The sequence below is a fragment of the Actinoplanes philippinensis genome (genome assembly GCF_900113015.1).
Taxonomy (GTDB): domain Bacteria; phylum Actinomycetota; class Actinomycetes; order Mycobacteriales; family Micromonosporaceae; genus Actinoplanes; species Actinoplanes philippinensis.
In genome coordinates, this window is sequence record NZ_FONV01000004.1 from 111,241 (window position 1) to 166,814 (window position 55,574).

Here is a 55,574-nt window from a genome sequence, read left to right on the forward strand (position 1 = left end):
TCCGCGTACGCCGAGGTGGTGCGCGAAGCCGCCGAACGTGAACTGGACCGGCTGGCTGACGGTACGCCCGCCGAACAGGAGCTGCTCGGGCTGCTGACCGCCGCCCGCGGTGGACTCTCCGGCCAGGACCTCGCCGAGCTGACCACGCTGTCGCCACGGCGGATCGCGAAACAGCTGGGCGCGGCGTCGGCGCGGACGTTCAGCCGCCGGGCACAGCAGTGGCGGCCCGACGCCGACGTCTACCTGCTGGGGCACGAGGAGCTGCAGAAACGGGCGGAGGCGCTGCTCGGGCCCGGTGGTCTGGCTCGTCATCGGGAGCGGCTGCACGTCTGGGCCGGGACGTACCGGGACCGCGGCTGGCCCGAGGGCACCCCGGAGTACCTGCTGCGGGGATACTTCGACCTGCTCACCGAGACCGGGGATCCGGCTCGGATGGTCTCGGCGGCGCTGGACGCCGTACGCCACGACCGGATGCTCGACCTCACCGGCGGTGACAGTTTCGCGGTGGCCGAGGTGACGGCCACCCAGGACGAGTTGATGCGGCAGCCGGGCGCGGACCTGCTCACCATGATCCGGCTGGCCCGGCGGCGCGACACCCTGCGGTTGCGCAACGCCAATATTCCTTCCGACCTTCCGAGCCTGTGGGCACGGCTCGGCCATCCGGCCCGCGCCGAGGCCCTCGCGAGGGCGATCGACGACCCGAACGACGGGTCCAGGGGTGCACGGGCCGTCCACTCGCTGATCCAGACCCTGCGAGATCTGGGCGAAGGGGATCGCGCCGAGAGTCTGACCCCCCTGCTGAAGCCGCCCTACACGGGCATCGAGCCGCCGGAACCGGAGGCGGAACTGCCCGACGACGCCGACCCGGAACGTCTGCTGGCGGAGGCCTACGATCCCGAGACCCGGTTCGCATTGCTCATGCGACTCGCCGATGCGCTGCCGGATCAGGCTGGGGCGCTGCTCGACCAGGCGCAGCAGGAACTCGACGGCTTCACCGACGCCGACAAGCACTGGAGTTCCTCGATCAGTCTTGCGTTCACCCTGGTCGATCGAGGTGAGCTGGACCGCGCCGAATCCATCGTTCGGGCCATTCGCCAGCCGGATCGTCGGGACAACGCTCTGGCCATCCTGGTCGGAGACATCAACAGCGACGCCGACGAAGCCTGGGCCGAATCAATCGTCCAGTCCCTGGCCGGCAGCCCGTATTGGCAATCGTGGGCGTTACGCAGGTTCGCCTCCTCGATCGCACGAAGTGGAGACATCGAGCGGGCCCTGGCCATTGCGGAGCGCATCGTGGTGCCGGGTGACGTGAACATTCGCCACCATTGCCTTCGTGAGTACGGTGATGCGCTGTCCGAGATAGGCCTGCACATCGTCGATGACGACCCCGGCCTGGCCCACCGGCTTGCCCTCCGGGCCGAACAGGCGGCTCGGTCGACCATCGAGCCCTATGCACGAGATCAAGCGCTCCTCGACATCGCCAGAGCATCGGCACGGACCGGCACACCGCGGGTGGCGGCGGAGATCGCCGCTTTCATCGTCGATCCGCAACGCCGGAGAACGCTGGCCGAGATCCTCATGTGGGACGCGATCGACCAGGATGATCACGAACGTGCCCGGAAACTCGCCGAGGCAATCAATGATCGCGACGGCCGCCTGGCGTCCCTCGCCGTGCTGGCCCGGATTACCGGGGACGTCGATCACGCCAAGGAGTTGACGACCGCCATCTCCGACCCCGAACAGAGAATCCTTTCCATGGCAGCCCTCGAAGGGCCGACGGGAGAGCAGGAAACATCGCTGGCCCGGACAATCGGCGACGCTCGGCAGCGCGCCCGGATCCTGATGGACATAGCCCTCCGCTCCGACGATCCCGGCGCCCCCGATCGAGTGGAGGCCGAGATACGGGCGATGGAGGATTCCTACGAACGCGAGAGTGCCCTTGCCTTCCTTCTCCTCCCGCGCGCGGAAGCCGCGAGGGCGGAACGAATCGCCCGATCGATCGAGGATCCGGGATTACGGGGGCAAGCCCTGGTGAACCTTGCCGGCCTGCACGTCGAGGACCCCGGCCGGGTGAGGGAGATACTCGTCGAGATTCCGGATCCGTTCTGGCGTGACAAGTGCAGGGTCGGCCTGGTCGGCATCGAAGCGCGGCTTGGGAAGCTCGACGAGGCCGAGGCGGTCATCGAGACGATCACCGCCGACTACGATCGTGACAACGCCCGGCATGTGGTGGCTCTGGCGGCGGCGGAGAGCGGCGACCACGCCCGAGCGACCGCGCTGGCCGAGATGATCGATGATCCGCAGACCCGGGCCGAGACCCTCACCGGGATGTCGGCGCACGCCACCGGAGCCGAGGCACACGAGCTGCTGATACGCGCGGCCCGCCTCGGCCGCTGGACGACGACCCTGGAGCACCTCCCCGCGGCCGTGATCGGCCCCTTGGCGGACGAGGTGCTGAGCGAGTTGCGCGCCGCCTCCTGATCAGGCGCTGCTGTCCTCGCCGGAGACGGCGTACCCACCGTCCTCGGCGTTCGCGTCGCCGGTGTCCTCGACCACGGCCCCCGAACCACCGCGGGAACCGCTGATCGCGATGCTGCCCGGCCCGGTCGCGGTGGCCGCGCCGGTACGGCTGACTCCGCCCGCGGAGGTGGACTGCCGGTGGGTGAGCCGGCCCAGCGTGAGCCCCGCCAGCCCCAGCCCGGCCGAGACGAACGCGCCGACCAGCGATGTCCACTTCTCCGCACGGTCCAGCCCCTGCCCGGCCAGCAGCACCACGAGACCGGTGAGCCCCGCGACGACGAGGAATCCCGACACCATCCATCTGAGCGCACGACCCGTCATGGAGGCATGATGACAGCGCAGTCGTCCGGACGGGCCGGCCGTGGAACCGGCATTCCGCGAAATGGACTCACCGGCTCGGCTGCCCGGCCGATCATGTCGGTGTGACGATCCTGACCCGGATGCGCCTCGGAGCACGACTGGCGGTGGCTTTCGCCGTCGTCGTCGGGCTCATGCTGATGATGATGGCCGCCGCGCTGGACGCGTCGGCGAGGCAGCAGGCCGCAGCCGGCCGGATGAAGCAGGCTCAGCAGTTCGTCGTGACCGTGAAGGATGCGAAGTTCTCCGCGGCCGACTTCAACGGCTGGCAGACGGCGTACGCCTTCGACGCGCTGCGTGGCGTGGCGGACGCCGCCGCCGACACCGGGTCGTCGCGGGCCGCGTTCCTGGCGTCGGTCGGCACGTTCCGGGACCGGATCGGGGCGGCCGCCGGTCAGGCGCCGACCGCCGCGGCCCGGGAGACGCTGGCACAGATCGGCGGGGTGCTCGACGACTTCATGACGGTCGACGCCGAGATCGCCCGGCTCTACGCGGCCGGCACCGACCGGGCCGCCAACGAGCTGGTGCTGGGCAAGGAGATCGAGCTGTTCGAGCAGATCGGGAACCTGCTCGACCGGGCGGCCACGACCGCCGACGACGAGTTCGCCGCCGCCGAGCGTGCGGCCGCGGCCGCCCACACCACCGGCACCCGCCTGACCTGGGCGGTCGGCCTCGGGGCGGTGGTTCTGGCGGTGGCGCTCGCCGCCGTGGTCACCGGTTCGGTGACCGGGCCGGTGGGGCGGATCCGCCGGCGGCTGGACCTGCTGGCCGACGGCGACCTGGCGACCCCCGTCGAGGTCACCGGCCGGGACGAGGTCGCCCAGATGGCGGGAGCGCTGCGTCGCAGCCTCACCTCGCTGGGCGAGGTCATGCGCACCATCGACGAATCGTCGTCGGCGCTGGCCAGCGCGGCCGAGGAGATGTCGGCGGCGTCCACCGAGATCGCCACGTCGGCCGAGGAGTCGGCGGCGCAGGCGCAGACGGTCGCCGAAGCCGCCGGTCAGGTGTCACAGAACGTGCAGGCGGTGTCGGCCGGCAGCGAGCAGATGGGCGCGTCGATCCGGGAGATCGCCCATTCCACCAGCGAGGCCGCCGCGGTCGCGGTGACCGCGGTGCAGGCCGCCGAGGCCGCCAACAGCACTGTCGCGTCGCTCGGCGAGTCGTCCCGGGAGATCACCGAGGTGGTCAAGGTGATCACGTCGATCGCCGAGCAGACCAACCTGCTGGCGTTGAACGCGACCATCGAGTCGGCGCGGGCCGGGGAGGCGGGCAAGGGCTTCGCCGTGGTGGCCGGGGAGGTCAAGGAGCTGGCCCAGGAGACGGCGCGGGCGACCGAGGACATCATCCGGCGGGTCGACGCCATCCAGAACGGCACCACCAGCGCGGTCGCGGCGATCGGCGAGATCGCGGCGGTGATCCGGCGGGTCAGCGATTACCAGACCACCATCGCGTCGGCGGTCGAGGAGCAGACCGCGACGACCGCCGAGATGAACCGCAGTGTCGCCGACACCGCGCAGGCCGCCGACACGATCGCGGTGAACGTGTCGACCGTCGCCGAGGCCGCCAAGCTCACCACGCAGGGTGTCACCGAGGCGCAGCAGGCCACCGCGGAGCTGGCCGGCATGTCGGCCGGCCTGCGGACGCTGGTGTCGCACTTCCGTTACTGACCCCACAGGTCGCGCAGCCGGCCGGCCTCGGCGGCGGCCTGCGCGTATCCGGCCTCGGCGGCGGGGCGGCGGCGGGCCGGGTCGAGCACGTTGGCGCCGATCGCCCGGACCGCCGCCGCGTCCGGGGAGACCACAGCGCCGGGCACCCCGAGCGCTTTCAGCTGCACGTCGGGGCGGCCGGACGGGCGCGCCGAGCGGGTCGTCGGCGCGAGCACCACCACACGATCGGCGCCCGCGGCGAGGTCCACGTTCGCCACCGAGCGCACTCCCCCGTCGACGTAGCGGACCCCGTCGATCGTGGTGGGCGGCCACACCAGCGGCACCGCGCAGCTCGCGGCGACGGCGTCGACCAGGGAGACCCCGCTGTCGGCGTCGAAAACCCGTACCTCCCCGGTCTGTGCCTCGACCGCGGTGATCCGCAACCGGACCGCCGGCCAGCCGCCGTCGCCGACGCGCCGGGCGATCACCGCCCGCCGGTCCGCCTCCGAGACAGCGGTGCGGGTGCGCAGCGCCCGCCGGCCCAGCCAGGCCCGGCCGCGCACCGGATCGCCCGGCCAGAGGCCGGCCACCAGGAAACCCAGCAGGACACCGGGGCCGATGCGGGCGGACAGCTCACCGGTGGCGTCGGCGAGCTGAGCGTCGAAAAGATCCTTCAGCGGTACGCCCGACAGCACCTGAGCGGCCACCGAGGAGCCGGCCGACGTCCCGACGAACAGCCCGGCGCCGGTCAGGTCGACGCCGTGTCCGGCCAGCCCGTGCAGCATCCCGATCTCCCAGGCCACGCCGGTGACGCCGCCCCCGCCGAGGACCAGAGCCTTCCTGTCAACTCCCATGCCCGCGATCCAAGCACGTGGATGCCGCTCGCGGCCAGCGCGGCAAATGGTCTGACCAGCAAAGACCAACGGCTGTCGAGGATTGCTGGGAGGATCTGCCAGTATGCGATGGCGGCCGAACCGGCGGTCCGGGAACCGGCTGGTGATCAACGTGGCGATCGTCGGCGTGCTGATCACCATGGTCGTGCTGGGTGTCTCCGTCTCGGCCCGGCAGGAGCGGATGGCCGATCAGGCCCGCCGGGCGCAGCATCTGGCCCAGGCCGCCGACCAGGTCAAATACCGGTCCGCCGACCTCAACGGCTGGCAGAACGCGTATGCGCTGGACATCGCCCGGAGCATGGACGGGGCCGCCGACGACTCGAGCGGCAGCCGGGCGCAGTTCATCGCCGCGGCGGCCCGGTTCAACAGCGACCTGACCACGTTGGAGAACCTGCCCGCCTCGCCGGACATCCGCCACATCGTGCAGGGTGTGCGGTCGGCGTTCGACGAGTTCATGGCCGTCGACCGGGCGGCCGTGCAGCTGTACCGGACGGGGCGCGCCGCCGACCGTGCCACCGCATCCGCGCTGGTGATGGGCCGCTCCAACGAGATGTACGGCCGGATCGCCCAGGGCTGCGACGAGTCGGTGGCGCTGGCCACCTCGGCGATGGACACGGACTTCGCCGGCCTGGAGGCGGTCGGCCGGTCGACGCGGCGCTACATCGTGATGCTGAGCGTGGTGGCGGTCGCGCTGGCCGTCATCGGGGCGGTGATCGCCGAGGCCAGGCGGCGGGCCGACGCCGAACGGGCCCGGCAGGCGCAGCGGATGGCCTGCCTGGGGCAACTGGCCGGCGGCATCGCCCACGACTTCAACAACATCCTCGGCATCATCCTCAACTACACCGAGTTCGTCGCCGAGCACGCCGAGGACGAGACCCGCGACGACCTGGGCCACGTCCGCACCGCGGCCGAACGGGCGGTCGGGCTCACCGGGCAACTGCTCGGCTTCATCCGGCACGATGCGGCACGCCCCGACGAGGTCCTCGACGGCAACGCGGTCCTCGCCGAGTCGTACGCACTGCTCTCCCGGACCCTCGGCGAGCACATCGCGCTGACCCTCGTGCCGTCACCGGAACCGGTCCTCATCCGCGCCGACGCCGGGCAGCTGCAGCAGGTCGTGATCAACCTGGCGGTCAACGCCCGGGACGCCATGCCGGACGGCGGCCGCCTGGTCCTCGCGGCCACCGCCGCCGACTTCGAGGACGGCCCGCCCGGGGTCCGTCCGGCCTTGCAGGCAGGCCGCTACCTGGAGATCCTCGTCAGCGACACCGGCGCGGGCATGTCACCGGAGATCGTGACGCGCATCTTCGACCCGTTCTTCACCACCAAACCCCGGGGACACGGCACCGGGCTGGGGCTGGCGACGGTACGGGAGATCATCACCGCGGCCGGCGGCGGCATCGCGGTCAGCTCCCGACCCGGCGCCGGCACCACCTTCCGGATCTACCTCCGGACCACCGGCGACTTCTCTGACGTGTCCCGGCGCAGCGCACGGCAGGCGCCCCGCGGCCGCGGGCAGAGCGTTCTGGTCGTCGAGGACGAGCCGGTCCTCGGCGCCGGCATCGCCCGGATCCTGGCCGGCGGCGGCTACCGGGCCCGGTCGGCGACCAGCGGCGACGCGGCCGTCACGGCGCACGCGCAGGACCGTTGTGATCTGGTGGTCACCGACGTGGTGATGCCCCGGATGTCCGGCCCTCGCCTGGCCGAGGTGTTGCGCCGGGCCGACCCGACGCTGCCGATGCTGTACTGCACCGGCTATCCCGGCGAGCCACCGCCGCCCCGGCCGGGTGAGGGGCACCTGGAGAAGCCGTTCTCCGCCGGGCAACTGCTGACCGCCGTCGACGCGCTGCTGCGACAGGTCGCCCCCGGCGGTGATCATCCGGGGGCTCCCGCGGGGCCACCGGGATCGGGGTACGCCGGTATCGTTCGGTGAATGTCGAGCAGATTCCGTGCCGGAGACCGCGACGCCGTGGCCGCGAGGCAGGCCAGGATCGATGCGGTGCTGGCCCGTCGCAGCGGCTTCACCCCACCGGCGACGACCGAGGCCGCGTTCCGGTTCGCCGCCGACTACGCCCGGGTCAACCTGCTGACCTATCTGTATGCGGCGTTCGACGCCCCGGCCGCCGACACGGCCGTCCACGAGCGCCGGGCCGGCGAGACCAACCGTGACCGGGTCCGGCGAGGTCTGGCGCTGTCCACCGCGGGCCGTCCGCCCGGCTCGCTCGGCGACCTGTTCGACGCGCCCACCGGCGACACCCGGCCGGCCGACTACTTCGGCGCCGACGTGGCCGCCGAGACGTGGGAGGGCATGTGGTCCGACCAGTGGCTGCTCGACGGCCTGGAGCACGCCCACACGCTCGCCGAGGCGGTGCTCGCCGGCGACATCGCCACCCTGGAGATCATCGCGGGGGTGCCGCTGGCCGACGCGATCACCGACGCGGGGCTGTTCTTCGGAGACGTCGACAACCAGGTGCTGTCGCTGGCCTCGGACGCGTTCCGGGAGCGGCTGGAGGATCACGAGCCGGCGTTCGATCCGGAGCGGGCCGTCGACATGACCGCGCCGCTGTCCGCCCTGCCCGGCCTGCTGCAGGAGGCCCGCCACGAGTGGACGGCCACCGAGCAGCTGGCCCTGGTGATCGCCGGCCTGGCCCCGATCGAGCGGACGGCGCCGCAGTTCTGAGCCAGCCGCAGTTCTGAGCCGGCCGCAGTCCCGATTCGGCCGCCGCCCTGATCCGGCGTCGGCGTCAGTTCTGATTCACCGGCCAGGCCGCCGCCGCGTCACAGCGCCGCGGGCAGGCGAGCAGGTAGACCATGTTGCCCAGGAACAGCCCGTACGCGTCGGAGTCGAAACAGTCGATCTGCTCCGGCGCCTCGGGCCGTTTCGGGAACCCGAAGTCCTCCGGCACCTGCGCCAGGAACTCCAGGGCGGCCCCGCAGGCGCACGTGTGCTCCTCCGGGCCCTGGATCCAGTCGGGCTCGCCACCGACCCGGAACTCCCACTCGTCGTCCGGCCCGGCCTCACGCAGCACCAGCCGCAACGGCTGCAGGGTCGGGTCCGGCTCGGCGGCCACCACGTCGCCGCGGTGCCGCAGGATCCGCCAGAACGCGGTGTCGTTGCCGCCCAGCGGCGTCTCCCAGTAGCGCTCCGGCAGCCGTGCCGGGCCGAACGCGGCGTCGTTGTGCACCGGGCACTGGAAGACCAGCAGGTGCTCGCCGCCGAAGACCGCGACGTCGGCGGGCACGTCGATCTGGAAGAACAGCGCCATCCGCCGCCCGCACGTGCACTCCGGCCACGACTGACCGGCGTCCAGGACAGGCCAGCCGCCGACGGTGTCACGGTCGCCCGCGACGGCCGGCTCGGAGGTCATCTCGATCACCCGCATCCGTCGACGATATCGGTCACACCACCACCGGGAGCAGGCGTATGGGCACCGAGGTCATCGTGATCAACGGAGGGTCGAGCTCGGGGAAGACCGGCATCGTCCGCTGTCTCCAGTCGATCCTGCCGCATCCGTGGATCAGTCTCGGGGTGGACGACCTGATCGAGCGGCTGCCGCCCGCTCTCGTCGGCACCACGGCCGGGATCTCGTTCGGACCGGCCGGTGAGGTCGTCGTCGGCGAGCAGTGGGGGCCTCTGGAGACCGCCTGGACCACGGGGGTCGCCGCGATGGCCAGGGCGGGCGCGCGGGTCGTCATCGACGACGTGTTCCTCGGCGGTCGGGCCTCCCAGGAACGGCTCCGCGGCCACCTGGCCGGCCTGGAGGTGCTGTGGGTGGGGGTGCGGTGCTCGCCGGAGGCCGCCGCGGCCCGCGAGATCGCCCGCGGCGACCGGACGCCCGGCATGGCCGCCCGGCAGGCGGAGGTGGCACATCAGGGCGTGGTGTACGACGTGGAGGTCGACACCACCCACGCCGAGTCGCTGGACTGCGCCCGGATCATCGCCCGGCACGTGCGCTGACCGCCGCCGGCTGAGCCGGGGCCGGGCCGCTACAGTCCCGGGCATGCCCACCGCCGACGAGCTCATCGGCCCGCGCACTGTCGCGAGCCTGCTCAGCGCCGTCCGGACCGCCGTCCCCGGCGCCGACCTGGCCGCCCTGCGTGCCGCGGAGTCCCGGATCGGCCCGCTGAGCCTGCGGGAACGCGCCGACCTGCTGCGCGACGCCCTGCTCACCGACCTGCCCGGGGACTACGCCGACCTGGACCGGGCGGTGCGCAGGGCCTGCGACCTCGCCCCCGAGTTCACCGGCTGGCTGATCTGGCCGGTCACCGGCGCCGTCGCCACCCGTGCGGTCGAGGACGGCGGGACCGAGGCGTTCGACGCGGCGATGGCGCTGCTCGCCGAACTCACCGGGCGGCTCACTGCGGAGTTCGCGATCCGGGCGCTGCTGCGGCACGACCTGGACCGGGCGCTCGGCATCGTCGCCGGGTGGACCCGGTCGGCGGACACCGACGTGCGCCGGCTCGCCTCCGAGGGCACCCGGCCCTATCTGCCCTGGTCGACACGGGTGCCGGAGATTCTGGCGCGGCCCGGGGCGACGGTGCCGATCCTGGACGCCCTCTACCGCGACGACAGCGAGTACGTCCGCCGGTCGGTCGCCAACCACCTCAACGATCTGAGCCGCGACCACCCCGGGCTGGTCGTCGGCACCGCCCGCCGCTGGCTGGCCGACCCGGGCCCGGACACCGGCCGGGTCGTCCGCCACGGACTGCGCACGCTGATCAAACGCGGACATCCGGAGGCGCTGGAGCTGCTCGGGTTCGGCGCCGCCACCGTCGAGGTCGACGGGCCGCATCTGGACCGTACGAGTGTCCCGTTCGGTGGCAGCGTCCGGTTCACCGCCGCGATCCGCAACACCGGCGCCGAACAGGCGAGGCTCACGATCGACTACGTCGTGCACCATCGCAAGGCCAACGGCGGTCAGACCGGCAGGACCTTCAAGCTCACCACCGGCACGCTCGCGCCGGGAGAACGGATCGAGGTGGTACGGGAGCACTCGTTCCGTCCCATCACGACACGCCGTTACCACCCCGGCGGCCACGCGATCGCGCTGCAGGTCAACGGGGTGGAGTCACGGCGGGCCGACTTCGAGCTGGGCGCCCCTACGGACGGTACGGCGGCGGATCGGTAGGCGGCGGAGGCGGCGGGTTGTCGCCGGGCGGCGGCGGATATCCGCCGTAGGGCTGCGGAGGGTACTCGCCGTAGGGCGGCGGCGGGGTCGGCGGCTGCCCCGGCGGCGGGTAGTAGCCACCCGGCGGCTGCTGGCCCGGCGGCGGGTAATAACCACCCGGCGGCTCCTGGCCCGGCGGGTAGTAGCCGCCCTGCGGCGGCTGGCCCGGCGGCGGGTAGTAGCCCTGCTGCGGCGGGTAGGGCGGCGGCCCGTAGCCCTTCGGCGCGGTGCGCGCGCGAACCGACCGGATCGCCATCACGATCGCGCCCCCGATGGCGCCGACGACGATGAGGCAGCAGAGGATCCTGCCCACCGCGAAGCCGATGCTGTACGACACGCTGTTGTCGGAACTCGCCGCTGAGACGACGGACTGCACTATCACGCCCCGGACCCTACACGGCTCGATTGTCGTTGATCTGCCCCGTTTTCTGTGCCGGCTACCACGCGCGTGGTAGCCGGCGTCCACATCCGTGGCAGCGGAGGTGTCGGCGTCCGCACGATGCCCCCGGCCGGCCGGACGGCCACGATGGGTGACATTCCATCCGGATCCACGAGGGGGCCATCATGGTCGAGCTGCTGCATCTTGCCGAGTCCGCCGACGTCGGCGCCACCCTGACCGTCGACCGGGCGGTGGCCACACTGGCCGCCGTGGTCGCCCTGGCCGGCGTGGTCACCGGCTGGCGGGCCCATTCCCGGGCCGCCGCGGGCCGATCACGGAACTCACTGATCGCGCTGGCCGCCGGGGCGGCCGGCCTGATCGCCGGGGTGTGGGTGCTCGCCACCGCCGACGGCGGGCCGGGCACCGGCAACGGGGTGGTCGGCGGTTACGCGGGCGTGCTGTTCGGCCTGGTCGCCGTGGCGCTCGGCGGGACGGCGCGGGCCCGGTCACGCGCCCGGTGATGAGTTCTCGCGCCAGTCCCCGTCATACGTACGACAGGGTTCGCCGACGAGGAAGGATGACGGGTGATGGGTGCGGACATGCGGCTGGAGGAGCGGGACGTGAGCGGTCCGGGCGAGGTCGACGAGCCGGAGTTCGCCGGGCTGGCCGAACGGCACCGGCGGGAGCTGCACGTGCACTGCTACCGGATGCTCGGCTCGTTCGAGGACGCCGAGGACACCGTGCAGGAGACGTTCCTGCGGGCGTGGCGGCGGCGCGAGACGTTCGAGGGGCGGTCGACGTTCCGGGCGTGGCTCTACCGGATCGCCACCAACGCCTGCCTGGATCTGCTCGCCAGGTGCCGCCCGGAGCCGGCGTCCGGTGGCGAGGTGCGGTGGCTGCAGCCGTACCCCGACCGGCTCCTCGACGAGCTGCCCGCGGCCGGCGCCGACGAGCCGGAGTCGCTGGCCGTGGCGCGGGAGACGATCGAGCTGGCCTACCTGGTCGCGGTGCAGCATCTCGCGCCGCGGCCACGGGCCGTGCTGATCCTGCGTGACGTGCTCGGCTGGCCCGCCAAGGACGTGGCGGAGCTGCTCGGCGACTCGGTCAACTCGGTGAACTCGGCGCTGCAGCGGGCCCGCGCCGGGATGCGGGAACATCTGCCCGCCGAGCGGCAGGACTGGGCCGGCGGCGAGGAGGACACGGGGACACGGGAGCTGGTCCGCCGGTTCACCGAGGCGAGCGTGGCCACCGACATCCCGGCGCTGACCGCGCTGCTGCGCGACGACGTCCGCTCGTCGATGCCGCCCACCCCCGGGCTGCACCTGGGCCGGGACTCGGTGCTGGGCAACTGGATCGACGACGGGTTCGCCGAGATGACGGGCCTGCGCGGGGTGGCGACGGCGGTGAACCGGCAGCCCGCGATCGCCTTCTACCACTGGCGGGCGGACCAGGGGGCGTACCTGCCGCTGACGCTCGACGTGCTGCGGATCAGCGGCGGGGCGATCACCGAGGTCACCATCTTCCACGCCGACCGGTTCGCGGGGCTCGGGCTGCCGGACCGTCTGCCCGCCGAGTAGCCGTGCCGACGCTCACGCTGCGCCGCGGCGCGCGTGTCATCCTCGCCCACCCGTCCCGGACCCACCCTGGAGAACACCTCATGCGCAGGACCGATCCCCTCGCCACCGGCACGGTAGCCGCCGTCGTCGCGGTGGCGGCCACCACCCTGGCCGCGGCGCTCGCCGGGGCCGCCGGCGTCGACTTCGCGGTCCCCGACGGCGGCGAGACGATCCCACTGGCGGGGTTCGCGGTGGTGACGGCGTTCTTCTCGGCCGCCAGCGTGGTCCTCGCGGTGGCGCTGCGACGGTGGAGCGCCCGGCCCGCCCGACGCTTCGTGGTGACGGCGGTGGCGCTGACCGCGATCTCGCTGATCCCCCCGGTCGTCTCCGGGGCGGGCACACCGACCGTCGTCGCGCTGGCCGGGCTGCACTTCGTACCCGCGGCGGTGATGATCTTCGCCCTGCGACGGAGTCTCCGTGTGACCGCTGGCGACGGCACGGCACAGCAGGCCCCGACCCATAACGTATAGGCCACCGACAGGGCGTACTGCCAGGGACTTTCGACCCTGTTCGAAGGGTGCCCCGCGGAGCCAGTCTCTCTGCACCCCCCGGATTCGTCGGCGGCTCCACCAGTCGCCAAGAGGCCGGAGGTTGTCGGATGAATCGATTCGGACACCCGTCGCTGGCAGCACATACCCGGCGGTGGGCCCCCAGATGGCCGAGCGGTTGGCTTCTCGTCCTGGTCGGCGTCATGGTGTTCCTGACCACGGCCGCGGCTTCGAGCTTCGGTATCTACCGGATCGTCCACGGCAGCGCCGAGACGCTGTTCGAGCACAAGGCCGAGGTGATCGAACGCTCCGTGACCGCGGAGATCGAACGCTACCGCGTGGCACTGGCCGACGTGGCGGCGGCCGTGGCGGTGCTGGAGCGGCTCGATGCGGCCGGCTTCGCGGACCTGACCGAGCCGCTCACCCGTGACCGGCTCCCGGGAGCCGCCACGGTGAGCTTCGTCGTGGCCGCCGAGACCGCCGATGTGCCGGCGGTCCAGGCCCGATGGCGTGAACTCGGCGACCCCGCTCTCGGCGTGCTTCCCATCGGTGCGGGTGAACACTACTTCTCGGTGCTCACCCGCCCGCTGGACGGCCTGCCGCCTCGGCTCGGTATCGACGCCGCCGCGGTCCCGGCGGCACGGGACGTCCTGGTCCGGGCACGGAACACCGGGGAGATGGCGATGAGCCGGGCTTATCGGCTCCTGCGTGACGCGGCTCTGCCGGCCGCCGAGCAGCAACTGTCGTTCCTCCTCGCGGCGCCGGTGGGCGAGCCCGGTACGGGATGGGTGGTGATGGCTTTGCGGGGCACCGACTTCCTGAGGGAGGCCATCGGGCTGGCCGCCGGAGACGACGCCGATGTGAAGCTTTCCGAACTCGGCACGTCGGTCGTCACCGTCGCCGACTGGCGGCCTGACCAGGTGGATCCCTCGGTGGACGGCAGAGAGGTGACGATCGCCGTTCCGCAACGGAGCTGGCGCCTGGACATCCGCCCCACGGTCTCGTTGCTTCCGCCCACCGGGGTCGGTTTGCACGCCACCGCCGCCATCCTGGGCGCGGTCATGGCATCCCTGCTCGCAGTCCCGGTCACCGTATCGTGGTTCTCCCGCAACCGGGCTGCCCGGGAGGTGGTCAGGGCTACGGCCGCTCTCGAAGCGGACATCCGCCGGCGCGAGGAGATCGAGCAGCAGTTGCGGATGAGGGAGCTGGAACTGGTCGGCTTCGCCGGCGTCGTCGCCCACGATCTGCGCGCCCCGCTGGCCACGGTTGCCGGCTACGTGGACGTGCTGCGTGACGAGGCCGCCGGCCTTCTCACCGAGGACCATCGCGGATTCCTCGACCGGCTGCATGCCGGCACCCGCCGGATGCACACCCTGCTCGAGGATCTGCTGGCGTACGCCACCGCGGACAGTGCGACACTGCACGCCATCGAGGTGGACCTGCACTCCCTGGTCTCGGAGATCGCCGAGGAGTGGCGCGCGTCCCGGTCCGGGCATCCTCCCCGGATCGACGTGGCGGCCCTGCCGACCGTCCACGGGGATCCGACGCTGTTGCGCCAGATCTTCGAGAATCTCATCGGCAACGCCGTGAAGTACACCGAGCCCGGAACACCGGCCGCGGTCGAGATAAGCGCGGTGCACGAAGGCCGGTCGATGTGCCGCGTCGAGGTCGCCGACCATGGTATAGGGATCGCGCCGGAGCAGCGGGCGCATGTCTTCGATCCCTTCACGCGGGTGGGCGGCAGCGAGCGCTACCCGGGCACCGGGCTGGGACTGGCCATCGTTCGCCGGGCTGTGGAGCGGCACGGCGGGTTCATCGACGTCGACGGCAACCACGGAGGGGGGAGCCGGTTCCGGATCACGTTGCCGACGGCCTGCCCCGAGGCAGCCGAATGAACCGAAGTCCTGCCCGGACGGGACCTTCGGCCCTGGCCCACGAGGGACACGACCCCGCATGCTCAGCGAAATCCCCCCATCGTCGTACATCCCGTTCACCGCGGGATCGTCGTACCCGGGGGTTCTTCTTGGCTCTCTCACCAGATGCCTATGTCGGCCTGAGTGCCACCTTGACGCTGGTCATCCTGTTGTCCGCCCTCACCGCCGCGCTCGCTGCCGACCGGGATCACTCACAGCGCGAGGCTGCCGTGGTCACCGCGGCCCGCTGGGCGCACCAGCGTCGCGGGCAACTCGTCGACAGCCTCTCTCTGGAGGCCGCAACCGGCCTTCCGGCGGTCGTCGGATGTCTGGCCCTTCAGCTACGGGCGCTGCTGGCCGAAGTGGCCGCGGAGGCCGAGGCTCTACGGACCCGGGCGGGCACACGGTTCTCCGCGGAGCAACACGCCCTGCTGGAGACCGTGCAGACCAACGTGCGTCGAATCCGGGAACTGAACGACAAACTGGTGGCCTACGCGGTAGCCGACAGCGTGGCGCTGCGTCCCGGCCACGTGGATCTGACCGCTCTGGCAGCCGAGGTGGCGGCCGGCCGCAACGGCTCCAGCACAGGTCCGGCGCCGCGGATCGCGATCGCCGACCTTCCGGCGGTGCACGGCGACGCGACACTGCTGCGACAGGTGTTCGACAACCTCATCGGGTACGCCATCGACCGTGCAGTTCCGGGCCGGCCCGCACGGGTGTCGATACGAGCGGTCCCGGCGGATGGGCCGACGTGCCGTATCGAGGTTGTGGACAACGGAGTCGGTGTGCCGCCTGGGGGAAGCGCAGAGCTCGGCCGAACTCGTGGCGGGCTGCGGGAACTCACCGGTTTCGACCTGGGTCTCGCGCTGGTCCACCGGGTGGTCCGGCGGCACGGCGGCACGGTCGGGCTGGAAGCGGATCCCGGTCACGGCTCCCTGGTCTGGTTCACGCTTCCGACCCCATGCGCCGGGAGTGTCGGCTGCGACGCCGACACCGGTTGAACCGGGAACGGTGCACCAGCATTCAGACCTGCAGCTCGGATCGATGTACGCCGCGGGTGACGATGCGGGTCAGCAGCCCCTGCAGCAAACGGCGGTCGTCGCTGTCGAAAAGGTCGTAGAGCCCGGCCACGGACCGCTCCAGGTCCGATCGCGCGCTTTCGACGAGGCTCACGCCGGCGCCCGTGATGTTCACCAGGGTCGTCCGCCGGTTGTCCTTGGGCTGCCGGCGTCGAACCAGCTTGCGTTTGGTGAGTTGTTCCGTGGCGATGGTGGCGGATGAGGCGGCGAGGCCGCTGCGCCGGGCGTACTCGCCGATTGCGGCCGGCTCTTCGTCTCGCGTGCGGTACAACTCGGTCAACAACCACCACGCGTTGCGGGTGAGACCGTAACGTTCGAGCACTTCACCGAACGGGACATCGAGTATGCGGCCCGCCTGCACAATGATCCGGCCCAGCACCGCGGCGGTGACCTCGATATCCGGCATCCGAACAGTATCGCTCTAGTGGGCGGCCGTTTCTTCCGAGCTGAAGCATTCCGGCAGGAAGATCGGTGCGGGCCCGGCCTTTGCCGCGGAAAGGTTCGGCTCGAAAACGAGCGCGTCAGCCGGGGCCCTGGCTGCTTCCCGGTGACAGCGCCGTGGCGCTGCAACGCTCGCCTCCTCCACCCCAGCCCGTCGGCTGATCCAATTCAGCCAAGGAATGTTTCAGGACTGAACCTTTCCGTCCGAATTGTGCCGGCGAGGCGCTCCGAGTCGCCGTCCACCCGAAGGAAGGTGACCGGAGCCCGGCGCCACCCCCGCGGTGCTCATCCATTTCCCGAAGGCGGCAACAGGCTCAGCGACGAGATGAGGAGACCGAGCAGAGATGAAACCCGGTGAACGTTTCCACCCACTCGCCACACCGGCGCGGCCGGAGCACAGCTCCACCAGCGCCTTCTGTCAAGATCGCCCATCGGTGCCGCCTCGGGTCGTCGCCTCGGAGGCGCGACGGCCGGCCCTCATCGGTGCGGTTACCGCGCGCATGGTCGACGCCGGCGCGGCTCTCACGGTGGACCTCCGGATCGCGGCACGAATATTGACACGAATCTTCGAGGTGAAGGCGGCCGCCGTGAGCCTCGTCCGATGCGACGCTGTCCGGATACTCGGCAGCCATGGCCTGCCGTGCCCGCGTGAGACGGCTCGATCGACACCCCGCCTGCGGTCGCCGTGCGCCCAGGTCGTCATCGCCGGACGGCCACTGGTGATCGAAGATCTTCCCGCCTGGCACGCCGGCTCCGACGGTCCGGCGGCTCGGGCGGACGGCATGACCGCCTATGTGGGAGTGCCACTGCGGGTGCAGGGCGACACCGTGGGCACGGTGTGCCTGCTCGACGACAGACGAATCGGCCAGGCCATCGCGCTTCTGCCATGCCTCGACCGCCTCGGACGCGAGATCGCCCTCATGATCGCGACGGGCAAGACGTTCGACGACGACTTCTACGTCGCAGCCGCCGAAGCCTCGCGAACGAGGACCCGATACCGGGATTGATCGCCGGCCGGCCGCCTGCGATGTCGGGGCCGCCGAACGACCCCTCGACCAGATCACCGTCGCGAGAGGAGACCCCATGACGCCTGCCGAGCGATCGGTGCCGGATGTCGAGCGGCTCGCCGGAGCCGATGGCACGTCGCGCCGGGAAGAGCCGCGCACGATCCTGGTTGCCACGCGCGACGACTGGACGCTCGCATTCCTCAATTGCATGTTGGGAGTCATCGGATATCACACGAGGAGTGCCGCCGACCGCGACAGTGCCACCGAATCCGCAGCAGCCACGCCCCCGGATCTGATCGTCCTCGACCAGGATCTCGTCCGATCGAACTGTCTGGAATTCTGCCGCCGGATACAGGGATCCCGCGCGTCCCGCCCCGTCCCGATCATCATCCTGACCGATCGCACGGCAGAGATGGACGCCGAACTCGCACGAGTCGCCGGCGTGGCCGCCTGGATTGCGAAGCCGAACTACATGCCGGAGCTGGCGGACCACCTCCGTACCCTGCTGCCGAGGCAGGTCGAGAAGAAGTCAAGGGCTCCGTGGCGACTCTGGGGCACGACCTGAGACCACGTCAGAGGATGCATCGCCCAGGCGACGGGCCCTCCACTGCGACACCGAACACGTCGGCGCGGAATTGAGGACCGTCTGCGGTCCTCAAGCCCGGCGGCCCGGCCCGAAGGCGGAGATGTCCGACCGGCCGATGCTTCAGCTCTGAACCTTTCCGGCCGATGGAGGCCGGCAACGCAACCTCAGCAATGTAGCCCGCGGTCGAAACCGGGCATGGCGATCGTGGGCCGAACTACACCCCGTCAAGGTCGAGGAGCAGAAGATGCGGATCTCGAAGTCCTCCCTGTCCGGCGCCGCACTGAGCGTGCCGCGGCCCGGGTCGCCGTCCACCGGTTCTGCATGGCGACTGTCGACGTGACCACCGCGACGGTCCGGTCCGCGGACACCGGCTTCTGCGCGTTGTCGGGCAGGCCGGACGACGAGGTCATCGGGGAGCCACTGGGCGTGTTGTGGGGGGTGCCCTCGCAGGCCGTCCAGTCGGTGGTCGGCGCGGGGCAGGACGTCGCCGGGCCGATCGAGGTGGTGGCATGGCCGGATTCGGAGCGGCAGCGAGTGCTCGCCGTGACGGCGGCCGCGGTGGACGATGGTGTCGTGCTGCTGGCGGCCGAGGACCGTACCACGGAATCGGCCGATCAGGCCTCGCCTCGACAGGCCGTCGAGGACCGAGCCAAGGTCACGGCACTCGGCCGGTCCCAAGCGGTGATCGAATTCGACCTCTCGGGCACCATCCTGGAGGTCAACCAGAACTTCCTGGCGACCATGGGCTACACGCGCGAGGAGGTGGTCGGACAGCACCACCGGATCTTCGTACCGGACCAGGAAGCGCGCGGCCCCGGATACCGCGATTTCTGGAACAGGCTGAGCGACGGCCAGTACCAGGGCGGGGTCTACCTCAGGGTGGCCAAGGACGGCCGGCCGGTGTGGCTGCGAGCCACCTACAATCCGATCCTCGGGCCCGACGGCCGACCGGTCAAGATCGTGAAGTTCGCCGCCGACATCACCGCCGACCGACAGCGGACCGCCGAGTTCGAGGGCAAGATCGCCGCCGTCAGCCGCTCGAGAGCCATGATCGAGTTCGATATGGACGGCACGATTCTGGACGCCAACCAGAACTTCCTCGACACCATGGGTTACACCCTCGACGAGATCGTCGGCCGGCACCACCGCATGTTCATGCCGCCGGGCTCCGCCGACCGGCAGGACTACAGTGACTTCTGGAAACGGCTGGGTCGTGGCGATTTCGTGCCGGGCGAGTTCAAGCGTATGGCGAAGGGCGACCGGGAGGTATGGCTCCTCGCGTCGTACAACCCCGTTCTGGGGCCCGACGGGCGGCCGTCCAAGGTCTTCAAGTTCGCCGCTGACATCACGGAAGAACAGCATCGCACCGCGGAGTTCCGCAGCAAGGTGGCCGCCATCAGCCGGTCACAGGCCGTCATCGAGTTCAGCCTCGACGGCGGCATGTTCACCCACAGCAGGACGACGATTCCGCTGATCGACCTGCCCGCGCTGCTCAACCGCCGGCGCCCGGCCGACCCCGAGGCCGGGCGTGTTCTTCTCGTGACGGTCGGCGTGGGCGCCACCGTAGGGCTCGTCGTGCCGGAGCTGCATGCCATCGAACAGTCCGTGGAGGAGGAGTCCGGCGTCACCGGACCGGCCGGACGGCCGCGCCTGGTGAGCGTCGGTACACCACGGGACAATCGGCTGCTGCCCAACCTCGACCTTCGAGGGCTCGCCGCTGAATACCTCAACCGGCATCCGGTGGCCTCACCCGAGCGGTGACGGCCGGGCTGCCCGGCCGACGAAGCCGTGCCGACGGTGATCGGACGTGAATCCCGTACTGATCGACTCCTCGCCGTCGTGATCCCCGGCGGGCGGAGAGCCTCCCGCACGACCGCGTCACCCCTCAGGTCGAATCGGACGGCGCCGCCACGGCCTGGCGGACGTCGCTGCGGCGGCTACCGCGCCCTGTTCGTCCTCCTGGCCGTGCTCGGCCTGCTCGGCGTGGCCGCGGTGACCCGGATCCCCGAGGTGACCCGCACTTCCTAAGGTGTACGCATGGACGGGTCCGGTGGGGTGTCGCTGCGGCCGGACGAGCCCTTCGTCCCGCAACTGCTCGCCGCGTCACGGGCCCGCCGCGGCCTGGACTGTGCCGGCGCCGACGTCGACGCGGCCGACGTGCGCGCCGCGTGCCTGGCCGCCGGCGAGGCCGACCCGTTCGGGTTCCGGCTGGCCGGGGCCAGGATCACCGGCCGGCTCGACCTGCGCACGTGTGCCGTGCCGATCCCGCTCCGCTTCACCTCCTGCACGTTCACCGAGCCGGTCACCGTGCAGGGCGCGGAGCTGCACGAGCTGGTGATCACCGGCGACCCGGCCGCGGCCCGGCCGGCCACCCTGCCGGGGCTGCTCGCCTCCGGCGTGCGGATCATGCGTGATCTGGTCCTGACCGGCATGACGATCGACGGTGACATCGCCACCCCGACCGCCGGTGGCCGGCCGGCGAGCATCTGGCTCAGCGACGCCGACATCGGCGGCAGCGTCGCCCTGACCGGCACCCGGATCCTGCCGCCCACCGGCCGCGCCCTGCACGCCGAACGGGTCCGGATCGCCGGGAACCTCCGGATGACCAGGGGCTTCCGGGCCACCGGGGAGCTGCGCCTGCTGGCCATGCGGCTCGGCGGCTCGCTCGACGTGATGGACGCACGGTTCAGCCCGGCCGACGGCCGCGCCATCGACCTGGCCGAGGCGAGCATCGGTGGCAGCGTCTTCCTGCTGGACTCGGCACGCACCGGCGGCCGCTGCCGCGTGCACGGCCGGATCGAGCTGAGCCACACGACGATCCAGGGCGCTCTCGTGATCCGCAACGCCGACCTGACCGCCCCGCCGCCGGGCAGCAGCGTGCGTTCGTACTCGGTGGCCGCGCACACCGGGCGGGCCGTCCTGGTGGCCCCGCGGCTCACCGTCCACGGGACGGTGCGGATCGAGGGCGACACGGTGGTACGCGGTGCGCTGCTGCCCGGCGCGCAGCTCGACGGCGGGATCCACCTGGCCGGGGCGCTGTGGAACCCGCGGGACACGGCGGTCGACCTCAGCCAGGCCCGGCTCGGTGGCGGCCTCGACGGCCGGGACGCCTCGGTGGAGGGGACGGTGCTGCTCGACAGCGCCCGCATCGACGGCCCGCTCCGTCTGGACCGGACGTCGTTCGCCGAGCCGCACGACCGGCGCTGCCTGTCCGCCGTCAACCTGACCGTCACCGGCGACGTGCAGCTGCGCGGCGTGTCCGCGCTCGGTGGGTCGCTGGCGTTCCGCGGCGCCGCGATCACCGGGGTCGTCGACGCCGAGGACGCCTTCGTCACCAACCCGGGCGGGCCGACGGTGAGCCTGCACATGGCCCAGGTGACCGGCAACGTGCGGCTGTGCGGGCGGTTCCGTTCGGTCGGGCGGGTCGTGCTGAACCGGGCCGTCATCGGCGGCCGGCTGCGCGCCGACGGCGCGACCCTCACCTGGTCACCGGGCGCGGAGCCGCCGGGTGGCCGGGCCACCGCCGTCGACGCCGTCTCCGCCGTCATCCGCGGCGGGGTGAACCTGGGCTGGCACGTCACCTCGGGCGGCGTCGACTTCACCGGCGCGTCCACCGCCTACCTCGCCGACCGGCCCGACCAGGACTGGCCCGCCGACTCCTACCTCGGCGGGTTCGCCTACGAACGGTTCGAGGCGGTCGCCTGGCACGGTGAGGCGGTGTGGGACGCCGACGCCCGGATCGCCTGGCTCGACCGGATGACCCGGTACGACCCCCGCGCCTGGGAGCACCTCGCGGCGGTCCTGCGTACGGCCGGTGACGTCGACGGCGCGGACACCGTGCTGGTGGCCCAGCGCAGACGGGCCCGGCGGCTGCGCACCGGCCGGCGGCGGCTCGTCGACCTGCTGCAGGACGTCACGGTGCGGTACGGTTTCCGGCCGCAACGGGCGCTCTACCTGCTGGTGGCGCTGATCGCCGCGGTCACCGCCGGGCTGAGCGTGCCCGGCGTGCAGGCGCAGATGCGGGCCACCGACCAGAACGCGCTGGTCTTCACCACGGCCGGCGCGCGGCCCCTGCCGGACGAGCACGAGCCGCCCGGTGACTGCGGCAACGGCAAGGTCCGCTGCCTGAGCCCGTTCTTCTACGCCGTCGACACGGTGGTCCCGCTGATCGACCTGCACCAGCGGTCCACCTGGTATCCGGGGTCGGAACGCGACGGCGTACTCCTCGAATGGCTGTTGAATCTCTGCACCATCCTCGGGTGGATCGCGTCGACCGTCTTCGCGGTGTCCTTCACCCGCCTGGGCCGCGCCGCCTGACCGGCGGTCAGCCGCAGTGCCGTTTCTCGCTCACGTAACTGACGTCGCCGATCCAGGCATTCCACTGGACGCAGGCGCCGTCCTTCCCGCTGATCATCACGGCGTAGTCGCCGCCGCCGTCGTCGGCCACCAGACCCAGCTCACCCTTGGGGTGGACGGCCACGGAGGCCTCCTCGCCGACGCCCTTCTCCTTCATGGTGACCGCGCAGTGTGAGCCGTCGGAGTCCGAGTACAGCAGGTAGGCGACGCCCCGTACGGTCCCGCCGGACGTCTTGAGCTTCTTCGAGTCGACCACCCGGTACGCACCGCGGCCAGCGCCGCAGATCTCGGCCGGGGTGTAGACGCGGGCGGCCGGGGTGCCGGGGACGGGATCCGTTGTGGCGGGGACGCTCGGGTCCGAGGAGGCCGAGGGGGCCGGGGCAGCCGGGCCGGCGTCGCTCTCGTTCAGCAGGCGGCCGGCCCACGCGCCGGCCGCGGTGAGCAGGGCCACGACAGCTACGACGACGCTCACGGTCCGTCGGCGGCCACCCTCGGACGGCCTCGTCACGGCAGTCGCGGAAGGCGGCAGAGGCCGGGTCGGAGCGGAACCGGGAGCGGAAGCCGGCGCGGAAGCCGGAGCCGGCGCGGGCGCGGAAGAGGGAGCCGGCGCGGAAGAGGGAGCCGGCGCGGGCGCGGAAGCCGGCGCGGGCGCGGAAGCGGAAGCCGGCGCGGGGATGACGGCGCGGGCCGCGGCGGCGAGGTCGGACGCGCTCGCGTACCGCTGGGCCGGGTCTTTCGCCATCGCCCGCGACACCAGGGCGGCGGCCTCGGCGGGAACGTCCGGCGGCAGCGCCGGCGGCTGTCCGTGGGCCAGCTGGGCGAGCACCGCGAGCGGGCTGTCGCCGAGGTGGGGCGGCCGCCCGGCCAGGCAGGTGTAGGCGACCGCGCCCAGCGCGTACACATCGGTCGCGGCTGACACCGGCCGTCCCTCGGCCTGCTCGGGCGCCATGTAGTGCACCGATCCGAGGACCACGCCGGTGCCGGTGAGCCGGCCGCCGTCTCCGACCGGGCCACCCCGAAGTCGACGAGGACCACCTCGCCGCCCGGCCGCAGCAGCAGATTGTTCGGTTTGACGTCGCGGTGCACGATCCCTGCGGTGTGCGCGGCCTGCAGGGCGCCGGCGACCTGGGCGACGATCGTCATGGTGTCGGCCGTGGACAGCCGCCCGGCCTCCTCGATCCGCGCCGACAGCGAGGTGCCGTCGATGAACTCCATGACCAGGTAGTCGAACCGGTGCGGACCGACCTCCGCGTTCTCGCCGTAGTCGTGGATCGGCGCGATGCCCGGGTGCCGCAGCGCGGCCATCATCCGGGCCTCGGCACGGAACCGGGCGACGAACTGCCGGTCCGCCATCAACGTCGGCAGCAGCACCTTGACGGCGATCTCACGGTGCAGCAGCAGGTCGTCGGCCCGCCACACCTCGCCCATCCCCCCGGCTGCGACCGGACGGGTGAGCCGGTAACGGCCGTGCAGAACGACTCCCGCGGAGAGCATCGGGTCATGCTAATCCGCTCGATCCACCGGCCCGGTCCAGCGGTAACGCGTCTGCGAGGGCTCCGCGCCCGCCGTGAACGCGAACGCCTTCTCCGGCCGGACCCGGTAGAGCCGCACCTTTCCGGTACGGATGGCGTCGCCCAGGTGGCGCCAGTCGCCGTCGTCGCGGGTCAGGTGCCAGCCGTAGGCCTGCTCGAACGCGGTGGCCGCGGCGTCCCTCGTGGACCGGTCGGTGATCAGCCGCGCGACGCCCTCGACGACATGATCGGTACCGGTCAGCGTCCCGGTTCCGGCGGACAGCACACAGCGCGGTTCGGCGCTCAGGTTACCGGCCTTCTGCTCGCCGTCGCCGGTGGTGAACCACATCGCGTCGTACGCCCAGACCGCCAGCACCGGTGTCACGTGCGGCCGGCCGTCCGGTCGTACCGTGCACAGCTGGAACTTCTGGATCCGCTGCAGCGCACCGGCCGTCGCCTCCCACGGTGTCGCGGTGGCGCCCGGCGCGGAGAACGCGCCGAGGCTGGTCCGCGGGGTGGCGAGGTGGTCGGCGAGGAGCGCGGTGAGCGACGAGGCGGTGTGGAAGCCCGCGGTCAGCCGGGTCTTCGTCAGCGCGAACGCGACGCCATGCGCCGGATCCGCGTAGGCGTAGCCGCCCCCGCCGCCCGGCCATCCGAACGCGACCGAGCCCTCCCCCGCCGGCGCGCCGATGCGTCCCGCCGGGAAGCCGAGCGTCATCCGCGCCGGAGTGCCGAGAACCTGATCGATTCCGTCGTACGCGACCGCCGACATCCCGGCCAGCGCGGCCGGGTCCACGAGCTCGCCCCGCAGCAGGGCGTCGAACATGGCGGCGAGCCCGTGGGCGGTGACGGCGCCGACCGACGGGATGTCCGCGCCCAGGATCTCCGCGGTGTTGCCGAATCCGGCGTCCGGCCGCGACTCCCACGGCGCGAGAACCGTCCCCGCGCCGGCGTCCGGCGGCGGTTTCTCGCCGGTCAGCCGGGCCGGCTCGGGCAGCGACTCCGGCGCGACACCGAAGTGGAGCTGATCGTCGATGCCGAGCGGCGTGGTGATCCACTCCCGGAGCAGCTCGCGTAACGGCCGCCCGGTCGCCCGCCGGGCCAGCTCGCCGACCAGATAGCCGAACGTGTACGAGTGATAGCCCATGGCCGTGCCCGGCGCCCAGAGCGGCTCGGCGGCGGCCAGCGCGTCACAGACCGCCGTCCAGTCGGGCAGCTCCCGCGGCGTGATCCCGGCCGGCATGGCCGGCAGCCCCACGGTGTGGGTCAGGACGTGCCGCAGCGTCGCCGCGCCCTTGCCGTTGGCGGCGAACTCGGGCCAGACCTCCCGGACCGGAGTGTCGTAGCCGAGATGCCCCCGCGCGACGAGCAGATGCGCCAGCGTGGCCGTGACGTTCTTGGCGATCGAGAAACCGAAGACGGGGGTACGCGAGGAGAGCGGCCGTCCGGTGCCGGGGTCGGCGGTGCCCGCGACCGCGTCGACGATCAGCGTGCCGCCCTGGTAGACGGCCACCTGCAGCCCGGCCTCAGCACCGGAGCCGACCAGCTGGCCGAGCCGGCGCTGGACACGTTCCTGCAGCTCGGAAGTCACCATCCTCCCGCCTTACCCGCCCCGCCCGGTGATCATCCGCCCGGCCGATCCGAGGTGAGGCACGCCGACGGCGGGCGCGGGCCGGGAAACGGCGCCGGATCGGACGACCGGTGAAGGGGCGTGGCCCCGGCGGGCCGGACCGGGAATCGGCGCCGGACCGGACGGCTGGCGGAGGGGGGTGACCCCGGCGGGCCGGGACGGGGGAAACGGCGCCGGGGGGTCCTTTGGCCCTGCCGGAACGGGCTGATTTGTCCCACGGTGGAGGCGGGCCGAGTTCGGGGAGGGTGGCATGCGGCGGGAGCAGGGCCTGTTCGCGGGCACTGCGGTGCTGACGGTGGCCGGCATGGTGGCGATCTGGGTCCGGGGGCCCGCGGGATCCGCCGGGACGGCGGCGGACCGGCTCGGGGGTGTGGAGATCGCCGGGGGCGCCGCGCAGTGGCTCTGGATCGCGGCGGCGCTTCTCGGGCTCGGCTGGTCGACCGTGACACTGGGCGCCGCGGTCCGGCGGCGGGAGCCGAGTGTCGACGTCATCGCGTGGCTGGCTCTGGTCGGGGCGCTGTGGGTCGGGGAGCCGTTCGCCGGGGCGGTCATCGCGGTGATGCTCGCCGGTGGGGCGCTGCTGGAGGGGCGGGCGCAGGCGCGGGCGCGCCGCGAGCTGGGCCTGCTGGCCGAGCGGATGCCCCGGATCGCGCGCCGGGACTCGGCTGCCGGGCCGGTGGTGGTCGCCGTCGAGGAGGTGGCCGTCGGGGATCGGCTGGTCGTGGGGGCCGGGGAGGTCGTGCCGGTGGACGGGCGGCTGTCCGGGCCGGCGGTGCTGGACGAGTCGGCGCTGACCGGCGAGCCGATGCCGGTCGAGCGGCGGGCCGGCGAGGAGGTGCGCAGCGGTGTCGTCAACGCCGGGGCGGCGATGCGGCTGACGGCGATCGCCACGGCGCGGGATTCGACGTACGCCGGGGTGGTTCGCCTGGTGGAGCAGGCCCGGGCGGGGAGCGCCTCGTTCGTACGGATGGCTGATCGCTGGGCTGTTGCCTTCGTGCCGTTGACGCTGCTGCTGGCGGGTGCGGCGTGGGCGGTGAGCGGGGATCCGGTGCGGGCGGTGGCGGTGCTGGTGGTGGCCACGCCGTGCCCGCTGCTGCTGGCCGCGCCGATCGCGATCATGTCGGGGATCTCGCGGGCCGCCCGGTCCGGGGTCGTGGTGAAGGGCGGCGGCGCGCTGGAACGGCTCGCGGCGGGACAGGTGCTGCTGATCGACAAGACCGGGACGCTGACCGAGGGGCGGCCGCGGCTCGTCGACGTGGTGGTCGCTCCGGGTGGGGCGCTGGCCGCCGACGAGGTGCTGCGGCTGGCGGCGAGTGTGGAGCAGAGTTCGGCGCACGTGCTGGCCGGGGCGATCGTCAGCGCCGCCCACGGCCGGGGGCTGCGTCCGGGCGCGGCGGATGAGGTGCGGGAGCGGCACGGGTACGGCATCGAGGGCCTGGTCGGCGGCCGGCGGGTGCGGCTGGGCCGGACGGCGGCGCCCACGGACGACGAACTGCTGACGGTGGCGGTGACGGTCGACGGGGCGCCCGCGGGCGTGCTGCGCCTGGAGGATCCGCTGCGGCCGCAGGGGCCGCGGATGATCCGGGCACTGCGGCGCGCCGGGATCCGGCGGGTGGTGCTGGTGACCGGTGACCAGGGTGACGGCGCGGCGGCGGTCGGCCGGATCGTGGGCGCCGACGAGGTCTTCGCCGGCTGCGACCCGGCCGGGAAGCTGGCGCTGGTCCGGGCCGAACAGCACCGGCCCCGAGACCAGCGGCCGGGGCAGCAGCAGCCCCCGGGACGCGAGCGGCGGAAACGGACGATCATGGTGGGTGACGGGGTGAACGACGCTCCCGCCCTGGCCGCCGCCGATGTCGGGGTGGCGCTCGCGGCCCGGGGGATGACCGCGTCGGCGCAGGCCGCGGACGTGGTGCTCACCGTCGACCGGATCGATGTGCTGGCCGACGCCATTCTCATCGCCCGCCGCTCCCGGGGCGTCGCCGTGGCGGCGGTGGCCACCGGCATGGGCCTGGCCGTGGTGGCGATGCTGGCCGCCGCGGCGGGGTTGCTGCCGCCGGTCGCGGGCGCGCTGGTTCAGGAAGGCATCGACCTCGGCGCGATCGCCATGGCGATGGCCGCGCTGATCCCGGGGCGGGTGCGCACGGTGACGCTGCGGCCGGAGGACGTGGCCACGGCGCGGCGGCTGTTCGACGAGCACCGGGAGATGCGGCCGCTGGTCGAGCGGGTCCGGTCGGTCGCCGACGCGCTGGGCGAGCCGCCGCGCCTGGAGCCGGTACGCCGTCTGGTGACCGATCTGGACCGGCTGCTGGCGCACGAGCGGGCCGAGGAGGCCGAACTGCTGCCGATCATGGCGCGGGCGCTCGGTGGGACGGAGGTGACCAGCGGGCTGAGCCGTACCCATGCCGAGATCGAGTTTCAGGTCGGCCGGCTGAACCGCATCGTGAACGACGGGAAGGCGCCGGACGTCATCGACGTGCGCCGATTGTTGTACGGGCTCTACGCCATCCTGCGACTGCACAATGCGCAGGAGGAGGAGGGCGCGTTCAGTCTGGTTCCGGGAGGGGGATCGTAGCCATGAGCAGGATCGTGGTCGGTTATGACGGGTCGGCGTACGCGCAGGCCGCGCTGCTGTGGGCACGGGACGAGGCGGTTCGTTCCGGCGCGCCGATCGAGGTCCTCCACGCCGACGAGTGGCCGGCGACGGCCCCGCCGATGGTGCCGCTGCCCCTGTTGCGGCCGGACCGGACGGTGGCCGACGTGATCGACGAGACGCTGGAACGGGCGGTCGCGACGGTGTGCAAGACGCATCCGTCGGTCGACGTGACGACCCGGGCGGTCCGCGGGCACGCGGCGGCGGCGCTGATCGACAGGTCCCGGGACGCCCGCATGATCGTGCTCGGCGGGCACGGCCACAGCGTCGTCGCCGGGCTGCTGGGTTCGGTGATCTCGGCGGTCAGCGCGCACGCCCGATGCCCGGTCGTGGTGGTGCGCGGGGTGCCGGTGCCGGGCGCCCCGGTGGTCGCCGGGGTCGACGGGTCGGCGCTGACGATGCCGGTGCTGACGTTCGCCGCCGGTCAGGCCGCCGCCCGGCGGGTGCCGTTGCGGGTGATCCGGGCCGCTGCCGAGCAGGAGACGCCGGGCGCGCCGCTGGCCGTGATCCGCGAACGGTTCCGCGGCCTGACCGTCCAGGCGGAGGAGACCCTGGAGCATCCGGCGGCGGCGCTGGCCCGGGCGAGCGCCGCCGCGCAACTGCTGGTGGTCGGCAGCCGCGGGCACGGGCCGGTCGCGGGGCTGCTGCTCGGCTCGGTCAGTCAGCACGCCCTACGCCACGCGGCGTGCACGGTCGCGGTCGTCCACCGAGACCCGCCGACAATCTGACCGGCCGGGCCACCGAGACCCGCCGACCACCTGACCGGCGCGCGCCACCGGGCGCGACCGGCCCGCCGGCCACAGAAGCCGGCCCTGGGCCACCCCGCACGACCGGCCACGCAGGGCGGAACCCGGCGGGCCCGGTCACTTGATCAGGCTGAGCGCGGCCTCGGCCAGCCCCGCGGGCGCACCCGCCGGGGACCCGCACGCGTACGGCGGCTGCGGGTCGTACTCCATGGCCAGTTGCACCGCCTGCGCGGTCGCCTCCCCCGCGGCCGCGCCGAGCAGGAACAGCGCCATGTCGATCCCGGCGGACACCCCGGCCGCGGTGACGATGTCGCCGTCGTGGACGACCCGTTCGCTGACCGGCACCGCGCCGAACGCGGCCAGCTGGTCGAGCCACCCCCAGTGGGTGGTCGCGGGGCGGCCGGTGAGCAGACCGGCCGCCCCGAGCAGGAACGACCCGCTGCACACCGACGTCATCCACCGCGCGTGCCGGCTCGCCCCGGTGATCCAGTCGAGCAGCGCCCGGTCGCCGAGCGCCTCGGCGGTGCCGGGTCCGCCGGGCACCACCACGACGTCGGGGCGGGGCAGGTCCGCGTACCCGGTGGTGGCCTGCAGGGTGAGATGGCCGGCGTCGTCGGTGACCGGTCCGGGCGCGGCGGCGACGAACGTGACCCGCCAGCCGGGGGCGAAGGCGAAGACGGTGTACGGGCCGACCGCGTCGAGGGCGGTGAAGCGGGGGTAGAGCGGGATCGCGACGTGCATCGGGGCTCCTGTCAGGACATGGTGAACCGGCGCCGGTACTCGCCGGGCGCGACCCGCCACAGGCGGCGGAAGACCCGGAACAGGGTCTCCGGCGCGCCGATGCCGGTCTCCCGGGCGATCCGGTCGAGGGGATGGTCGGTGGTCTCCAGCAGCCGGCGGGCGGCCTCGGCGCGGCTGCGTTCCACGTAACGGCCGGGCGGGGTGCCGACCCGTTCGGTGAAGACCCGGGCGAAGTGCCGTTCGCTGAGGCCGGTCCGCCGGGCCAGCGCCGGCACGCTCAGGTCGGCGCCCGGGTTGCCGTCGATGTAGGCCTGCAGCTCACGCATCGTGCCGTCGGGTGAGGCGGGCGCCGTCATCGCCGCGCTGAACTGGCTCTGCCCGCCCGGCCGGTGCAGGTAGACGACGAGCCCGCGGGCCACGTCGTGGGCCAGCCGGGCGCCGTGGTCGTCGGCGACCAGCGCCAGCGCCAGGTCGATCCCGGCGGTCACCCCGGCCGACGTCCACACGTCACCGTCGCGCTGATGGATCCGGTCGGCGTCGACGGTGACGTCCGGATAGCGGCGAGCGAGCTCGCCGGCGGCGAGCCAGTGGGTGGTGGCCCGGCGTCCGGCGAGAAGTCCGGCCTCGGCGAGGAGCAAGGCCCCATTGCAGACCGATGCGGTACGCCGTGCGAGCCCCGAGATCCTGCGGAGCTGCGCGGCCAGTTCCGGGTCGCCGAGATGGCGCCGGACCGACAGGCCGCCGGAGACGATCAGCGTGTCGATCTCCCCGCCGACGTCCGCCAGGGCCGTCGTGGCCTCGACCCGGATCCCGGTGTTCGCCGCGACCGGCCCGGCCCGCCCGGCCGCCACCTCCACCCGGTACCCGCCGGGCCGGGCCAGCAGGCCGGCCGTGGCGAACACGTCGGCGGGCCCGGCCAGATCGAGCAGCTGGAACCCGTCGAAGACCACGTGCACGATCCGCCGGAGCATGTCCCCCATCGTGGCCGCGCCGGCCGATGGCGGCAACGACACGAACATTGCGGATCCTGCCATCCGGGCCACCGCCCGTTCGACGGCTCGACCGCGAGCGACGGGCGGCCGCCGGACCTGACACGAGTCGAGCCGACGCGATCATCGCCGCCGCGCGAGCCGAGGCCCGGCGCGTCCACCCGGAGCAGCCGCCGGCCGGACCGCCGCGCCGGGATGCCTCTTGCGTGGGGGCGGGGCGCGACGTCCGTACCTCTAGACGAGTTTTTGAAGTGCCGTGAGGAAGGTCTCGCGCTCGGCCGGCGTCAGGCGGTCGAGCAGGGTGTTCTCGGCCTCCTGGATGGCCGTGCGGGTGGCGTCGCGGAGGCGGCGGCCCTCGGCGGTGATGGAGAGCAGGCGGACGCGGCGGTCGGCGGGGTCGGGGCGCCGCTCGATCAGGCCGCGGGCGGTGAGGTCGTCGAGGATCTTGATGATGCGGGTCTTGTCGGCGCCGATCGCCTCGGCGAGGGCGGTCTGGGTGCGCACGGGCTCGTCGTCGAGGCTCAGGAGCACCGCATACGCCCACATGGCGAGGCCGTGCGCCGCGAGGATGGGCGCTTCGAGGGCGAGCAGGGCGCGCCCGAGCGGGCCGATCATCGCCGCCAGGTCGGGCCGGGTCACGCCGCCGAGAATACCCGCTTGCGCATACCGTAAGCACATGCACATGATAGGCGCATGCTTACTGACTTCGCGGAGTTGCTGGAACTCGACCGCCGGGCCGTCGCCCTCAGCGTCGAGCTGATCGCGCCGATCACCCCCGACGACCTGTCCCGGCCCACCCCGTGCGCCGGCTGGGACCTGGCCACCCTGATCGCCCACATGACCGCCCAGCACCGCGGGTTCGCCGCGGCCGCCGACGGGCACGGCGCCGACCCGGAGCCGTGGCAGCCCGTGCCCGCCGCCGACCCGGTCGCCGCCTATCGTTCGGCGGCCGCCGAGGTGCTGGCCGCGTTCCCGGCCGCCGGGAACACCGCGTTCACCATGCCGGAGCTCGGCTCCCGGACGGTTCCGGCGACGATGGCGGTCGGGTTCCACCTGGTCGACTACGTCGTGCACGCCTGGGACGTGGCGACGGCCCGCGGGGTGGCCTTCGACCCGGCGCCGGAGCTGGTCGCGGCCTGCCTGCCGATCGCCCTCGCGGTGCCCGACGACGACCAGCGGCTCGCCCCCGGCGCCCCGTTCGGGCCGGCGGTGCCGGCCGGCGAGGCGGCGACACCGCTGGACCGGCTGCTCACGGCGCTGGGCCGGGACCCGGCCCGGTAACCGTTTGGCAGGCCGCGAAGGGCGGCCTATGGTGTTCGGATGCTTCCGGTGAGGTCGAACGCGCCCGCCGTCACCGCGGTGACGGCGGCTCGTGCTGCCCACCGGCCGGCGGCCGCCCCGGGAGGGCGCGGCCCGCCGGCGGAGACGTTGTCACCAGAAACGACCGCCCAGGGCGAAGCTCATCAGCTTCGGCCTTTTTTGTTGCCCGGAGGAAATCCCGTGAGTATCGACGTCGACAGACGCTTCGCCGTAGTGCACGCTGCATTGACCGACGAGCTGGACCGGCAGACGGCCCGGCTCCGAGAACTCACCGAAATGAGCGCCGACACCGGCGATCCTGGTGAGTCACACAACCAGGAGGCGCTGATCGCCGCGACCCGACGTAGCGTTGAGCAGGTGTCCGGGGCGCTGCGGCGAATCGCCGAGGGCGCCTACGGGCGGTGTGAGGGGTGCGCGGGGGCCATCCCGGCGGAGCGGCTGGAGGTTCTGCCGCACGCGCGGTTCTGTGTTCCGTGCCAGCAGAAGCAGGTTGGGTGACGAAAATGGCGTCCGCGATCGCTGTCGATCTCGGCAGTGACATCGCAGGTGTGTGGACCGATCGGCAGGGTGTGGTCAGTGGCCGGTGCGACAGTGCCGGCCCGCTGATCCGCCGGGGCCGGGTGGTCGACTTCGACGGGTGTGTGGCCATGCTGTCGCAGCTGGTCGGCACGTTCGCGCAGCCGGTGCCGTCCGGTGGCGTGGTGGTGGCGTGCCGGCCGGTCCTGGCGTCCGGTGACGACCAGGAGACCACCCGGCGGGTGCTGAAGGCGGTGTTCGAGCCGTCCCGGCTGCTGCTGATCGACAGTGTGCGGGCGGCCGCGATGGGCGCCGGCGAGACGGCCGACATGCTGCTGGTCGCCGATGTGGGCGCCGAGCTGACCGAGGTCGCCGTCCTGGACTACGGGCGGGTCGTCGAGGCCCGGCGCAGCGACATCGGCACCCGTGACCTGTCCAGCGACGTGCCGGTGGACGTGATCGTCGACCACATCGCGGCCCATGTGGACAGCCTCGACGTCGAGCCGCCGGAGGACGGGCTGCTCCTGGTCGGGGACGGCGCGTTGCATCCGGGGCTGGTCGAGGCGGTCGCCGCGCGGCTGGGCATCCGGGTGCACCGGGCCGCCGATCCGCGGACGGCCGCTCTCAACGGGGCGGGCAAGGCGGCTATGTCATTGCTGCGACATCCGGGCGCCCGGTGAAGACCGGGGCGCCGCGCTGGGCGTGCCGTGCGGTGGCGGTGATGTGCAGCTCACCGGCCCACTCGGGGCCGGCGAACACCCGCCGGTAGTGCGCCGCGCACCCGGTGAGGTGCCGATGGAAGGCGGCCCCGAGCCGCCGGTGGTAGTGGCCGAGCAGCTCCGCGGCGGGCATCCCGTCGCGGAGCTGCCGGAGCACACCGGCGGCGAGGACCGCGGTGCGCAGCGCGGGCCCGGCGCCCGATCCGCTGACCGGGTCGAGACGCAGGACGGCCCCGCCGATGTGGATCCGGCCCTGCTCGGCCCGCTGCCGGGACAGCCACGGCGCGGCGGGGACGACGGTGACCCCCTCCGGCGGGCCGGTCACCCACGCGCCGAGCCCGGCGGCCTCGATCTCCGCGGCGAGGAAACCCTCAGGATCATCCGGGGGTACGGGTGTCACCGCCCGCACCAGCCCGCGCCCGTCCCCGAGCGGCACCGCCCGGACCCAGCCGCGGCCGGTGGTGGCCATCCGGCTGACCCCGGTGCACGCCATCGTCACGTGCCCGGCGACCGCGACCCTGCGCCCGGCCGGCGGGTTGACGGCCGGGCGGGCGGCGGCGCCGATCGTCCAGTCCGCGGCGGGCGCCGTCTCCGCACGTCGCACCCGGTCCGGCAGGCGCCGGGCGAGTCCCTCGGCGAGCCGCGCGCCGTCGACGGCGACCGCCGGGGACGCGACCTCGGCGGGGACGGCGCCGTCGCCCCACCGGACCCAGCGGGCGGTGAGCCGGTGCCCGCCGTCGAGCAGCCGCCGGCCCGGGTCGTCCCACACGTCGGTGAGCAGCCGGATCTCCGCCTCGTTGAGCACCAGGTCCGCCATGGACGGGGCCCCGGCGAGTGTCACCTCGGCGCCGTCCCGGGCCGCCAGCCGGGCGCAGGTCAGGCCGGCCAGCCCGGCCCCGTGGACGACGATCATGAACATGAAGCTACGTTCGGGCACCGGACGCGCCCGTCGATCCGGTCCCGGCGTCACCCCTTCGGGCGAGGCTGCGGCGCGTCCCCTGCTTCCGCTCCGCCGGCCGGCGTCGGCGACCGGGAGGAGACACCGTTCACGCCGTCGATCCCGGCGCTGCGGGAGCCGTTCGCGCAATCCTGGTCCGCCACGCCGCCGGCGGGTGGGTGAGCAGGCCTCGGACGGACGACGGCTGGAACACGTCCACCCACTCCTGGATCCCGCCCGGACCGGTCCGGGCGACGGCGAGCCGGTCGCAGCTGATCTCCTGCCACCAGTGCCCGGCGCTCGTCACCAGCAGGCCGCCCACGACCGCCACGAGGATCGCCCTCACGTCGAAACTGAGCACCGCGGCGGTACCGAGGGCGATCAGGAGGGTGGCCCGCATCCCCCGGATCGGGCCGTCGCGGCGGGCCAGGTGCGCCATCTCGTGCCACAGCACGAACCGCAGCGTGTCCGGGTGCGCCGCGACCGGCGCGGAGAGGATCACCCAGCCGCGGCGCCCCCACCGATAGCAGCGATCGACGGTCACCGACGGGTGCAGCAGGATCGTCAGCTCCCGCAGCTCCAGCCGGTCCAGCAGAGGCCGCAGCTCCCCGGCCCGGAACTGCACGGCGGGCAGGCCCGCGACCTCCCGGCCCAGCCTGCCACGCGCCACCAGCCCCGCGGTCGCCAGCCGGAGCAGGACCGCCGCGGCGGCCACGACGAGGATCAGCTCCGGGCCGGACGTCTTCCAGGCGACGGCAAGGACCACGACATAGAGCACGAGGTACGGCACGAGCCCGACGATCGTGCGGACGACCGCCGGGCCGCGGCCGGGCAGCTCCCGCACGTCCGCGATCACCTCCGCGACGGCGGCCCGCACGTCACCGTCACCGCGTTCCCCGCAGCAGGTGTCGTGCCCGGCGGCCGCCGCCCGCAACGCCTCCGGGTCGACGCCCGCGTCGCGCAGGACGGCGACCGCGGCAGCGTCCACCTCGAGCACGGCGAGCAGCAGCTCGCTCGTGGTCGTCCGGTCCCCCACGGCTGCCCGCGCCCGGTCCACGACGGTCTTCGCGGTCGCGAGGCCGGCCGGCCGGTCCACCGCCCGGAGCCGGGCCGGGTCCAGGTCGAGAGCGTGCCGCGCGCCGCCCTCGGCCTCGGCCAGCCCGATCAGCAGGTGATAGCTGTCGACCGGCTGCTCGCCCAGCCCGTGCGCCGTGCCCGCGGCCAGCACGAGCGCCTGCCGCGCCTGATCGGTCATCTCCATGATCCACACTCCCCCGGCCCGGGATCGTGCCACACCCGCCCCGGCCCCCGGACGGCGACGGTCAGCCGCGCAGGCGGGCGAGGTGGACGACGACGTCGGCGATCAGCTCGACGGTGTCCGGCAGGACCGCTCCGATCCGGCGCAACACCAGCTCACGGGTCGCCGGCGGCAGTTCGAGGTAGGCGGAGACGGTGGACAGGTGCCCGACGAAGGCGGCGGCGCTCATCGTCGGACGGCGCTCGATCACCCGCTGCCGCACGTCGGTGAACAGGTCCGACCGCTGCAGCTCGGTCCCCGGCCACTGCATAGCCGCCTCGGGCGCCGTGCCGTCCGGTGACGGGACGTCGTCGACGGCCAGGAACGGCGCGCGAGCCGCCCGGACCGCCTCCTCCACCGCCGGGTCGGCCAGTCGCAGCGGCCCGCCGAACGACGCGACGACCCCGCCCGGCGCCAGCATCCCGGCCACCCTCGGCCACCGGCCGTCCGGTCGCGTCCAGTGCAGCGCGGCCGCGGCGAAGACCAGGTCGAACCGCTCGGTGACCAGGATGTCCTCGAACGCCGCCCGCACGGTGACGACGTCGCCCGGCACGTGCCGGCGCAGCTCGGCGAGCATCGCCGCGCGAGCCATCTCAGATGGCCTGGCCGGAGATGAACGGGAGCCAGCCCGCATACCACCCGGAGAGCAGCGCGATCACGCCCAGCACGATGCCGAGGTCCCGGTTGGACATCCGGGCCAGCAGGAACGCCGGGACCAGCAGCACCGGGAACGTCGGCAGCAGGTGCCGCCCGGCCATCGACATGTGCGTGTGCGACAGCGTCGCCAGCGCGAGCATCGCCGCGGCGAACACCGTCAGCTGCCACGGCGCGCGCGGCACCAGCAGCACGAACATCACGACGAAGGCGACCAGCATGATCAGCGACAGGACCCGGATCGGCTTGTCGGCGTTGTCGCCGTCGACCCCGATCAGGATGTCGGTCGACATGTTCCAGGTGTTCTCGCCCCAGTCGAAACGGGCGCCGAACGTGTTGTCGTGGATGCTCGTGTACTTCTCGAAACTGCCCAGCCGCGCGGACGCGAACGCGAAGTAGGCCAGCAGCCCGGCCGGGGCCAGCGCGATCGCCGCGAACGGCCGCCAGCCGCCCCGCCGCTGGAGGACCGCGACCAGCGCCGCCAGGGCCACCGTGCCGATCAGGGCGGTCGCGGTCGGCCGGCTCAACCCGCTCAGCCCGGCGAGCAGGCCGGCGATCAGCCAGCGCTCCTTGAGCACCGCGTACAGCGCCCACGCCGCCAGCGCGGTGAACAGCGACTCGGTGAACGCGCCGTTCTGCGTCATCGCCGCGGGCGCCACCGCCCACACGGCGACCAGCATCAGCCCCACCCGGTGGTCGCGGACGTGCCGGCCGATCGCGTAGAGACCCCAGGCGGCCGCGATCGCCGACACGAACGACACGATCAGGCAGGCGGTGGCCGGCTCGATCGAGAGGTACGTGAGAGGGCGCGCCAGGAACGGGTAGAGCGGGAAGAACGCCAGCCGCAGCTCGTAGGGCACCCCGTCCTCGTCGACCGCCCCGATCGGCCCGCCCAGCCCGCTGCCGGCGATCTTCGTGTACCACCGGCCGTCCCAGGAGATCAGCGCGTCCCACATCGAGGTGAAGCCGCGCCACTGGTTGTTGATCGTCCCGTCCGGGAACACCTGCCGGCCCGGGTCGAGCGCGTATGCATGCTTGGCCAGCACATACATCACTTCCAGGCTGATCAGGCGCAACAGCAGGTAGAGGCCGATCGCGGGCGACGCGGCGATCGCCGAGGCCCGCAGCCGCGCGGTCCAGCCGACCGGGCTCTCCTGGTCCGGGGTGTCGCTCGCCGCTCTGTCCGTGCGGGCCGACGCTACGTCAGAAATGGGAACGTCCTTCCTGGTAAGACCGCCGGGAGCGCTCCCGGTCGCGGCGCCGCCTCATCGAGCCGAGTCGCTGCGGCGAGGCTAACCCATCACGCCCCGCGCGGGGACCCGACGAGGCCCCGGCACCCTACCGTGCCGCGGCGAACCGCCTCCGATCCCGTGCGACCCGTACGCCGGGATCGCCGTCGCCGACGGGGTGTAAGGATGGGGGGTGCCTTTCCCAGCGCTGACCCGGGTCGTTCCCACCGAGCGGTGGCAGCTCGCCCTCGAGTTCGACTCCGGGGAGGTCCGGCTCTTCGACTGTTCGGTGGCGCGGCTGCAGCGGGAGCGCCCGGAGCGGGACTGGACGGCGCTGGCGTCGCCGGAGCGGTTCAAGCATCTGGAGTTCGGGGCGGAGCGGGTATGGTGGCGTGACGGGCCGGCGCTGGAGGCCGATTTCCTGTTCACCGCGTCGGTGCCGCTGAAGGGGCGGGACCGGGAGAACCAGCTGTTGCGGGTGGCGTACCGGAATCAGGCGCCGACGCCGGAGCATCCCACCCATCACGTGTACTACGTGTGCGTGGTGCCGTTCGGGGCGCGGCCGTTCCTGCTCGGCGAGTCGATAAACGGCGGGCACGGCGAGACGGGCGGGTCGACGGCGCTGGGGCTGGCGCAGCTGCGGGCCTGGCGGGGCTGGCAGCGGCATTTCACGATGTCCGGGTGCGACTGGGCGGTGCCGCTGATCGGGGCGGACGAGCGGGCCAGCGTCGACGCCGTGGTGCGGGAGGTGTGCCGGCGCGCCGACACACCCGAGTCCGACACCGTCGGCTACGACTGGAAGTCCCGCAACCGGTAGGACGGGTCGACCAGGATCTTCGCGTGATGGTCGGCCCGGGCCAGCGCGTCGAAGGCGTCCGCGACCCCGTCCAGGCCGACGACGCCGGTCAGCAGCGGGCGCGGGTCGATGCGGCGGCGGGCCACCATCCGCAGCGCCTCGCGGAACTCGACCGGGTCGTAGCAGAAGGAGAACCGCAGGTCGACCTCCTTGTTGCTGGCCATCGTGGGCCGGAACGTGTCGGGCCGCATGCAGACGCCCACCACCACGATCCGGGACCGGAACGGCGCGCGGGTGACGATCTCCTCGATCACGCCGGGCAGCCCGACACATTCGAAGACGACGGCGCCACGCGGGCCCACGCCGGCCCGCTGAGCGGCCCGCATCACCGTCCACCACGGCACGCCACGGACCCTCTGCAGGTCGCGCAGCGCGGTCAGGCCGGCGCCGTACAGGTCGGTGGCCGACGTGACCAGCCCGGCGTCGCTCTCGATCACCGACCACGGTGACCGCTGCGCCGGGTCGACGACCACGTCGGCGCCGCACTTGCGGGCCAGCTCGCGGCGGCCCTCGGTGAAATCGCCGGCCACGACCCGCCGTACCCCCGCGGCTTTGAGCATCAGGATGACGGCGAGGCCGATCGGGCCGCATCCGATGACCACCGCGGTGTCGTTCTTCGCGACGTCGCCGCGCCGGACCGCATGGTGGGCGACCGCGAGGGGTTCGGTGAGGGCGGCGAGGCCGGGCTCGACGCCGGCCGGCACCGGCATGGTCGCGTCCTCGGAGACGAGCAGATATTCGGCGTACGCCCCGGGCGCGCGCTCGGACATGCCGGTCATGTGCACCTCGTCGCCGTGCCTGATCAGCGGCAGCGAGACGACGAGTTGTCCGGGCCGCCACCGGCGACGGCAGCCGGCCCCGTACTCGTCGACGGTCCCGGCGAACTCGTGACCCATCACGACCCGGTGCGAGCGGCGCATGAAGTCCGGGTAGCCGACCTCGGCGGCGACGTCGGCGCTGGCCTCGGCGTCGTGGCGGACGTGCAGGTCGGAGCCGCAGATCCCGGTACGGCTGACGCGCAGCCGCACCTGGCCGGGGCCGGGCACGGGTGTCGGGACCTCGGCGACCTCGAGGACGCCGTCCTGGACGACGACGGCTCTCATGCGTGGGCCTCCGTCCGGACGCGGGTCCATCGCAGCCCCTCGTCGAGGCCGGTGCGGTTGGTGGCCCAGACGTCGAGGAAGACGTTCTGCCGGAACGCCCACGGGTAGCGCCGTCCCGCGCGGGGCATGATGTCGGCGGCCCGCGCCAGATAGCCGGACTGCATGTCCATGAACGGCCCGGTCGGCCCGAGCCCGGCCGGGGTCACCGGCACGACGGCGTCGGAGCGGGTGTCTAGCAGTTTGCGCAGCACCCGGGCCAGCAGGCGGGCGGTCACGTCGGCGCGGACGGTCCAGGACAGGTTGATGTAGCCGATACAGACCGCGAAGTTGGGGATCCCGCTGAGCAGCGCCCCGTGGTAGGTGCAGCTCTTCGACACGTCCACGGGCTCGCCGTCGATGCTGAGGATGACCCCGCCGAGCAGTTTGATCCGCAGGCCGGTGGCGGTGACCACGATGTCCGCCTCGATGACGTCACCGTTGACCAGGCGGACGCCCTCGGGCACGAACCGGTCGATGTGCCCGGTCGCCACCGACGCCCGCCCCGAGCGGACCGCCCGGTAGAGATCACCGTCGGGGGCGATGCACATGCGCTGCTCCCACGGGTTGTAGGGCGGCCGGAAGTGCTCGTCGACCAGGGCCGCGTCGCCGACCGCGGCGATGGCGCCCTTGCGCAGCAGCGCGCGCATCCGGTTCGGGAAGCGGCGGCACGCCTGGTAGAGCGCCCATTGGGCCGCGGTGTTCTTGGCGCGGGTGATCCGGTGCACGGCCCCGACGGGCAGGATCCTTCCGAGGGTACGGGCGACCGCGTCCACCCGCGGCTGGGCCAGGACGTAGCCGGGCGTGCGCTGCAGCATGGTCACGTGGGCGGCGTCACCGGCCATGGCCGGCACCACGGTCACGGCGGTGGCCCCCGACCCGATCACCACCACGCGTTTGCCGGTGTGGTCGAGCCCGGCCGGCCAGAACTGCGGGTGCACGATGGTCCCGGTGAAGTCGCCGGTGCCGGCGAAGCCCGCGTCGTGCGGGTTCTCGTAGTCGTAGTACCCGGTGCAGCCGACCAGGAAGCGGGTCACGTAGGTGACCGTCGTCCCGTCGCGGTCGGCGGTCACGTGCCAGCGGGCGGCGGCGCTGTCCCAGTCGGCGGTGAGCACGCGCGTGCCGTACTCGATGAGCCTGTCGATCCCGCACTCCCGGGCGGTGTCCTCGACGTAGGCGAGCAGCTCGTCGCCGTCGACGATGGACCGCTCCCCCGGCCACGGCCGGAACGGGAACGACAGGGTGTAGATGTCGGAGTCGGAACGCACCCCCGGATAGCGGAACAGGTCCCAGGTGCCGCCGAGCCGGTCGCGTGCCTCGACGATGGTGACGCCGAGCTCCGGGCAGCGTTCCCGGATCCGGTGGGCGACGTCGATTCCGGAGATCCCGGCGCCGACGATGAGCACGTCAACGTGCGTGTCCGACATGGCGGCCCCTCGCGTTACGAGCGTGTTTCACGCATCGTGCCCGGGATCGGCCCCGCAAGACTTGACCCAGCCCGACAATCCCGGACGCTCACCGCCCGGTGATCGCGGCCTCGGCACAGGCGCGGTCGACCCGGGCCACCGCGGCGAGGAGCTCGTCGGTGGCCTTCGCCGCGTCGTCGCCGATCGCCGCCCGCTGCCAGGCCGTGTAGGCGGCCCGCACCCGCGACCCGGCCTCCTCGATCGGGCCGGAGCCCGACTTCGCGGCGCTGTCGATCAGCGCGGTGATCACCGCCTCGTCGATCTCGATCGCCTCCTGCGGGCGGGGCGCCTCGGCCGCCAGGCGGCAGGCCTTCACGGCGTCGGCGGTGGGGGACGCCGCGGTCGCGGGGGCCGCGGAGGTGGCGACGGCCGCCGCGGAGGTCACCGGCGGCGCCGCGACGGGTGTGCCGCCACCCGATTCGCAGGCCGCAACGGGCAGCACGGCGAGGACACCCACAATGATCGATACACGTCGCATGAGGGCACGATAGACGTGATCAGCCCGTCCGGTCCCGGTCCAGCACGGCGAGCACCAGGGCGACGCTCTCCCGCGCGGGCGCCGGGCCGAGCGCTCCGGGGACCGGGGGCGTGCCCCACAGGGTCACCGGCTGCGGCCCGGGGGTGTGGAGCCCGCGGCGGTCGGGGCCGGCGATCAGGTAGCGGCCCTCGCCGAACGGGCGCACCCAGGCCAGCGCCCGGCTCGGCGTCTCCGCGACCGACCGCCGGAAGCCGAGGTCCTGGTGGCTGGTGAACGGGCACAGCGCCCGCAGCCGTGGCTCGGCGGCCGCCGCTGTCAGGAAGTCGTGCAGGTCGTGCAGGTGGGGCGCCCTGCCCGGCGGCACGTCGAGCAGCCGCCGCCAGCGTTCGCCGATCATCTCGGCCTCGTCGTGTCCGTTCGGGCTGCCGGGGTCCGTCATCGTTCGATCATGCCGTGGCGCGATCGTGGCGGGCGCGGGCGCGGGGGCGGGTGGCGCGGACGCGGCGGGGCGGGACGCCCCACCAGCGGTGACACGCGCGGCTGAAGGTGGCCTGTTCGGCGAAGCCGAGACGGGCCGAGACGGCGCCGAACGGCATGGTCGTCTCGGTCAGGTAGTGGCGGGCGCGGTCGCGGCGGATGTTGTCGACGATGCGGGCGAAGGTGGTGCCCTGGGCGGCCAGGCGTCGCTGCAGCGTCCGCGGGTGCAGGGCGAGCGCGCGGGCGACGGCCTCCATCGGGACGGCGCCGAAGACCAGCATGCCGTCGACGACGGTGCTGATCCGGCCGGTCATGTCGTCGGCGTCGATCAGCAGGGTACGCAGGTACGCCTCGGCCCGGTCCCGCAGATCCTCGTGGGCGCCGGCGACCGGGCGGGTCAGCAGCCGGTCCGGGACCCGCAGCAGCGACTCGGGCGCGCCGAACCGCACCGGCGCCCGGTAGAACCGCCGGTAGCAGGCCGGGTCGGCGGCCGGACGGTACGACAGCCGCACGCCGGCCAGCCCGTACCCGTCGCCGAAGAGCAGGCACAGGGCGCGGTGCAGGAAACCGATCCCGGCGTCCAGGGCCTGCACCGGCGGCGGCCCCTGCGGGTGACCGCGGTAGCGCAGCGCGAGGACACCCGGCTCGCCGTCGGGGTCGGTGGTCCGGTCGACGTGCAGGGCGTCGCTGTGCACGGTGAGGTACCGCTCGGTGGCGGCCAGGGCATCGGCGCCGGTCCGGCAGTTGGCCAGCATCACGGCGAGCGGGCCGAGCGTGTCGAGGCCGTGCCGGGCGGCCATCCGCAGCCCCAGATCGGGGCACTCCAGGTCGTCGGCGGCCCGCTGCAGGAGGGCGGCCAGGCGGGACTGCTCGATCGGCAGGTCGTCGTGGTCGAGGACGGCCACGTCGAGGCCGGCGGCGCGCACCATCGGCTCCGGGTCCGCGCCCAGCTCACGGACCACCTCGGCGAAACCACGGATCCCGGCCGCGCGAACGGTCGCCATCGTCGCAGTCTCGGCATCGACCGGCGGCGCGTCAACACCGGCGCCGTTGCGAGTTCCGCGGCGCCTGCCACGCGGTCTCCCGCCTCTCCCCTTGGCCGGCACCGTTGCCGGCCCGATCATCCGGCCGGCACCGGCCGCACCACCAGCACCACAGATGTCAGCGATCCCCGCAGGTGTCCCCTCGTTCTACGCCTCAGGCGTGAAGTGCTCGGGGGTGTTCGTCAACACCAACCGCGAGGGGCCGGGAGATCAGGCAAGCTGACAGACATGAGCGATGTCCGAGCACCGCAGGTCCCGCCGAAGGACGTGACACAGCTGGTCCACGTCGCCCGGCAGCCGATCTTCGACGCCCAGGGCATGGTCGTCGGCTACGAGCTGCTGTTCCGCGGCCGGCTCGACGAGGTCGAGGCGTCCCAGCGCGACATCTCCGCCACCAGTCAGGTCATCGTCACCGCGTTCACCGAGTTCGGCCTGCCCGAGGTGGTCCGCGACAAGCTGTGCTTCATCAACATGACCAGGGAGTTCCTGGTCGGTGAGCTGGCCCTGCCGATCGGCCCGGAGCAGGTGGTCCTGGAGGTCCTCGAGTCGATCACGATCGACGACGAGGTGCTGGCCGGGGTGACCGCCCTGCACGAGGCCGGCTACCGGATCGCGCTCGACGACTTCGTGTGGGGGCTGGGCCACGACAAGCTGTTCAGCATCGCGTCCTTCGTCAAGCTGGACATGCTCGACGGCGACCTGAGCCGGCTGGAGGAGACGATCGAGGTGTGCCGGCGGTACCCGCAGATCCAGCTCGTCGCCGAACGCCTGGAGACCGAGGCGCACGTGGCGATGGCCGAGAGATACGGATGCGAGCTGCGCCAGGGGTACGCGCTGAGCCGTCCCCACGTGCTGACCACCTCCACGCTGTCGGCGTCGAAACTGCGGCGGCTGGAGCTGCTGGCCCTGCTGCACGCCACCGACACCGACATGAAGAAGGTCAGCGACCTGATCTCCACCGACCCGGCCCTGGCCATGCGCGTGCTCCGGGCCAGCAACAGCGCCGCGGCCGGGCTGCCCCAGCGGCTGTCGTCGGTGCCGCAGGCGGTGGTGCTGCTGGGCATCGCCAAGATTCGCCAGTGGGCGGCACTGATGATCGCCAGCGAGGTCACCGGCGCCAACGACGAGCAACTGACCGAGGCGCTGGTCCGGGCCCGGTTCTGCCATCGCCTGGCCCAGGAGTTCAAGGTCCCGCCGGAGACCGCTTTCCTGCTCGGCCTGCTCACCGGCGTCGCCGACCTGATGGGCATGCCGCGGGCCGACATGGCCACCCAGATGCCGCTCGCCGAGGACGTCGCAGCGGCCCTGCGCGGCGACGGCAGCCCGCTGCAGCGGGTGCTGCAAACCGTCGAGGCGTACGAGAACGGCACCATCCCCGAGGTCACCTCGGTCAACCTGGGCTCGGCATATCTGGAGATGCTGCGCTGGTCCACCCGGGTGGTGACGGGCGCCGACGACTGAGCGGGTCAGGACCCGGGCGGCAGCTCCTGGAAGAGCGGCGGCTCCTCCTCGTCGCTGCGCAGGACCGTCACCGGCGGCGCCTCCCAGACGGTGATCGTCCCGGCGATCAGCGAGATCCGGCCGCCGGCCTTCTCCACCCCGGTGACGGTCAGCGCGGCGTGCCGGCCGTCACCGGTACGGACACAGGTCTCCACCCCGGCGTCGGCCAGCTCCGGGGTGATCGTGAAGCCGTACTCGCTGGCCGCTAGGCAGGAGTAGTAGGCCGCCGACTTGTCGGCCAGTTCGCCGCCGCCGGCCTCCTCGACGCCCTGGGAGCCGTCGAGGAGCAGGTCGCAGCGTTCGGCGCAGTCCGTGGCGGCCCAGTCCGCCCGGCGCGAGTCGAGGTCGAGGCGGGCGCCGGCGGCCAGCCGCAGCTGCTCCGGGCCGCGGCGCACGGCCGGCGCGGCCTGGAAACCGGTGAGAACGACGGCCGGCGCGACGACGGCCTGGACGGTGGTGGACGTGCCGGCGAACCCGGCCGGCGTGGCACTCCAGTAGCCGCGCACCGGCACGAACAGTCCGGCAACAACGATGATCGCACCGACAACAGCACCGAAAAGGGCACGGAAGTTGAAAAGTGGGAACATCTCCTCACTTTCCCGCCTGCTCCAACGACCCGCAAAACAAGAAGTGGCGCAATTCCCCTGGAGCGTGAGGGTCGCCGACAATCGGGGACATGCGCGCAGCCCGGCTGATCTCGATGGTTCTGCTCCTCCAGTCGCGGGGCATGCTGACCGCCGCCGAGCTGGCGGCCGAGCTGGAGGTGTCCGAGCGGACCGTCTACCGCGACATGCTGGCGCTGTCGGCGGCCGGGGTGCCGGTCTACGCCGAGCAGGGCCGCTCCGGCGGATATCGGCTGGTCGGCGGCTACCGGACCCGGCTGACCGGGTTGAGCCACGCCGAGGCGGAGGCGCTGTTCCTGGCCGGGCTACCCGGCCCGGCCCGGGACATGGGCCTCGACGAGCCGGTCCAGTCGGTACGCCGCAAGGTGCTCGCCGCGCTGCCGGACGGGCTACGGGAGGCGTCACAGCGGGCCGGGCAGCGGTTCCACCTGGACGCGCCGGGCTGGTTCGATCGCGCCGATCCGCCCGAGCACCTGGCCGAGCTGGCGCAGGCCGTCTGGCAGGACCGGGTGCTGGCCCTGCGCTACCGGCGCCGCGACGAGGAGGTGTCCCGCGTCGTCGAGCCGTACGGGCTGGTCCTCAAGAACGGGGTCTGGTATCTGGTCGGCCGGGTGGGCGACGCCCTGCGCACCTACCGGGTGGACCGGGTCACCGGCGTGACCCCGGCGGGTGACGGGTTCACCCGCGACCCGGAGTTCGACCTGCCGGAGTTCTGGGCGGAGCGGGCGGCCGACTTCGTGCGGCAGATGCTGCGCGAGACGATCACGATCCGGCTCAGCCCCGGCGGGCTGCGGGCGCTGCGGTTCGTCGTCGATCCCCCGGCGGCACGGGAGGCGCTCGACGCCGCCGGCGAGCCGGATCCGGACGGGTGGGTACGGACCCGGCTGCCGGTGGAGTCACGGGACGTCGGTTACACGTACATGCTGCGCCTCGGCCCGGAGGTCGAGGTGCTGGAGCCGCCCGACCTGCGGCAACGGCTCGCCGACGCCGCGCGCCGCCTCGGTGACCTCTACCGGTAACCGGTCACGTCGGCGGGTTTCCCGGCGTCCTGCACCTCGACCACGTAACGCCAGGCGTCCGGGCGGCTGCCGTCGGTGTCGGTCAGGTCGTAGGCCTCGGCCAGGTCGAAGCTGGACACCGATCGCCCGTTCCAGCGGGCCCGGCCCGGGTCGGCGGCGAGCGCGGCGACGCCCCGGCCGACCAGCACCGGTGTCTCGGAGATCGCGAAGTGCGGCTCCTTGGCGCAGGCGTCCCGCCAGTTCTCCTCGGTGACGCCGTAGACGTCGAGCATCATCTCCGAGCGCAGCCAGCCCGGGGTGACGCCGACCGCGACCGCGTCGTGATCGGCCAGCTCGTGCGACCACGTCGACGCCAGCCGGTTGACCGACCACTTGGCCAGGTCGTAGAAGGCCGACGACCGGTAGTTGCGCAGGTTGTAGTCGAGGGTGCCGTCGCCGACCTCGATCACCAGGCCGCCCGGGTTGCGGATCAGCAGCGGCAGCGCGTAGTGGCTGGTGATGATGTGGGTGTCGACGGCCAGGCGCAGCAGCCGCAGGCCCGGCTCCAGGGGCTGCTCCCAGATCGGTTTGTGCCAGGTGGTCAGCGGGTCGCCGCCGAAGATGTCGTTGACCAGCACGTCGAGGCGGCCCTGCTCGCTGTCGATCCGGGCGGCCAGCTCGGCGACCCGGTCGTGGTCGAGGTGGTCGACGGCCACCGCGACACCGGTGCCGCCGGCCGCGGTGATCAGGTCGGCGGTGTCCTCGATGGTCTCCGGGCGGTCGTACTCGGAGCGCGCGGCCCGGGTGCTGCGGCCGGTCGCGTAGACGGTGGCGCCGGCCGCTCCGAGCTGCACCGCGATCTGCCGCCCGGCGCCGCGGGTCGCCCCGGCCACGAGGGCCACTTTCCCGGTGAGTGGTTTCGTCGTCATGGCACCGACACTTCCGCAAAACCCTGACAGCCTACGTCCGGTTTCCGCGGGTGATCGCCCACGTGCCGCTCGCCGAGCGGACCGCCGCCACCCTGGACACGCGTCGACAGCTCCCGGCGACCTCGCCGGCTCGTGCTCTAGCGTGGCGCTGATGACATCGATGACGGTTCCGGCAGGACGTATCGGGTTCGGGGCCATGCACCTGAGCGTCACGTCGGGCAGCGCCCGCGAGCAGGCGAAGGCGGTGGCTCGGCGGGCCGTCGAGCTGGGTGTTCCGCTGATCGACACGGCTCACCTGTACGGCGGCGGCGCCAACGAGGAACTGCTGGCCGAGGCGCTGTTCCCGTATCCGGACGGGCTTCTGGTCACCACGAAGGCCGGGGTGGCCCGGACCGGCCCGGACGGCGAGTGGCGTCTCGACGGCCGGCCGGACATCCTGCGGGAGCAGGTGGACCAGGCGCTGCGCCGGCTGCGGCTGGACCGCATCGAGCTGCTGCAGTTGCACCGCGTCGACCCGGAGATCCCGCTCGCCGACCAGATCGGCACGCTGCGGGACCTCCGGGACGCCGGCAAGATCAACATGATCGGGCTGTCCGAGGTGACCGTGGACCAGCTCGACCAAGCCCGGGACATCGTCGCGATCGCAAGCGTGCAGAACCGGTACAACGCGCTGGACCGCGAGCACGAGCCGGTGCTGGAGGCCTGCGAGCGGGCCGGCATCGCCTTCCTTCCGTGGCGGCCGGTCGCCGCCGGCACGACCGGCTCGAACGCGGCGTTCGCGACGGTGGCCGCCGAGACCGGCGCGACCGCCACCCAGATCGCGCTGGCCTGGCTGCTGCACCGGTCCCCGGTCATGCTGCCGATCCCCGGCACCGCCCGGATCGCCCACCTGGAGGAAAATCTGGCCGCCGAGCGGGTGCGGCTGACCGAGGCACAGTTCAGGCTGGTCGGCGGTGATATCGCGGCGCGCCCGGATCGTGCATGGCCCCGCGGTAGACGCCGTGGCGCGCCTCGGAGATGAACCCGTCCAGCTCGGGCATGCCCATCCGGGCCGCGACGGCGATCTCCGCCTCCGCGTCGTACGGCACCCGCACGAACTGCACCGAGAACGGCGCCGGCACGTCCGAGCCGAGCCGTCCCTCGACGATGACGTAGACCGGGTTCGGGTCGTTCATCGAGTTGCCGACGCTGCCGGTGTTGAAGAGGGTGAGCCCGTTGCCCGCGACCTCGTAGAACGGGTCGTGGGTGTCGCCGTACCCGACGACGGAGGGCGCCGGGCCGTCCCCGGTGGCCGGGGTGTTGGCGAACATCCCGAGGAACTCCCGCTCGTCGTGGTCGAACCGGACACGCCGGTGCACGCTCGTCGCCGACGCGTGGAACAGCCGCACCCGCCGGCCGCTGATCAGGAAATCGTGGCTGAACGGCAGTGCCCGCAGCCAGTCGCCCTGACCCTCGCCGAGCTGGGCCAGCCACCAGGCCAGGCCCTCGCTGTCGTGGGTGCGCCCGGGGTCCGGCAGGAAGTCGTCCCAGTTGCCGCGGATGTTGACCGCGCACCGCTGCCGGCAGACGTCGATCACCTCACGGCCGCGCGGGCCTTTGCCGACGTAGTCGCCGAGGTTGTAGATCAGCTCGATGCCGCGGGAGTCGATGTCGGCGAGGACCGCTTCGAGGGCGGTGAGATTGCCGTGCACGTCGGAGATCAGCGCGATGCGGTCCGCAGAGTTGCCCACCGCGACGATCGTACTGGGGCAAAATGACGACGTGACCAGCCCGCCGCCGCCCTCGGCCAAGCCGACCGCGGCTTTCGTCGGCGCCTCCTGGGCGGCACTGGTGCTCGGCGTCGTCGCGTTCCTGGTGGGCCTCTGGAACGCGGCGATGGCCCGCAGCGAGAAAGGCTTCTACGCGGCCGTGCTGGTGCTGGGCCTGTTCGCGGCGATCTCGCTGCAGAAGTCGGTGCGGGACCGCGCCGAGGGCATCCCGGTGACGGCGCTGTACCTGGGCCTGTCGTGGGCGGTCGTCGGGATCGCGATCGTGATGCTGGTGGTCGGCCTGTGGAGCAGCACGCTGGAGCTGAGCGAGAAGGGCTTCTACGGTCTCGCGTTCGCGATGACGCTGTTCGCGGCGGTGGCCGTGCAGAAGAACGTCCGCGACTCCCTCCAGCACCGCGAGCCGCCGCAGCACAGCGGCTTCACGTGACCGGCCGGGCCGTCCGGGTGTAGGCGGCGCGGACCGCGGCGACGACCAGTTGCGGGGTCACGCCGGGGACGGTGTCCTCGAGGGCGCCGACGGTCGCCGGGTCGAAGTCGTAGCCGAGCTCGGCGTAGGCGGGGGTCAGCGCCTCGCGCAGCCGGTCCGCCCCGGTGACCTGGATGACCGTGCTGAACAGCCAGCCGTCGCGGGTCACCCGCTGCGCCGAGCCGACGATCTTGGCGCCGCCGGCGTTGATGCTGTACTCGCCGGGACAGTACTCGGCGGGCACCGGGCCGATCCGGGCGTCGGCGCCGAGGCCGCGGAGCACGTCGGCGTGCAGCCGGGCGAAACGCCGGAACCGCTCGACCGGCTCCAGGGGCTCCCCGGCGGCGCGGTGCACGTGGTCGACGACGACGCTGCCGGGGTGGTAGGCGGCGAGGCTGCCGCCCTGCGGGCGCACGACGGGATGAAAACCATGACGTCGTACGGCCTCCGCCGCCCGTGGATAGCCGGGACGCAGCGTGTCCCGGCGGCTGAACGCGGCGGTCGGCTGCGGCGAGTAGAGGCGCAGGATGTCCCGGGCGTCACCGAGGCCCTCGCGCAGCAGCCGCGGCCCGAGCGCCATGTCGTACGCCGGGTCGCCCTCGGAGTCCAGCTCGACGAACGTCACCCGGCCGATCTTACGGACGCCCGGTACCGGTCGTTCGCGGCGAGCACCTCCACCAGCGCGGCGGCCCGGTCCCACATCACCGGGTCGGGCCGGACCGCCCCCAGCCCACCCCGGCTCATCGGCTGCCGGGCGAGGTGGGCCAGTCCCGCGACCGAGGCGAGGACCAGCCGGATCTCGCCGTCGGCAGCGGCCGCGTGGGTCCCGGTGCCGAGCGGGGCGGACCAGAGTTGCCGGGCGCGCAGCCCGTACAGATCGCCGGGCACGTCCTGGGGTTCGAGGGTGTCGGCGTCGAGGTACTGCAGGCCGTGCTGCCAGTCGGTGGCGGCGACCGCGTTACGGTACGGCGCCCACGCGATCGCGCCGTGGCCGTGCCGCCGGATGACCGCCGGCCGGAGCAGGCCGCCGTCGACCCGCCAGCCGACCACCTCGGTGGCGTCGCAGCTGAACACCAGGTCGGGGCCGGCCAGGCAGAGGCCGCGCCAGTCCTGGGAGATCCGCGGGTACGAGTGGACCGGGCCGCGCAGCCGGTTGCCGGGGCCGAGACCGGCGACGGTGATCCGGTCACCGGCGAAGGCGACCCGCCGGTCGACCGGATCGGTGTCCAGGACCATGCACCGCAGGTCGGCGACACCCTCCGGGCGGCGGATCGCGGGCGGCCCGTGGCGGCGGATCAACGACACCTCGGGCCACGGCAGGCCGGGCGCCCGTCGCGCCGACGCGACCTGCGACGTCCCGTCGAGGGTGCCGGGCCGCAGGTCGTACACCCATCCGTTGACCGACCGGCCGGTGCGCCGCCCGGGCCCGAACCGCCAGACGGTGGACCGCAGCACCGGCTCGCCCGGCCAGCGCTGCACGACGATCGGGGCGTCCCCCTCGAACGACACCGGGCCGGGGTCGATCTCGTCCAGTTCGTGGGCGGCCAGCCGGGTGCCCGACGCGACGTCGTAGACCCGCAGCTCCGAGGCGAGCGTGACCGCCATCAGCCGCTCGTCGGCGCTGAACGCGCCGCGCAGCACCGGCCGGTCCGTCGGCAGGATCCGGGGCGTGGCCAGCAGGGTGACGAGTTCCCGCAGGTGTTCCGGATCGGCGTCGCGCAGCAGCGTGTACAGCTCGTCGCCGGCTCGGTCCGGCGGCCGCCATCGCGGGTCGGCGTGGCGCAGCGCCTCGGCGGCATCGGCGGGCGGCAGGTCACGGGCGAACCGCCACAGCCCGTCCCAGTCGTGGTCGCGCACCAGGCGACCGGTCAGGTAGTCGACGACGGCGGCGGTGCGGGGGGCGCCGTCCAGGGTGTCGAGGACGTGCGCGGCGGGGCGGCTCAGGTGTCGCCGGGCGATCTCGGCGATCGGGTGCCCGGTGCGGCCGAGCGCTTCGGCGAGCCCTTCGGCGGTACAGCGGTGCGCCGGGTCGTCGAGGGCGACCCGGCTCAGCCGGTGCACCTGCCCGGGGTCGAACAGGCCGCTGTTCAGTGTCCACGCGAACGCGGCGGGGCGGTTCCAGCGGAGCAGGACGGTCCACCAGCGGTCGTCGGCGGTGAGCAGCCAGCACTCCCAGAGGGCGTCCACGGCGACCTGCGCGCCACGGTCACCGGCCCCGATCAGCCGCCTGATCCGGTACTCCGTACGCCATCCGCGGTCACCGGCGGCCACCCCGGCGACGACGCGCCGGGCGAGCGACTCCAACACCGATCTTCTCAAGTCCTCAATGCTGCCTCCCGTCGTCAAGGCCGGCCCTCGTGCGGGCCTTCCCGTAGGGGGCCGGCCAGGGTTCCCGGACATTGATTCAGATCGCTGCGGCTGGCACTGTCGGCACGGTGGACATCGTTCGGGGGGAGAGTCACCATGCCTAGTCGCCGATCTGTTCTGGCCGGTTCCGCCGCGATGGCGGTCGCCGCCGGCGCCGGGATCGGGTCACCGGCCGCGGCGTCGTCCGGCGGCCTGGACCGGGCCGCGTTGCAGGACGCGCTCGACCGCATCGTCGCCACCGGGGCCACCGCGGCGCTGGCCCGGGTGGACGGCCCGGCCGGCACCTGGCGCGGTTCCAGCGGAGTGATCGAGCTGGGCCGCCCGGCCCGCCCGCTCGCCGCCGGGCGGTTCCGGGTCGGCAGCATCACCAAGACCTTCGTGTCGACCGTGGTGCTCCAGCTCGCCGCCGAGCGCCGGCTGCATCTCGACGACACCCTCGACCGCTGGCTGCCCGGCGCGATCCCGGACGGCGCCCGGATCACGCTCCGCAACCTGCTGCAGCACACCAGCGGCATCGTCGACTACACCGAGGTGCTGTTCGCGACGATCGAGGACGTGCTGGCCGCCCGCTACCGCACGTTCCGCCCCGAGGAGCTGGTGGCGCTCGCCGCCGCCCGGCCGCCGGTGTTCGAGCCGGGCGCCTCGTGGGCCTACTCCAACACCAACTACGTGCTGCTCGGCCTGGTCATCCGCAAGGTCACCGGGCGGGCGTACGGCCGGGAGGTCGCCGATCGCATCCTGCGCCCGCTGCACCTGTACGGCACCGAGGTCCCCGGCGCCGACGCCACGATCGACGGCCCGCACGCGCACGGCTACGAGCCGGTCCCGCAGGACGGCGGGCCGGTGCCGCTGGACTTCACCGACCTCAACCCGTCGATGGCGTACTCCGCCGGAGAGATCGTCTCCACCACCGCCGACCTCAACCGGTTCTACCGTTCCCTGCTCAGCGGCGGCCTGCTCCGGCGCGCCCAGCTGGCCGAGATGCTGACCCCGGTCGGTGACCTCAACTACGGCCTCGGCATCTACCAGGAGCAACTGCCCGGCGGCCGCACCCTGTGGGGCCACACCGGCGGCATCTTCGGCTACCTCACGTACTCGTTCTCCACCCCGGACGCCGCCACCCAGCTGACCGTCTCGATCAACCCGTGGATCGGCGACTTCGGCCAGGCCCTGCGGGATCTGACCCTGACCGCGTTCGGCGTCCCGGCCCCGGCCACCGCCCGGTCCGCGGCCGTCGGTTTCCCGATCCTGGGCGGCCGGCTGCGCCCGTGAACGTGTCGTCGCCCGATCCGCCCACCGCGCCGTACGGGTGTGATCATCCGGCGAACCAGCGTCTGCCGGGCGCCGGGCAGGAGCCCTCGTACGTGGTCAGGCCGATGCCACGATTGCGGCGCTTGCTACGCCCGACCGGGCTGCTACGGTGCCGCTGCACCCAGTTCCCCGCGGTGTCCAGAACCGGCATGACCTCGCTGAAGAGGCTGCTGTACCTGGTTTCGCCGTCCACGGTCAGGATCCCGTCCCGCACGTCGATGTGCGCCACTGTCGCCCAGAACGAGTTGCGCCCGTTGCCGACGTGCACCACGATCTCGTCCGCGTCCGGGCCGGGAAGCCCGTCGGGCTCGGCACGGCCGTACCGGATGACCACGCGCGGGCGGCCGAACTTGTCGATCGCTCCCGCACCGTTGTCGACGCTCTGGTAGACGTTCACCAGCAGATCACCGTTCTCGGTCGGTTTCACGTGCACCCGCTCCACCGCCGGCCGGTTGTCCCTGCCCGGCCCTTTGCTGTCGCCGGAGTGCTTGACGAACGGCCACTTGCCGAGACTCCCCCGGTGGCGGCTCTCCCCACTGATCACGACGTAGCGGTTGGTGGCCTCGTCCCGGCAGAAGAAGTAGACGTCGAGGTCACCGGACCCGTAACTCGTGACCGCACCGCCACGGTCGTACGAGGCGCCGCGCCCGTCCCACTCCAGCCCGACCGTGAGCACCCAGCCCGGCTCGCCCTGGCTCTTACGCAGATCGATCCGTGCCGTCCTGGCCGGGTCATCCTTGGTCAGCGAGACCTTGACCTTCCGGAAGTCGACAGCCGGGCCCGCGGCGACCGGTGACGGCGGCGGGCCCGCGTCCGCGGCAGGTGCCGGGGCAGGTGCGGCCGCCGGAGCCGGGGCCTCCACTGCTGCATCGGGCCCGGGGTCGCCGACATCGATGCCGTGATCGGTCGCGAAGGCGGCCAGCCCGCCGTCGTAGCCCTGCCCGATCGCATCGAGACGCCAGCCGCCCCCACGCCGATACAACGCGACCACCTGCAGAACCGTCTCGGCAGTCAGCCCGTCCGGCTCGAACTCGTAGTGGCTCTCCGCACCGTGCACGTCGACCGCCAGCCCGGACAGCTCCCCGAACGTCCGCCCCTGCGCCTCGGTGCTCCCGCTGACCAGGATCCGCTGGACATCCCCCGGCACCCTCTCGAGATCGAGCCGCACCGCCGCGTCCGAGACGAGTTCGACTCCGGGCCCCTCCGGATTGTTGAAGAACACGAAGTCATCGTCACTTCGCACTCGCCCGTCCGGCCCGAGCAGAACCGCCGCCACGTCCACCAGCGCGGACGTCTCGGCCGTCCGGACACTCACGGTGAACCGTGACCCGCTCAGGTCAGTCTTGGATCCCTTACCAACCCGCATCCCCCCATGGTCGGCCCGCACCGTCACTTTCACGGGCGGTTCGCTCAACCGGCCCCGCGGCGATTGCCGCCTCGGCGGGACAAGGGCGCGGGTGACGGGCCTAATGGGGAAAGGCGACCCGGGGACGCGGCTCGATCTCGTCGCGGAAACGCTCGATGATGTGGCTGACCTCGAGCATGTGGCCGGTGCCCCGGATCCGGTCCAGGTACAACGACTGAGCGGCCAGTCCGGGCAGGTCGAAGGTGAAGTACATCGCCATCAGCGGGTTGACGAACAACGGCGATCCGGCGGTACGGTCGTCGAGCGCCACGTCCCCCGCGGCCCCGGTCAGCGCCGCCGCGATCTGGCCGTTGACGATGCTCGACCGTCCCGGCGTCTCGGCCCGCGCGTGCTCGACCGCGTCCCGGTAGAGCGCCGCCTCCCGCCCGTGCGACGGCACACTGAAGGCGCCGAGGTAGGCGCCGGCACGGTCGAGGGCGGCGATGTTCTCCAGCACCTGCACGTGGTTGACGCCGTGGTAGGCGTCGACACCGAACCCGATCGACGCCACCAGCCGGGTCGTCACCGGCGTTCCGGCCACCGCGGCGAGGCTGGTGGCGTCCTCGACGGGGGTGCCCAGGGCCGCCTCGTCGCCGCGCATCAGGATGTCGGTGCCGCCGTCGACCAGCACGATCGCGTCGAGGTCGAGCCGTTTCGCCAGCCGGCGGTAGGCGCCGCGCAGTGGCCGTACCCCGGTGCGGGGGAACGCGTGGACGGTGTCCGGCAGCCCCTGCCGGGCCAGCCAGCGGGCGAGCGTCCGCTCCGGGAAGTAGTCGTGGTGGGACCGGGTGGCCGCGGTGATCGCCGCGACGCCGTCGTCCGTCCGGACGTCGCTGTCGAGCTCGTACAGGTTGACCAGCGACAGGCTCCCGAAGTGGACCGTCCGGCCGGTCGCCGTCAGCGCGAGCCCCAGCGGCAGCCCCGCGTAGACGTCGAACCCGCCGCCGGCGCCGGCGATCAGCACCCGCCGGGAGTCGCTCAGCGCTTCGAAGAACGGCAGCCGCCACATCGGGCCATGATCGGTGCGGCCGGGGCCGGCCGCATCCGATTTTCCCGGCCGCCCGCCGTGCCTACGCGGCTGCCGCGGCGGCGGAGGCCTGGATCGACTTGCGCAGGGCCGGCCCGATCGGTCCGCTGAGGTCGGTGAGCTCCTGGATGCGCCGTTTGGCGTCCTGCCGGGCCCGGCGGTCGACGACCAGGCTGAGCTGACCGGCGACCACGATGGCGACCAGGGTCGCGTCGGCGGGGTCGACCCGGTTGATCGGATCCTTCAGGGCGGCCCGGACGCGGCCCAGCAGCTCCTTGCGGACCCGCGGATCACGCAGGGTGACCTTGGTGGCGGGAAAGATCCCGAGGACG

Annotated in this window: 53 protein-coding genes and 2 pseudogenes (2 of these 55 only partly in view); 26 read left to right on the top strand and 29 right to left on the bottom strand. The window is 73.0% G+C overall.

The features are described 5' to 3' along the window. Positions 1-2,481, top strand: the 3' portion of a protein-coding gene (locus BM290_RS10790) for a P-loop NTPase family protein (protein WP_093612717.1). 720 nt of this gene lie to the left of the window's left edge; only the last 2,481 of its 3,201 coding nucleotides appear in the window; the start codon falls outside the window, past its left edge; the stop codon is at positions 2,479-2,481. Here the strand turns inward: BM290_RS10790 and BM290_RS10795 are convergent, their stop codons facing one another. Next, on the bottom strand, positions 2,482-2,841 hold the full coding sequence (locus BM290_RS10795) for a hypothetical protein (protein WP_143133693.1): 360 nt from the start codon (positions 2,839-2,841) through the stop codon (positions 2,482-2,484). A gap of 101 nt (positions 2,842-2,942) precedes the next feature. On the opposite strand from BM290_RS10795, the gene BM290_RS49090 reads away from it, so the two are divergent. Beyond that, positions 2,943-4,544, top strand: a complete 1,602-nt coding sequence (locus tag BM290_RS49090) for a methyl-accepting chemotaxis protein (RefSeq protein ID WP_203779320.1) — start codon at positions 2,943-2,945, stop codon at positions 4,542-4,544. On the opposite strand, the gene BM290_RS10805 is transcribed toward BM290_RS49090, so the two are convergent. Then, on the bottom strand, positions 4,538-5,377 hold the full coding sequence (locus BM290_RS10805; protein ID WP_093612721.1) for a patatin-like phospholipase family protein: 840 nt from the start codon (positions 5,375-5,377) through the stop codon (positions 4,538-4,540). The two genes, BM290_RS49090 and BM290_RS10805, sit on opposite strands and share 7 nt — an antisense overlap. Positions 5,378-5,480: 103 nt before the next feature. Here BM290_RS10805 and BM290_RS10810 point away from each other — a divergent pair, with 103 nt between their 5' ends. Both BM290_RS10810 and BM290_RS10815 read left to right on the top strand, forming a co-directional pair. Then, positions 5,481-7,349 (top strand): hybrid sensor histidine kinase/response regulator, encoded by a 1,869-nt coding sequence (locus BM290_RS10810; protein WP_093612723.1) that lies wholly within the window; start codon positions 5,481-5,483, stop codon positions 7,347-7,349. Further along, positions 7,350-8,096 carry a hypothetical protein gene (locus BM290_RS10815; protein ID WP_093612725.1) on the top strand — a complete coding sequence of 249 codons (747 nt, stop codon included), beginning with the start codon at positions 7,350-7,352 and terminating at the stop codon, positions 8,094-8,096. Between the two features lie 64 nt (positions 8,097-8,160). Here the strand turns inward: BM290_RS10815 and BM290_RS10820 are convergent, their stop codons facing one another. Further along, positions 8,161-8,799, bottom strand: coding sequence for a hypothetical protein (locus BM290_RS10820; protein WP_093612727.1), 639 nt, complete (start codon positions 8,797-8,799; stop codon positions 8,161-8,163). A gap of 41 nt (positions 8,800-8,840) precedes the next feature. Here BM290_RS10820 and cpt point away from each other — a divergent pair, with 41 nt between their 5' ends. Further along, a complete protein-coding gene (gene cpt, locus BM290_RS10825) occupies positions 8,841-9,374 on the top strand; it encodes a chloramphenicol phosphotransferase CPT (RefSeq protein ID WP_093612729.1) in 534 nt (177 codons plus the stop codon). A gap of 43 nt (positions 9,375-9,417) precedes the next feature. After that, on the top strand, positions 9,418-10,545 hold the full coding sequence (locus tag BM290_RS10830; RefSeq protein ID WP_093612731.1) for a DNA alkylation repair protein: 1,128 nt from the start codon (positions 9,418-9,420) through the stop codon (positions 10,543-10,545). Here the strand turns inward: BM290_RS10830 and BM290_RS48205 are convergent. Beyond that, entirely contained in the window at positions 10,517-10,966 is a 450-nt protein-coding gene (locus tag BM290_RS48205) for a hypothetical protein (RefSeq protein ID WP_177319654.1), read from the bottom strand. The genes BM290_RS10830 and BM290_RS48205 overlap by 29 nt on opposite strands. Before the next feature lie 182 nt (positions 10,967-11,148). Here BM290_RS48205 and BM290_RS10840 point away from each other — a divergent pair, with 182 nt between their 5' ends. The 5 genes from BM290_RS10840 to BM290_RS10860 all read left to right on the top strand — a co-directional run bounded on the left by BM290_RS10840 (position 11,149) and on the right by BM290_RS10860 (position 15,981). Beyond that, entirely contained in the window at positions 11,149-11,484 is a 336-nt protein-coding gene (locus BM290_RS10840) for a DUF6223 family protein (RefSeq protein ID WP_093612735.1), read from the top strand. A gap of 66 nt (positions 11,485-11,550) precedes the next feature. Next, positions 11,551-12,540, top strand: a complete 990-nt coding sequence (locus BM290_RS10845) for an RNA polymerase subunit sigma-70 (RefSeq protein ID WP_093612737.1) — start codon at positions 11,551-11,553, stop codon at positions 12,538-12,540. 80 nt (positions 12,541-12,620) lie between these two features. Further along, positions 12,621-13,049: a DUF6069 family protein gene (locus tag BM290_RS10850; RefSeq protein WP_093613638.1), complete on the top strand. Its 429-nt coding sequence runs from the start codon at positions 12,621-12,623 to the stop codon at positions 13,047-13,049. A 221-nt stretch (positions 13,050-13,270) separates the two neighbouring features. After that, positions 13,271-14,962, top strand: coding sequence for a sensor histidine kinase (locus BM290_RS10855; protein ID WP_143133694.1), 1,692 nt, complete (start codon positions 13,271-13,273; stop codon positions 14,960-14,962). 170 nt (positions 14,963-15,132) lie between these two features. Continuing rightward, a complete protein-coding gene (locus BM290_RS10860) occupies positions 15,133-15,981 on the top strand; it encodes a sensor histidine kinase (RefSeq protein WP_177319655.1) in 849 nt (282 codons plus the stop codon). 22 nt (positions 15,982-16,003) lie between these two features. Here the strand turns inward: BM290_RS10860 and BM290_RS10865 are convergent, their stop codons facing one another. After that, complete coding sequence (locus BM290_RS10865) at positions 16,004-16,465, bottom strand: MarR family winged helix-turn-helix transcriptional regulator (RefSeq protein ID WP_093612742.1); 462 nt, start codon at positions 16,463-16,465, stop codon at positions 16,004-16,006. A 535-nt stretch (positions 16,466-17,000) separates the two neighbouring features. Between BM290_RS10865 and BM290_RS10870 the strand changes: the two genes are divergently transcribed. The 4 genes from BM290_RS10870 (at position 17,001) to BM290_RS10885 (ending at position 22,410) form a co-directional block, all read left to right on the top strand. Next, complete coding sequence (locus BM290_RS10870; RefSeq protein WP_275413257.1) at positions 17,001-17,507, top strand: GAF domain-containing protein; 507 nt, start codon at positions 17,001-17,003, stop codon at positions 17,505-17,507. Between the two features lie 76 nt (positions 17,508-17,583). After that, positions 17,584-18,072 (top strand): response regulator, encoded by a 489-nt coding sequence (locus BM290_RS10875; protein ID WP_093612746.1) that lies wholly within the window; start codon positions 17,584-17,586, stop codon positions 18,070-18,072. Positions 18,073-18,288: 216 nt separating this feature from the next. Next, positions 18,289-19,854 carry a PAS domain S-box protein gene (locus tag BM290_RS10880; RefSeq protein WP_093612748.1) on the top strand — a complete coding sequence of 522 codons (1,566 nt, stop codon included), beginning with the start codon at positions 18,289-18,291 and terminating at the stop codon, positions 19,852-19,854. A 276-nt stretch (positions 19,855-20,130) separates the two neighbouring features. Then, entirely contained in the window at positions 20,131-22,410 is a 2,280-nt protein-coding gene (locus BM290_RS10885; RefSeq protein ID WP_093612750.1) for a hypothetical protein, read from the top strand. A 7-nt stretch (positions 22,411-22,417) separates the two neighbouring features. On the opposite strand, the gene BM290_RS47220 is transcribed toward BM290_RS10885, so the two are convergent. The 4 genes and pseudogenes from BM290_RS47220 to BM290_RS10900 all read right to left on the bottom strand — a co-directional run bounded on the left by BM290_RS47220 (position 22,418) and on the right by BM290_RS10900 (position 25,554). Continuing rightward, the gene (locus BM290_RS47220; RefSeq protein WP_143133695.1) at positions 22,418-22,921 is read right to left on the bottom strand and encodes a hypothetical protein; all 504 of its coding nucleotides are present in this window, start codon (positions 22,919-22,921) and stop codon (positions 22,418-22,420) included. A 300-nt stretch (positions 22,922-23,221) separates the two neighbouring features. Then, positions 23,222-23,398, bottom strand: a pseudogene (locus BM290_RS51040) (serine/threonine protein kinase); the annotation flags it as partial. 50 nt (positions 23,399-23,448) lie between these two features. Further along, positions 23,449-23,943 (bottom strand): annotated as a pseudogene (locus BM290_RS51045) (serine/threonine-protein kinase); the annotation flags it as partial. A 9-nt stretch (positions 23,944-23,952) separates the two neighbouring features. After that, positions 23,953-25,554 (bottom strand): serine hydrolase, encoded by a 1,602-nt coding sequence (locus tag BM290_RS10900; protein ID WP_093612752.1) that lies wholly within the window; start codon positions 25,552-25,554, stop codon positions 23,953-23,955. Positions 25,555-25,840: 286 nt separating this feature from the next. On the opposite strand from BM290_RS10900, the gene BM290_RS10905 reads away from it, so the two are divergent. Both BM290_RS10905 and BM290_RS10910 read left to right on the top strand, forming a co-directional pair. After that, a complete protein-coding gene (locus BM290_RS10905) occupies positions 25,841-28,162 on the top strand; it encodes a heavy metal translocating P-type ATPase (protein WP_203779319.1) in 2,322 nt (773 codons plus the stop codon). A gap of 2 nt (positions 28,163-28,164) precedes the next feature. Further along, complete coding sequence (locus BM290_RS10910) at positions 28,165-28,968, top strand: universal stress protein (protein ID WP_093612754.1); 804 nt, start codon at positions 28,165-28,167, stop codon at positions 28,966-28,968. Between the two features lie 135 nt (positions 28,969-29,103). Here the strand turns inward: BM290_RS10910 and BM290_RS10915 are convergent, their stop codons facing one another. The 3 genes from BM290_RS10915 to BM290_RS10925 form a co-directional block, all read right to left on the bottom strand. Further along, entirely contained in the window at positions 29,104-29,727 is a 624-nt protein-coding gene (locus tag BM290_RS10915) for a DJ-1/PfpI family protein (RefSeq protein ID WP_093612756.1), read from the bottom strand. 11 nt (positions 29,728-29,738) lie between these two features. Continuing rightward, a complete protein-coding gene (locus tag BM290_RS10920; protein ID WP_093613644.1) occupies positions 29,739-30,698 on the bottom strand; it encodes a GlxA family transcriptional regulator in 960 nt (319 codons plus the stop codon). A gap of 252 nt (positions 30,699-30,950) precedes the next feature. Continuing rightward, positions 30,951-31,355, bottom strand: coding sequence for a MarR family winged helix-turn-helix transcriptional regulator (locus BM290_RS10925; protein WP_239143513.1), 405 nt, complete (start codon positions 31,353-31,355; stop codon positions 30,951-30,953). 54 nt (positions 31,356-31,409) lie between these two features. Between BM290_RS10925 and BM290_RS10930 the strand changes: the two genes are divergently transcribed. The 3 genes from BM290_RS10930 to BM290_RS10940 all read left to right on the top strand — a co-directional run bounded on the left by BM290_RS10930 (position 31,410) and on the right by BM290_RS10940 (position 33,232). Then, positions 31,410-31,997, top strand: a complete 588-nt coding sequence (locus BM290_RS10930) for a TIGR03086 family metal-binding protein (protein ID WP_093612760.1) — start codon at positions 31,410-31,412, stop codon at positions 31,995-31,997. 219 nt (positions 31,998-32,216) lie between these two features. Beyond that, positions 32,217-32,534 carry a TraR/DksA family transcriptional regulator gene (locus BM290_RS10935; RefSeq protein WP_239143512.1) on the top strand — a complete coding sequence of 106 codons (318 nt, stop codon included), beginning with the start codon at positions 32,217-32,219 and terminating at the stop codon, positions 32,532-32,534. Positions 32,535-32,539: 5 nt separating this feature from the next. Then, positions 32,540-33,232 carry a rod shape-determining protein gene (locus tag BM290_RS10940; RefSeq protein WP_093612762.1) on the top strand — a complete coding sequence of 231 codons (693 nt, stop codon included), beginning with the start codon at positions 32,540-32,542 and terminating at the stop codon, positions 33,230-33,232. Here BM290_RS10940 and BM290_RS10945 read toward each other — a convergent pair. From BM290_RS10945 to BM290_RS10960, 4 genes are all read right to left on the bottom strand, one after another. Further along, positions 33,198-34,184: an NAD(P)/FAD-dependent oxidoreductase gene (locus tag BM290_RS10945; RefSeq protein WP_143133698.1), complete on the bottom strand. Its 987-nt coding sequence runs from the start codon at positions 34,182-34,184 to the stop codon at positions 33,198-33,200. The genes BM290_RS10940 and BM290_RS10945 overlap by 35 nt on opposite strands. 133 nt (positions 34,185-34,317) lie before the next feature. After that, entirely contained in the window at positions 34,318-35,469 is a 1,152-nt protein-coding gene (locus tag BM290_RS10950) for a Clp protease N-terminal domain-containing protein (RefSeq protein WP_143133699.1), read from the bottom strand. A gap of 61 nt (positions 35,470-35,530) precedes the next feature. After that, complete coding sequence (locus BM290_RS10955; RefSeq protein WP_177319657.1) at positions 35,531-36,097, bottom strand: class I SAM-dependent methyltransferase; 567 nt, start codon at positions 36,095-36,097, stop codon at positions 35,531-35,533. A gap of 1 nt (position 36,098) precedes the next feature. Continuing rightward, positions 36,099-37,211: a glycosyltransferase family 39 protein gene (locus BM290_RS10960; RefSeq protein WP_093613648.1), complete on the bottom strand. Its 1,113-nt coding sequence runs from the start codon at positions 37,209-37,211 to the stop codon at positions 36,099-36,101. A gap of 370 nt (positions 37,212-37,581) precedes the next feature. Between BM290_RS10960 and BM290_RS10965 the strand changes: the two genes are divergently transcribed. After that, positions 37,582-38,205, top strand: coding sequence for a hypothetical protein (locus BM290_RS10965; RefSeq protein WP_093612768.1), 624 nt, complete (start codon positions 37,582-37,584; stop codon positions 38,203-38,205). Here the strand turns inward: BM290_RS10965 and BM290_RS10970 are convergent. The 5 genes from BM290_RS10970 to BM290_RS10990 all read right to left on the bottom strand — a co-directional run bounded on the left by BM290_RS10970 (position 38,178) and on the right by BM290_RS10990 (position 42,808). After that, positions 38,178-39,347 carry a zinc-binding dehydrogenase gene (locus BM290_RS10970; RefSeq protein WP_093613650.1) on the bottom strand — a complete coding sequence of 390 codons (1,170 nt, stop codon included), beginning with the start codon at positions 39,345-39,347 and terminating at the stop codon, positions 38,178-38,180. The two genes, BM290_RS10965 and BM290_RS10970, sit on opposite strands and share 28 nt — an antisense overlap. Then, on the bottom strand, positions 39,344-40,810 hold the full coding sequence (locus tag BM290_RS10975; protein ID WP_093612770.1) for a flavin-containing monooxygenase: 1,467 nt from the start codon (positions 40,808-40,810) through the stop codon (positions 39,344-39,346). The genes BM290_RS10970 and BM290_RS10975 overlap by 4 nt, the downstream gene beginning before the upstream one ends. A gap of 88 nt (positions 40,811-40,898) precedes the next feature. Continuing rightward, positions 40,899-41,327: a hypothetical protein gene (locus BM290_RS10980; protein WP_143133700.1), complete on the bottom strand. Its 429-nt coding sequence runs from the start codon at positions 41,325-41,327 to the stop codon at positions 40,899-40,901. Between the two features lie 19 nt (positions 41,328-41,346). Continuing rightward, on the bottom strand, positions 41,347-41,766 hold the full coding sequence (locus BM290_RS10985; RefSeq protein ID WP_093612774.1) for a DUF6193 family natural product biosynthesis protein: 420 nt from the start codon (positions 41,764-41,766) through the stop codon (positions 41,347-41,349). Between the two features lie 7 nt (positions 41,767-41,773). Beyond that, complete coding sequence (locus tag BM290_RS10990) at positions 41,774-42,808, bottom strand: AraC family transcriptional regulator (RefSeq protein ID WP_093612776.1); 1,035 nt, start codon at positions 42,806-42,808, stop codon at positions 41,774-41,776. A gap of 267 nt (positions 42,809-43,075) precedes the next feature. Between BM290_RS10990 and BM290_RS10995 the strand changes: the two genes are divergently transcribed. After that, positions 43,076-44,308, top strand: coding sequence for an EAL and HDOD domain-containing protein (locus BM290_RS10995; RefSeq protein WP_093612778.1), 1,233 nt, complete (start codon positions 43,076-43,078; stop codon positions 44,306-44,308). Positions 44,309-44,313: 5 nt separating this feature from the next. Here the strand turns inward: BM290_RS10995 and BM290_RS48210 are convergent, their stop codons facing one another. Beyond that, positions 44,314-44,934: a hypothetical protein gene (locus BM290_RS48210; protein WP_177319658.1), complete on the bottom strand. Its 621-nt coding sequence runs from the start codon at positions 44,932-44,934 to the stop codon at positions 44,314-44,316. An 89-nt stretch (positions 44,935-45,023) separates the two neighbouring features. Here BM290_RS48210 and BM290_RS11005 point away from each other — a divergent pair, with 89 nt between their 5' ends. After that, positions 45,024-45,989, top strand: coding sequence for a helix-turn-helix transcriptional regulator (locus BM290_RS11005; RefSeq protein ID WP_093612782.1), 966 nt, complete (start codon positions 45,024-45,026; stop codon positions 45,987-45,989). On the opposite strand, the gene BM290_RS11010 is transcribed toward BM290_RS11005, so the two are convergent. Further along, a complete protein-coding gene (locus BM290_RS11010) occupies positions 45,980-46,897 on the bottom strand; it encodes an SDR family oxidoreductase (protein ID WP_093612784.1) in 918 nt (305 codons plus the stop codon). The two genes, BM290_RS11005 and BM290_RS11010, sit on opposite strands and share 10 nt — an antisense overlap. Positions 46,898-47,048: 151 nt before the next feature. On the opposite strand from BM290_RS11010, the gene BM290_RS11015 reads away from it, so the two are divergent. Beyond that, on the top strand, positions 47,049-47,918 hold the full coding sequence (locus BM290_RS11015) for an aldo/keto reductase (protein ID WP_093613654.1): 870 nt from the start codon (positions 47,049-47,051) through the stop codon (positions 47,916-47,918). On the opposite strand, the gene BM290_RS11020 is transcribed toward BM290_RS11015, so the two are convergent. Then, the gene (locus BM290_RS11020) at positions 47,836-48,627 is read right to left on the bottom strand and encodes a metallophosphoesterase family protein (protein WP_203779317.1); all 792 of its coding nucleotides are present in this window, start codon (positions 48,625-48,627) and stop codon (positions 47,836-47,838) included. The genes BM290_RS11015 and BM290_RS11020 overlap by 83 nt on opposite strands. Before the next feature lie 31 nt (positions 48,628-48,658). Between BM290_RS11020 and yiaA the strand changes: the two genes are divergently transcribed. Then, the gene (gene yiaA, locus BM290_RS11025) at positions 48,659-49,093 is read left to right on the top strand and encodes an inner membrane protein YiaA (RefSeq protein ID WP_239143511.1); all 435 of its coding nucleotides are present in this window, start codon (positions 48,659-48,661) and stop codon (positions 49,091-49,093) included. Here the strand turns inward: yiaA and BM290_RS11030 are convergent. Together BM290_RS11030 and BM290_RS11035 are read right to left on the bottom strand one after the other, a co-directional pair. Beyond that, positions 49,086-49,757: a lipoate--protein ligase family protein gene (locus BM290_RS11030; RefSeq protein WP_093612785.1), complete on the bottom strand. Its 672-nt coding sequence runs from the start codon at positions 49,755-49,757 to the stop codon at positions 49,086-49,088. The two genes, yiaA and BM290_RS11030, sit on opposite strands and share 8 nt — an antisense overlap. Then, the gene (locus BM290_RS11035) at positions 49,754-51,451 is read right to left on the bottom strand and encodes a hypothetical protein (protein WP_143133701.1); all 1,698 of its coding nucleotides are present in this window, start codon (positions 51,449-51,451) and stop codon (positions 49,754-49,756) included. Before BM290_RS11035 ends, BM290_RS11030 begins: the two co-directional genes overlap by 4 nt. A 144-nt stretch (positions 51,452-51,595) precedes the next feature. Here BM290_RS11035 and BM290_RS11040 point away from each other — a divergent pair, with 144 nt between their 5' ends. Further along, entirely contained in the window at positions 51,596-52,771 is a 1,176-nt protein-coding gene (locus tag BM290_RS11040; RefSeq protein WP_093612788.1) for a serine hydrolase domain-containing protein, read from the top strand. Between the two features lie 43 nt (positions 52,772-52,814). Here BM290_RS11040 and BM290_RS11045 read toward each other — a convergent pair whose 3' ends face one another. From BM290_RS11045 to BM290_RS11055, 3 genes are all read right to left on the bottom strand, one after another. Then, entirely contained in the window at positions 52,815-54,176 is a 1,362-nt protein-coding gene (locus BM290_RS11045; RefSeq protein WP_093612790.1) for a TerD family protein, read from the bottom strand. Positions 54,177-54,276: 100 nt separating this feature from the next. After that, the gene (locus BM290_RS11050) at positions 54,277-55,224 is read right to left on the bottom strand and encodes a DUF1152 domain-containing protein (protein WP_093612791.1); all 948 of its coding nucleotides are present in this window, start codon (positions 55,222-55,224) and stop codon (positions 54,277-54,279) included. A 61-nt stretch (positions 55,225-55,285) separates the two neighbouring features. Then, on the bottom strand, positions 55,286-55,574 hold the 3' portion of the coding sequence (locus BM290_RS11055; RefSeq protein ID WP_093612793.1) for a GOLPH3/VPS74 family protein. The gene runs 341 nt beyond the window's last position; only the last 289 of its 630 coding nucleotides appear in the window; its start codon lies off the right edge, out of view; it ends in the stop codon at positions 55,286-55,288.

What these genes read in the sequence shown, in the direction of transcription:
- cpt (WP_093612729.1), top strand. Translation starts at nt 8,841, where the DNA reads ATGGGCACCGAGGTCATCGTGATCAACGGAGGGTCGAGCTCGGGGAAG.
- BM290_RS10830 (WP_093612731.1), top strand. Translation starts at nt 9,418, where the DNA reads ATGCCCACCGCCGACGAGCTCATCGGCCCGCGCACTGTCGCGAGCCTG.
- BM290_RS10880 (WP_093612748.1), top strand. Translation starts at nt 18,289, where the DNA reads ATGGCGATCGTGGGCCGAACTACACCCCGTCAAGGTCGAGGAGCAGAA.
- BM290_RS10855 (WP_143133694.1), top strand. Translation starts at nt 13,271, where the DNA reads ATGGTGTTCCTGACCACGGCCGCGGCTTCGAGCTTCGGTATCTACCGG.
- BM290_RS11005 (WP_093612782.1), top strand. Translation starts at nt 45,024, where the DNA reads ATGCGCGCAGCCCGGCTGATCTCGATGGTTCTGCTCCTCCAGTCGCGG.
- BM290_RS10805 (WP_093612721.1), bottom strand. Translation starts at nt 5,377, where the DNA reads ATGGGAGTTGACAGGAAGGCTCTGGTCCTCGGCGGGGGCGGCGTCACC.
- BM290_RS48210 (WP_177319658.1), bottom strand. Translation starts at nt 44,934, where the DNA reads ATGTTCCCACTTTTCAACTTCCGTGCCCTTTTCGGTGCTGTTGTCGGT.
- BM290_RS10970 (WP_093613650.1), bottom strand. Translation starts at nt 39,347, where the DNA reads ATGAGAGCCGTCGTCGTCCAGGACGGCGTCCTCGAGGTCGCCGAGGTC.
- BM290_RS10875 (WP_093612746.1), top strand. Translation starts at nt 17,584, where the DNA reads ATGACGCCTGCCGAGCGATCGGTGCCGGATGTCGAGCGGCTCGCCGGA.
- BM290_RS10940 (WP_093612762.1), top strand. Translation starts at nt 32,540, where the DNA reads ATGGCGTCCGCGATCGCTGTCGATCTCGGCAGTGACATCGCAGGTGTG.
- BM290_RS11045 (WP_093612790.1), bottom strand. Translation starts at nt 54,176, where the DNA reads ATGCGGGTTGGTAAGGGATCCAAGACTGACCTGAGCGGGTCACGGTTC.
- BM290_RS10865 (WP_093612742.1), bottom strand. Translation starts at nt 16,465, where the DNA reads ATGCCGGATATCGAGGTCACCGCCGCGGTGCTGGGCCGGATCATTGTG.
- BM290_RS10840 (WP_093612735.1), top strand. Translation starts at nt 11,149, where the DNA reads ATGGTCGAGCTGCTGCATCTTGCCGAGTCCGCCGACGTCGGCGCCACC.
- BM290_RS10850 (WP_093613638.1), top strand. Translation starts at nt 12,621, where the DNA reads ATGCGCAGGACCGATCCCCTCGCCACCGGCACGGTAGCCGCCGTCGTC.
- BM290_RS11010 (WP_093612784.1), bottom strand. Translation starts at nt 46,897, where the DNA reads ATGACGACGAAACCACTCACCGGGAAAGTGGCCCTCGTGGCCGGGGCG.
- BM290_RS10905 (WP_203779319.1), top strand. Translation starts at nt 25,841, where the DNA reads ATGCGGCGGGAGCAGGGCCTGTTCGCGGGCACTGCGGTGCTGACGGTG.
- BM290_RS10985 (WP_093612774.1), bottom strand. Translation starts at nt 41,766, where the DNA reads ATGACGGACCCCGGCAGCCCGAACGGACACGACGAGGCCGAGATGATC.
- BM290_RS10990 (WP_093612776.1), bottom strand. Translation starts at nt 42,808, where the DNA reads ATGGCGACCGTTCGCGCGGCCGGGATCCGTGGTTTCGCCGAGGTGGTC.
- BM290_RS10820 (WP_093612727.1), bottom strand. Translation starts at nt 8,799, where the DNA reads ATGCGGGTGATCGAGATGACCTCCGAGCCGGCCGTCGCGGGCGACCGT.
- BM290_RS10815 (WP_093612725.1), top strand. Translation starts at nt 7,350, where the DNA reads ATGTCGAGCAGATTCCGTGCCGGAGACCGCGACGCCGTGGCCGCGAGG.
- BM290_RS11050 (WP_093612791.1), bottom strand. Translation starts at nt 55,224, where the DNA reads ATGTGGCGGCTGCCGTTCTTCGAAGCGCTGAGCGACTCCCGGCGGGTG.
- BM290_RS10950 (WP_143133699.1), bottom strand. Translation starts at nt 35,469, where the DNA reads ATGGAGATGACCGATCAGGCGCGGCAGGCGCTCGTGCTGGCCGCGGGC.
- BM290_RS11015 (WP_093613654.1), top strand. Translation starts at nt 47,049, where the DNA reads ATGACATCGATGACGGTTCCGGCAGGACGTATCGGGTTCGGGGCCATG.
- BM290_RS11040 (WP_093612788.1), top strand. Translation starts at nt 51,596, where the DNA reads ATGCCTAGTCGCCGATCTGTTCTGGCCGGTTCCGCCGCGATGGCGGTC.
- BM290_RS10975 (WP_093612770.1), bottom strand. Translation starts at nt 40,810, where the DNA reads ATGTCGGACACGCACGTTGACGTGCTCATCGTCGGCGCCGGGATCTCC.
- BM290_RS10955 (WP_177319657.1), bottom strand. Translation starts at nt 36,097, where the DNA reads ATGGCTCGCGCGGCGATGCTCGCCGAGCTGCGCCGGCACGTGCCGGGC.
- BM290_RS10915 (WP_093612756.1), bottom strand. Translation starts at nt 29,727, where the DNA reads ATGCACGTCGCGATCCCGCTCTACCCCCGCTTCACCGCCCTCGACGCG.
- BM290_RS10930 (WP_093612760.1), top strand. Translation starts at nt 31,410, where the DNA reads ATGCTTACTGACTTCGCGGAGTTGCTGGAACTCGACCGCCGGGCCGTC.
- BM290_RS10920 (WP_093613644.1), bottom strand. Translation starts at nt 30,698, where the DNA reads ATGCTCCGGCGGATCGTGCACGTGGTCTTCGACGGGTTCCAGCTGCTC.
- BM290_RS10900 (WP_093612752.1), bottom strand. Translation starts at nt 25,554, where the DNA reads ATGGTGACTTCCGAGCTGCAGGAACGTGTCCAGCGCCGGCTCGGCCAG.
- BM290_RS10870 (WP_275413257.1), top strand. Translation starts at nt 17,001, where the DNA reads ATGGTCGACGCCGGCGCGGCTCTCACGGTGGACCTCCGGATCGCGGCA.
- BM290_RS10995 (WP_093612778.1), top strand. Translation starts at nt 43,076, where the DNA reads ATGAGCGATGTCCGAGCACCGCAGGTCCCGCCGAAGGACGTGACACAG.
- BM290_RS10910 (WP_093612754.1), top strand. Translation starts at nt 28,165, where the DNA reads ATGAGCAGGATCGTGGTCGGTTATGACGGGTCGGCGTACGCGCAGGCC.
- BM290_RS10945 (WP_143133698.1), bottom strand. Translation starts at nt 34,184, where the DNA reads ATGATCGTCGTCCACGGGGCCGGGCTGGCCGGCCTGACCTGCGCCCGG.
- BM290_RS10845 (WP_093612737.1), top strand. Translation starts at nt 11,551, where the DNA reads ATGGGTGCGGACATGCGGCTGGAGGAGCGGGACGTGAGCGGTCCGGGC.
- BM290_RS10960 (WP_093613648.1), bottom strand. Translation starts at nt 37,211, where the DNA reads ATGTATGTGCTGGCCAAGCATGCATACGCGCTCGACCCGGGCCGGCAG.
- BM290_RS10885 (WP_093612750.1), top strand. Translation starts at nt 20,131, where the DNA reads ATGGACGGGTCCGGTGGGGTGTCGCTGCGGCCGGACGAGCCCTTCGTC.
- BM290_RS10810 (WP_093612723.1), top strand. Translation starts at nt 5,481, where the DNA reads ATGCGATGGCGGCCGAACCGGCGGTCCGGGAACCGGCTGGTGATCAAC.
- BM290_RS10980 (WP_143133700.1), bottom strand. Translation starts at nt 41,327, where the DNA reads ATGCGACGTGTATCGATCATTGTGGGTGTCCTCGCCGTGCTGCCCGTT.
- BM290_RS10795 (WP_143133693.1), bottom strand. Translation starts at nt 2,841, where the DNA reads ATGACGGGTCGTGCGCTCAGATGGATGGTGTCGGGATTCCTCGTCGTC.